Here is a 57,161-nt window from a genome sequence, read left to right as displayed (position 1 = left end):
CCGCCGCCGCTCCGGTGTCCCCGGCGGAGCAGGCGATGCTGCGCAAGCACCGGGCCGCGGCCATGGACGGGCAGATCAACTCCCTGCTGGCTCTGGGGGACTGGTACCGGCAGCGGAATCGTGAGCAGGACGCGCTCGTCTGGTACTGGCGTGCCGCCGAGAACGGCCATCCGCACTGCATGTTCATGACCGCAGCGCTGCTCGCCAAGGATCCGCAGCGGGACAGCGAATCGCTCAAATGGTTCCGGGCGGCGGCCGACGCGGGCAACACCGAGGCCATGCACCGGCTGGGGCAGCGCATGGAGAAGAACCAGCGCCCGGCGGACGCGCTCGACTTCTACCGCTCCGCCGACCGACCCGCCCCAGAAGAAGAAGACCCAGCCCAAGGCGGCCCCGAACGCCGGCACCACGAAGACCACCGCCGCCAAGACCACGGCGGCCAAGACCATGGCCACCAAGACCACGGCCACCAAGTCCGCAGCCACCAAGAAGCCCGCCACCGCCGCGAAGGCCGCCCGGCCGAACGCGACCGCACTGCGCAAGGAGGCCGCGAAGCACGAGAAGGAAGGCCGTCTCCAGAAGGCCCTGGACACCTACACCAAGGCGGAGCAACTGGGCGACGCGGCGTCCGAGAAGGAGGCCGCCCGGCTGTGCCTGCGGCTGAGCGATCACGCCGCCACCGCGGATGGGCGCAGGCACCTCAAGAGGCGAGCCGTGAAGCTGTACCGGAAGCTCGCCGAGGAGGGCGATCAGCAGGCGATCCGGGTCCTGGCCGAACTGGAGGTGACCACCGACAGCCGGCAGCAGCACGAGAAGCAGCTGCAGACACAGTTGCAGGCGCAGCTGCAGGCGGCCGGCGCGGGAAGCTCCAAGGCCATGCGTGCCGCGGCACGCACGTATCTGAGGCTGGGGTCCGAGGAGCATGTGCAGGCGGCCCTGTCCTGGCTGCGGCGGGCCGGCGAGATGAACAACACCGGGGCCATGCTGGACGGCGCCCGGGTGTACGAGGAGCGCGGCCAGCACCGGGAGGCCCTGGAGTGGTACGCGTGGGCTCGGGAGAGCGGTGACACGGCGGCCGTACAGCACATCGAGCGCCTGGCGTCCGAGCACCCCGGCGCCGCTCTGATGAGCCGCCTCTCCAGGCGCCTGCGTCGCGCCTGGTCCTGACACGGTCTTGAAAATGATTATCATCATGCTAATGTCGGCGCACGCCACCCTTGACCACCCCTTTACCCGGAGGGCCCCGTGCGCCTGCCCGCCCGTCGTCTGCTCCCCCTCTCCGCTCTCACGGCCGCCTCCACCCTGCTCACCGGCTGCTTCACCGGCGACGGCCCCGCGTCCGCGGGCGCCGACGGCAAGCGGCTGCGGGTCGCGATGATGCAGCCGCCGCGCTCCGGCCTGTCCCCCCTCTCCGACGACGCCTTCAAGCTCTCCCGCTGGTCCACCGCCGAGACCCTGGTGAAGCTCGACGCGGAAGGGGACGCGCGGCCCGCGCTCGCCACGTCCTGGCAGCAGAACGGCCGTACCTGGACCTTCGAGATACGCGACGGCGTCACCTTCCACGACGGGACGGAGCTCGACGCCGACGCCGTCGTGCGGTCGCTCACCGAGGCCGCGACCGCCTCCCCCAAGCCCCGCATCCTGGACGGCGTCGACCTCACCGCGCGGGCCGCCGACTCCGACACGGTCACCGTCACGACCGCAGACGGGGACCCCCTGGTCCCGCAGCGGCTCAGCTCGCCGCAGCTGTCGATCCTCGCGGCGCGGGCGTACGAGGGCAGGACGGTGAACCCGGTCGGCACGGGCACCGGCCCCTTCGAGCTCACGAAGGTGAACGGCACCTCCTCCGCCTCCCTCGACCGCTACGACGCCTACTGGGGCGGCAGGGCCGAGGCACCCGGGATCGATGTACGGTTCGTCCCGGACGGCACCGCCCGCGCCGCGGCGCTCCGCAGCGGCGAGGCCGACATCGTCGAGGCGGTCCCGGTCTCACAGGCGGCGCTGCTCGACGAGGACCTCGTCACCGAAGTCCCCATGCCACGCACCAACACGCTCTACCTCAACACCGGGAAGGGCGTCTTCAAGGACGCGTCGCTGCGCGCCGCCGCCCGGGAGGCCATCGACGCCGAGTCGATCGTGAAGGGCGTGTACGAGGGGCGCGCGGACGTCGCCGAGGGGCTGCTGGGGCCCGCGCTGCCGTGGGCGGCCGAGCTGCGCACACCGGTGTCGCGCGCCCGGGCCGGCGACCCGGCGGGCAGGTCCGTCACCATCGGCACCTTCACCGACCGCGCGGAACTGCCGGAAGTCGCCGCCGCGCTCCAGCAGCAGCTGCGGAAGGCCGGGTTCGAGGTGCGGCTGGAGGTGCGCGAGTACGCCAACATCGAGGCGGACGCGCTGGCCGGCGCCTTCGACGCGTTCCTCCTCTCCCGGGCCACCGTGCTGGACTCGGGCGACCCGGCCGCCTATCTCTACAGCGACTTCGCCTCCGACGGCTCCTTCAACATCTCCCAGCTCGACGACCCCTCCGTGGACGCCGAGTTGAAGCGGGCGGGCGAGACGCCCACCGGCGCCGCCCGGCGCAGGGCCGTCATCGCCGCCGAGGCCGCCGTCCTCACGACCGACGCGGCCCTGCCGTTGCTGCACGAACGGGTCGTCCAGGGCGACGCGGCCGGGGTCGTCGACGCCGCACACGACCCGCGCGAGCGGGAGCTGGTCACGGCGGGCACGTACGTCAAGTGAGGTCGCCCGTACGACGGGTGAGGCAACCCGTACGGCAAGTGCCGTCGGCCGTACGCCACTTGAGACCGGCCGCCGCCGGGGTGACCCGGGCCCTCTGCCTCCTCGCGGTCCTCGCCGCCGTGGGTCTGCTGCCCTGGTTGTCCGGCCGCGACCCGGCGCTGACCGTGCTGCGCGCCCGTTCCGCCGAGCAGGAACCCACCCGGGAGGCGCTGGACGCGATCCGCCGCGACCTCGGGCTGGACGCGGGTCCGCTCTCCCTGCTGGGGAGTTGGGCCGCCGATCTCGCACACGGAGACCTCGGCACGTCCTGGGTGTCGGGCACGGACGTCCTGCCCTCCGTGCTCGCCGGGCTCCAGGTGTCGCTCGCGCTGATGGGCGCGGCCCTGGCCGTCGCGGTGCTGCTCGCCGTCGTCCTCGTCGCGCCCGTGCTGGTGCGGGGGCGGGCGTCGGCCGGTGCGGGCGCCGCGATGTCGGCCGCCGTACCGGAGTTCCTGCTGGCCACGGTGGGGCTGCTGGTGTGCGGGGTGTGGCTGGGGTGGCTGCCGACTTCGGGGTGGGCCGGCCCGGAGTACATGGTGCTGCCGGCCGTCGCCCTCGGTGTCCCGGCCGGCGGGCTGCTCGGCCGGCTGGTCGCGGACGCGCTGCCCGCCGTACTGGACGAGCGGTGGGTGGAGCTGTGGCGGGGCGCGGGGGTGAGCCGGGCGCGGATCGCGTCGGCGGCCCTGTGTCGCGTACTCCCGCCGCTGGTACCGCAGTTCGGGATAGCGGCGGTGGGCCTCACGGGTGGCGCGGTCGCCGTGGAGAGCGTCTTCGCCGTACCCGGTATCGGGCGTACCGCCCTGGGGGCGGCCAGGTCGCAGGATCTGCCGCTGCTCCAGGGATCGGTGCTGGCGCTGCTGCTGCTCGGCCTGGTCACCGGCGCGGCGGCGGCCCTGGTCCGGCGCCGGCTGCTCGGCCCGGCGCTCCGGGACGCCTCGTTGGCCCTGCCGCAGGCCCGCCCGGTCCGCATCCACCCCGCGTTCCCCCTGACCCTCGCCGGCGTGCTGCTCACCCCGATCGGCTGGGGCCTGCTGCGCGACCCGTACGCCATCGACACGGCCGCCCGGCTGGCGCCGCCGTCCGCACACGCGGCGGCACTGGTCCAGGAGGTGCGGGCGTCCTCCTTCCTCTTGGCCCAACGGGCCATCGGCGCATCCCCCTGGTGGATCCTCACCCGGCACGTCCTCCCGTCGGTGGCCGCGCCCGTGGCCCGCCACGCGCTGCTCCGGCTGCCCGGCATCGCGCTCGCGCTGGCCTCCCTGGGCTTCCTGGGCCTCGGCGCCCAGCCCCCGGCCCCCGAGTGGGGCCTACTGCTGGAGGAGTCCCGCGCCTACGTGGAACGCGCCCCGTGGGCGGCCCTGGCCCCGGCGGTCGCGCTGGCGTTGCTGGCGGGCCTGGCGGTGTCGGGAGCGGCGTACGCGCAGGGGCGCGGCATGAAGAACATGAAGAAGGAGACCCCCGTTGGAGTCTGAGGTGCTGCTGTCGGTGCGGGATCTGCGGATCGGCTTCGCCGGGGTGGACGTGGTGCGCGGGGTGTCGTTCGACGTCCGGGCGCGCGAGGTGTTCGCCCTGGTGGGCGAGTCGGGCGCGGGCAAGAGCCTGACCGCCCGGGCCCTGCTCGGCATGCTGCCGAGGGAGGCGAGGACCGCCGGTACGGTCCACCCGGACCTGTCGGGCGCGCGGGGCCGCCGGATCGCCCTGGTCCCCCAGGACGCCCTCTCGGCGCTCTCCCCCGTCCGCCCGGTCGGCGACCAACTCGCCGCGGCCGTACGATCGGTGCGGGGTGTCTCGCGGCGGGAGGCCCGTGCGCGGGCGGTGGCCGCGCTGGACCGGGTGGGCATCCCCGACGCGGCCCGCACGGCCCGCGCCTACCCGCACGAGTACTCCGGCGGCATGCGCCAGCGGGCGGTCATCGCGATGGCCACCGTCAACGAGCCGGACGTCCTGGTCGCCGACGAACCGACCACCGCGCTGGACGCCGACCGCCGGGAGCGGGTGCTGGCGCTGCTCGCGGAGCAGCGGGAGGCCGTCGGCGCGGCGCTCGTCCTGGTCACCCACGACATCGAGGCCGTACGACGGCACGCGCACCGCGTGCTGGTGATGTACGCCGGCCGCGCGACGGAGACCGGCCCGGCCCGGGAGATCCTGACCCGCCCACGAGCGCCGTACACCGCGGCCCTCCTGGCGTCCCTCCCTCCACCGGAGGGACCCCGGCGCCGCCGCCTCCCCTCCCTCCCCGGTGGCCCACCCACCCCCGGCGCGCTCCCGCCCGGCTGTGCCTTCGCTCCGCGCTGCCCGCTGGCGGGCGAGGTCTGCCGTCGTGAGGAACCGGCCGAGCGGGAGGTGGGCGGACGGCTGGTCGCCTGCCATCGGACGGACGAAGTCACCGATCCCATGAGGGAGTTCACATGACCCGCCCCCTGCTGGAGGTCCGTGACCTCGTGGTCCGCTACGGCACGACGACCGCCGTCGACCGTGTCTCCCTCAGCCTGGAGCCGGGCGAGACCCTCGCGCTCGACGGCCCGTCCGGCTGCGGAAAGTCCTCCACCGCCCTGGCGGTGCTGCTCCTGCGGCGCCCGGACTCGGGACAAGTCCTCTTCGAGGGAAGGGAGTTGACCTCCCTCACCGAGCGCGAGCTGCGCCCGCTGCGCCCTCGTATGCAACCGGTCTTCCAGGACCCGTACGGCTCCCTCAGCCCCCGCCACCGCATCCGCGACGCCGTGGCGGAACCCCTGAAGGTGCGGGGCGGATGGAACGCCTCCGACGGCCCGGCGCGCGTGGCCGAACTCCTCGACCGGGTCGGCCTGGCACCCTCCTGCGGCGACCGACTCCCGCACGAGCTCTCCGGCGGCCAGTGCCAGCGCGCGGGCATCGCCCGCGCGCTCGCCTCCGAGCCGCGCCTGCTGGTGCTGGACGAGCCGGTGTCGGCACTGGACCCGTCCGTGCGGGCGGGGGTGCTGAACCTGCTGGCCGACCTGCGGGACGAACTGGGTCTCGGCTGTCTGTTCATCTGTCACGACCGGTCCGTCGTACGGCACTTCGCGGACCGGGTGGCCGAGATGCGGGACGGGCGGATCAGCTCTTCGTGGCGCCCGTGATCACCCGCCGCAACCCCTCGGTGAGCTGTGTCGCGTCGGTCGCCGAGTCCGGGTCGAAGAGCCACTGGACCATGAGCCCGTTGAGGAGGGTCTGGTAGAAGCGGCCCTCCGTGTCGACGGTCTCCTTGTCGAGCTCGTCCTCCGGGACGCCGTTGAACATGGGGACGATCCCCGAGCGGCCCTGCTCCTGCGCCTCGGCCAGCATCCTGCGCACCTCGGGGAGCCGGTCGCCCTGGACGATGAGCTCGAAGCTCAGCATCCAGATCGCCCGCGTCCGCGGCACCGCACCGATGATGCTCGCCCACACCTCCTGGAAGCGCTCGAGCGATCCGGCCGGAGCCGTCACCGTGCCGCTCGCCCCCCACCCCGGATCGAAGTCGTCGCCCGCTCCCTCGACCAGCGAGACGTACGCCTGCACCAGCAGCGCGTCCTTCGACCCGTAGTGGTAGCCGATGGACGCCAGGTTGGTCCCCGACTCCTTGACGATGTCCCGCGCGGTCGTGCGCAGGAACCCCTTCTCCAGCAGGCAGCGCTTGGCGCCTTCGAGCAGATCCTCGCGATGTCCCATGCCGTCACCCTACCCCCGATTCATACAGTCGTCCCAGACAAGCGATTTATACGATCGTTCTAGACAACCGTATAAGACGCCCGTACAGTCTCCGGCATGACGAACTCGACGAGCACCACCACGACCCGCGCGCCTCGCGCCGGCCGCCGCTGGGGGTCCCCCCTCTGGGGGAGGACGGCGCTCGGTGTGCTGATGCTTCCGCTGCTGCTGGTCTCGATGGACGTCTCGGTCCTGTACTTCGCGATCCCCGCGATCAGCGCGGACCTGGAGCCGAGCGGCACCCAGCAGCTGTGGATCTTCGACATCTACGCGTTCGTCCTGGCCGGCCTGCTGATGACGATGGGCTCGCTCGGCGACCGCATCGGCCGCCGCAGGCTGCTCCTGACCGGCGCCGCCGCCTTCGGAGCCGCCTCCCTGGTCGCGGCCTACGCGAACAGCGCAGAGACCCTGATCGCCGCCCGCGCGCTCCTCGGTGTCGGCGGCGCGACCCTGATGCCCTCGACGATGGCCCTGATCCGCACGATGTTCACCGACCCCGCCCAGCGGGCGAAGGCGATCGGCCTGTGGTCCGGCGTCATGACGGCGGGTGTCGCGCTCGGCTCGGTGATGAGCGGTGTCCTCGTCGAGTACTTCTGGTGGGGCTCGGTCTTCCTGGTCAACCTGCCCGCGATGCTCCTGCTGCTGGTCCTCGGCCCGGTCCTGCTGCCGGAGTCCCGCGACCCCGCCCCCGGCCGCTTCGACTGGCCGAGCGTCCCGCTGTCGATGGCCGCCGTGCTCCCCGTGATCTACGGCCTGAAGGAGATCCCCTCCGAGGGCTGGCACACCAAGTACGTCGTCTCGGTCACCGTCGGCCTGCTCTTCGCGGCCCTCTTCGTCCGCCACCAGCGCACCGCCGCCTCCCCCATGATCTCCCCGGCCCTGTTCCGCCGCCCCGGGTTCGCCCCCGCGGTCGTCCTGAACCTCGTCTCCTCGTTCGGGATGATGGGCTCGGCCTTCTTCACCACGCAGTACCTGCAGTCGGTCCTCGGCAAGAGCGCGCTGGAGGCGGCCCTGTGGGCACTGCTCCCGTCGGTGCCGATCGGCATGGCCGCCCCACTGGCCACCGCCCTGGTCCAGAAGGGCGTCAACCGGGCCTACGTCGTGACGGCGGGCTTCGCGACCGCCGCGGCCGGCTACGCCCTCCTCGCCCTGGCCGGCACCGACTCGGTGTGGCTCGTGCTGACGGCCTGCGGGGTCCTCGCCTCCGGGATCGTCATGGTCATCTCCCAGATGACGGACCTGGCGATGAGCGCGGCCCCGGCCGAGCGCGCGGGCTCCGCCTCCTCCCTCCTCGAGACCGGAGCCGAGTTCGGCGGAGCCCTCGGGATGGCGGTCCTGGGCTCCATCGGCACGGCGATCTACCGCCACGAGATCCCGGCTTCGGCCCCGGCCGCGGCGCGGGAGACCCTGGGCGGAGCGCTGGCCGTGTCCGACCGGGTCCCCGGACTGGCGGAGGCGGCGAGGGAGGCGTTCACCAGCGGGATGCAGGGGGCGGCGATCGCGGGGGCGGTGCTGCTGGCCGGGTCGGCGGTGGCGGCGACGGCGACCTTGCGGAGGATCCGCGTGAAGTGACGCAAGCGAAAAGGCGCCGGCGGCTGGAGTGATCCAGCCCCCGGCGCCTTTTCAGCCGAGCTCAGCACAACCAGCCCGTCCGGCGTTTGAGGACGAGGCCCCTTCAGGGCCGAAGCGGGGGTCTGGGGGCTGCCGCCCCCAGTCCGGCGGCAACCTCAGACGAGGTTCACCGCACGAGCCGACGTCGCGCCGATCTCCGTGGCGACCTCGCTCAGCACAGCCGCGGGCACCGTGTCGTCCACGGTCAGCACGGCCAGCGCCTCGCCGCCCGCCACCGCACGGGCGACCTGCATACCGGCGATGTTGATGCCGGCCTCGCCGAGGATCCGGCCGACCGTGCCGACGACACCGGGACGGTCCTCGTACTTGAGGACGACCATGTGGTCGGCGAGGGCGAGGTCGACGTCGTACTCGCCGACCGCGACGATCTTCTGGAGGTGCTTCGGACCGGCCAGCGTGCCGGAGACCGACACCTCCTCGCCGTCCGAGAGAGTGCCGCGCACGGTGACGACGTTACGGTGGTCCGCCGACTCGGAGCTGGTGGTCAGGCGTACCTCGACACCGCGCTCCTGGGCGAACAGCGGGGCGTTGACGTACGACACCGTCTCGTCGACGACGTCCTCGAAGACACCCTTGAGGGCGGACAGCTCCAGCACCTTCACGTCGTGCTGGGTGATCTCGCCGTAGACCTCGACGTCGAGGCGGACCGCGACCTCGCCGGCGAGCGCGGTGAAGATGCGGCCGAGGCGCTCGGCGAGCGGCAGACCGGGCTTGACGTCCTCGGCGATGACACCGCCCTGGACGTTGACCGCGTCGGGCACGAGCTCACCGGCGAGGGCGAGGCGCACCGACTTGGCGACGGCGATACCGGCCTTCTCCTGGGCCTCGTCGGTGGACGCGCCGAGGTGCGGGGTGCTGACGACCTGGTCGAACTCGAACAGCGGGGAGTCCGTGCAGGGCTCCTTCGCGTACACGTCGAGGCCGGCACCGGCGACGCGGCCCTCCTTGAGGGCGGAGTACAGCGCCTGCTCGTCGACGATCCCGCCGCGCGCGGCGTTGACGATGCGCACGCTCGGCTTGACCTTGCGCAGCGCCTCGTCGCCGATCAGACCGACCGTCTCGGGGGTCTTCGGCAGGTGGACGGTGATGAAGTCGGAGACCTCGAGCAGCTCGTCCAGCGAGAGCACCTTGACGCCCATCTGGGCGGCGCGCGCGGGCTGGATGTAGGGGTCGTAGGCGACGACCTTCATCCCGAAGGCGGACATGCGCTGGGCAACCAGCGCACCGATCCGGCCCAGACCCACGACACCCAGGGTCTTCTCGGCCAGCTCGACGCCCGTGTACTTGCTGCGCTTCCACTCGCCGTTCTTCAGCGCGGCGTTGGCCTGCGGGATGTGGCGGGCGGTGGCGAGCAGCAGACCGCAGGCCAGTTCGGCGGCGGTCACGATGTTGGAGGTGGGGGCGTTGACGACCATCACGCCGGCCTTGGTGGCGGCGGAGACGTCGACGTTGTCCAGGCCGACGCCGGCTCGTGCGACGACCTTGAGCTTGCCGGCGGCGGCGATCGCCTCGGCGTCGACCTTGGTGGCCGAGCGGATCAGGATGGCGTCGACGTCGGCGATCGCGGGGAGCAGTTCGGTTCGGTCCGCTCCGTTGCAGTGCCGGATCTCGAAGTCCGGGCCAAGTGCGTCCACGGTCGCGGGCGACAGCTCTTCAGCGATGAGTACGACGGGTTTCGAGCTCACGTGAGTCCTCACAAGTCCAAAGCATGCGGACGGCCGTCCCGACGGCCGCAGGCGGAGGAAGGCTAGTCGCGTGTGAGACGCACGACGCTGTGGGCCTGAACGCGTATATAGGCAGCAGTGTAGTGCTGCGACGGAGGTCGCCTCACGCCTCCGCGGAAGGATCACCCGTCCGTGTGTGGACGGGATGGCCAAGAGGGCCGGAGCAGTGTGCCCCGGCCCTCCGGCATGAGGCCTACGCCTCCTCGTTCACCCAGCTCATCAGCTTGCGGAGCTGCTTGCCGGTGGTCTCCAGCAGGTGCTCGGAGTCGGCCGACTTGTACTCGTTGTACTTCTTCAGACCGCCGTGGTACTCGTCCATCCAGTTCTGGGCGAAGGTGCCGTCCTGGATCTCGGCGAGGACCTGCTTCATCTCGGCCTTGGTGGCGTCGGTGATGATGCGCGGGCCGGTGACGTAGTCGCCCCACTCGGCGGTCTCGGAGACGGACCAGCGCATCTTCTCCAGGCCGCCCTCGTACATGAGGTCGACGATCAGCTTCAGCTCGTGCAGGCACTCGAAGTAGGCGATCTCCGGCTGGTAGCCGGCCTCGACCAGGGTCTCGAAGCCCGCCTTGACCAGGGCGGCGGTGCCACCGCAGAGGACGGCCTGCTCACCGAACAGGTCGGTCTCGGTCTCCTCGGTGAAGGTGGTCTTGATGACACCGGCGCGGGTGCCGCCGATGGCCTTGGCGTACGACAGGGCGAGCGCGAAGGCGTTGCCGGTCGCGTCCTGCTCGACGGCGGCGATCGCGGGGACGCCGCGGCCCTCCTCGTACTGGCGGCGGACCAGGTGGCCCGGGCCCTTCGGGGCGACCAGGGCGACGTCGACGCCGGCCGGGGCCTTGATGAAGCCGAAGCGGATGTTGAAGCCGTGGGCGAAGAACAGCGCGTCGCCGTCCTTCAGGTTGGGGGCGATGGACTCCTCGTAGACCTGGGCCTGGATCGGGTCCGGGATGAGGATCATGATGACGTCGGCCTCGGCGGCGGCCTCGGCGGGCGTCACCACGCGCAGGCCCTGCTCCTCGGCCTTGGCCTTGGACTTGGAGCCCTCGTGCAGACCGACGCGGACGTCGACACCCGAGTCACGCAGCGACAGCGCGTGGGCGTGGCCCTGGCTGCCGTACCCGATGACCGCGACCTTGCGGCCCTGGATGATGGACAGGTCGGCGTCGGCGTCGTAGAACAGCTCGGCCACTTTGGGTTCTCTCCTTGTGTGCAGGTGTTGCGTCCCACCGTATGACGGCGGGCGGAAGGGAAGTTTCGGGGTCTCGGTATACGGGCGGCCGGAGTCACCCGACCGCCCGGTTCCAGCCTTACGCGGATCGGTCGAGAGCGCGCAGCGAGCGGTCCGTGATCGAACGGGCACCGCGGCCGATCGCGATCGTGCCGGACTGGACCAGTTCCTTGATGCCGTACGGTTCCAGCATCTTCAGCATGGCGGACAGCTTGTCGCTGCTGCCGGTGGCCTCGATGGTCACGGCCTCCGGGGAGACGTCCACGGTCTTGGCGCGGAACAGCTGGACGATCTCGACGATCTGGGAGCGCGTCTCGTTGTCGGCGCGCACCTTCACCAGAACGAGTTCACGGTGGACGGCCTGCCCGGGCTCCAGCTCGACGATCTTCAACACCTCGACGAGCTTGTTGAGCTGCTTGGTGACCTGCTCCAGCGGCAGGGCCTCGACACTCACCACGATCGTGATGCGGGAGATGTCGGGGTGCTCGGTGACACCGACGGCGAGCGAGTCGATGTTGAAGCCACGGCGGGAGAACAGGGCGGCGATCCGGGCCAGGATGCCCGGCTTGTTCTCCACCAGGACGGAGAGCGTGTGCTTGGACATTTCTCTTTACGTCTCTCTCGCTCAGTCGTCTTCGTTGTCGCCGAAGTCGGGGCGGACGTCCCGGGCGGCCATGATCTCGTCGTTGGAGGTGCCGGCGGCGACCATCGGCCACACCATCGCGTCCTCGTGGACGATGAAGTCGATGACGACCGGGCGGTCGTTGATCGAGTTCGCCTCCTCGATGACCTTGTCGAGGTCGTCGGGGGACTCGCAGCGGATCGCGTAGCAGCCCATGGCCTCCGACAGCTTCACGAAGTCGGGGACGCGGGTACCGCGGGCGTCCGGGTTGACGTCGTTCGGGCCGGAGTGCAGCACGGTGTTGGAGTACCGCTGGTTGTAGAACAGGGTCTGCCACTGGCGGACCATCCCGAGGGCGCCGTTGTTGATGATGGCGACCTTGATCGGGATGTTGTTCAGGGCGCAGGTGGTGAGTTCCTGGTTGGTCATCTGGAAGCAGCCGTCGCCGTCGACCGCCCAGACGGTCCGCTCCGGCGCGCCGGCCTTGGCGCCCATCGCGGCCGGGACCGCGTAGCCCATCGTGCCCGCGCCGCCGGAGTTCAGCCAGGAGGCGGGCTTCTCGTACTGGATGAAGTGGGCGGCCCACATCTGGTGCTGGCCGACGCCCGCCGCGAAGATCGTGCCTTCGGGGGCGAGCTGTCCGATGCGCTCGATGACCTGCTGCGGGGAGAGCGAGCCGTCGGCGGGCTGGTCGTAGCCGAGCGGGTAGGTCTCGCGCCAGCGGTTCAGGTCCTTCCACCAGGCTGCGTACATAGGCCCGGCGGCCTCGCCCTGGTTGCCCTCGCTGTGCTCCTTCTGCACCGCCAGGATCAGATCGGCGATGACCTCGCGGGCGTCACCGACGATCGGCACGTCGGCGGCGCGGTTCTTCCCGATCTCCGCGGGGTCGATGTCCGCGTGGACGATCTTGGCGAACGGGGCGAAGCTGTCGAGCTTGCCGGTGACGCGGTCGTCGAAGCGGGCGCCGAGGGCGACGATCAGGTCGGCCTTCTGCAGACCGGTGACCGCGGCCACGGAGCCGTGCATACCGGGCATGCCCAGGTGCTGCGGGTGGCTGTCGGGGAACGCGCCCAGCGCCATCAGCGTGGTGGTGACGGGCGCGCCGGTCAGCTCGGCGAGGACCTTCAGCTCGGCGGTGGCGCCGGCCTTGAGGACGCCGCCGCCGACGTACAGGATCGGCCGCTTGGCGGCGGTGAGCAGCTTGGCGGCCTCGCGGATCTGCTTGGCGTGCGGCTTGGTCACCGGGCGGTAGCCGGGCAGGTCCATGGTGGGCGGCCAGGAGAAGGTGGTCTTCGCCTGGAGGGCGTCCTTGGCGATGTCGACCAGGACCGGGCCGGGGCGGCCGGTGGCGGCGATGTGGAACGCCTGCGCGATCACCCGCGGGATGTCCTCGGCCTTGGTGACCAGGAAGTTGTGCTTGGTGATCGGCATCGTGATGCCCACGATGTCCGCCTCCTGGAAGGCGTCCGTGCCGATCGCCTTCGACGCGACCTGCCCGGTGATCGCCACGAGCGGCACCGAGTCCATGTGCGCGTCCGCGATCGGCGTGACCAGGTTCGTCGCACCGGGGCCCGAGGTGGCCATGCACACCCCGACCTTGCCGGTCGCCTGCGCGTAACCGGTCGCCGCGTGGCCCGCGCCCTGCTCGTGGCGGACCAGGACGTGACGGACCCGGGTCGAGTCCATCATCGGGTCGTAGGCGGGAAGGATCGCACCGCCCGGAATGCCGAATACCGTCTCGGCGCCGACCTCCTCGAGAGAGCGGATGAGGGACTGCGCGCCCGTGACGTGCTCGACGGTGGCGGAGTGTCCTCCGGATCGGGGCCGGGGCTGCGGATGAGCCCCGGTGGCCTGCTCGGTCATCGGCATTCTCTTCTCGATGCTGAGGGTTTTACTGCGGGTTCTACGGGTTCACTGCGGGTTTTGTGCAACAAAAAACCCCTCGTGCCGTAAGGCAAGCGAGGGGAGCGCGCCGGGTGTGGGTCGCTGGGAGTCCGGGTCCTTCCGGGCGTCACCAGCTTCAGCCGACGCGCTTTCCAAGTACGAGAATTCGGGTGCGCATGGCAATGACCCTCCCCCTGGCGCGCACCGACTGTCAAGTGGGTGGGACAGGAGTCTCAGTATGTGAGCGAAGGGCACTTCCGCTCCCCAGTACGGCGGTTACACCACTGGTGTACACCCCCGAGGCGCCGCCCGCGAACGCGGGTTCCACGGGGCCGTGGGGCACCGAGTAGCGGCCGGTGGCGAGCGCCCGGCGCAGCCGGTACTCGTCCAATGGCCCGGAGAACGCCATGCCCTGGCCGTGTGTGCAGCCCATCGCGCGCAGGGCCACCACCTGTTCCGGCAGGTCCACGCCGTCGGCCACGGACTGCAGCCCGAGGTCGCAGGCGATCCGCAGCAGCCCACTGGTGATCTTGTGCAGCCGCGCGGACTCGACGACCCCCTCGACCAGCGAGCGGTCGAGTTTCAGTACGTCGACGGGGAGCCGGCGCAGCGCGGTGAGGGTGCCGTAGCCGCCGCCGAAGCCGTCGAGGGCGATCCGGACGCCGAGCCGGCGCAGGGCGCCCAGGCGGCGCTCCAGTTCGTCCAGGGACACCTTCGCGTCCAGGTCCGCCAGTTCGATCACCAGCGACCCGGAGGGCAGTCCGTGCCGGGTGAGCAGCGCCTCCACGGAGCCCAGCGGCATCGACCGGTCCAGCAGACGCCGGCCGCTCATCCGCACGGCCACGGGCACGGTGAGTCCGCTCGCGGCCCGGTCGGCGGCCTGTTCGACGGCCTCCTCCAGGATCCAGCGGCCCAGCTCGGCGGTCTTGTCGCTGTCCTCGGCGACCCGCAGGAACTCGGCGGGCGTGAACAGCACTCCCTGCGAGGACCGCCAGCGCGCCTGGGCGGAGACCGACGAGATCCGGCCGTCCTCCAGCCGCACCACGGGCTGGTGCAGCAGCGCGAACTCGCCGTCGTGCAGTGCGGCCCGCAGCCGCGTGGCCAGCTCCGCCTTGCGTACGACGTCCTGCTGCATCTGCGGCTTGTACAGCTCGACCCGGCCCTTGCCGCCCGCCTTGGCGCGGTACATCGCGAGGTCGGCGTTGCGCAGGATCTCGCCCGCGCCGAGGCCCGGTTCGGCGAAGGCGACGCCGATGGAGGCGGCGACCCTGACGTCGTTGCCATCGATCAGATAGGGCTGCGAGAGGGTGATCCTGAGGCGGTCGGCGAGCTCCAGGATGTGCCGCTCCCGGGCGGCCCGGTCACGGGTGGCGTCGCCGACGATCAGGGCCGCGAACTCGTCGCCGCCCAGCCGGGACGCGGTGTCGCCCTTGCGGACGGCGTCCTGGAGCCGACGGGCGGCCTGGACGAGGAGTTCGTCCCCGGCCTGGTGCCCGATGGTGTCGTTGACCGCCTTGAAGCCGTCGAGGTCGATGAACAGGACGGCGGTGTTGCGCAGGGCGGTGCCGCGGTCGGAGCTGCGGCGGCCGGACAGGGCCTGCTGGACGCGCCGGGTGAACAGGGCGCGGTTGGGCAGGTCGGTGAGCGGGTCGTGCTCGGCGTTGTGCTGGAGCTGCGCCTGAAGGCGCACCCGTTCGGTGACGTCCCGGCTGTTGAAGATCAGACCGCCGTGGTGGCGGTTGACGGTCGACTCGACGTTGAGCCAGTTGCTGTCGCCGGAGCGGAAGCGGCACTCGATGCGGGTCGTGGGTTCGTCCTGGGGTCGGGCGGCGAGGAAGCGGCGCACCTCGTGCACCACGCAGCCCAGGTCCTCCGGGTGGATGAGATCGGCCAGCTCGGTGCCCACGAGGGCCTCGGCGGGCCGTCCGTAGACCCCGGCGGCGGCCGGCGAGACGTACCGCAGGATGCCGCTGGGGGCGGCGATCATGATGACGTCGCTGGAGCCCTGCACCAGGGAGCGGAAGTGGTTCTCCTGTTGCGCCAGTTCCTGGGTGAGGGTGATGTTGTCGAGCAGCATGATCGCCTGGCGCACCACGAGGGCGAGGACGACCGCGCCGCCGGTCAGCAGCACCACGCGGTCGACGCTGCGGCCGTTGAGGACGTTGTAGAGGATCCCCAGGGTGCAGACGGCGGCGGCGAGGTACGGGGTGAGGGCGGCCAGGGAGCCGGTGATGGGCCGGGTGGCCGGATACCGGCTGTGATCACCCCCTTGCGGGGGAGACTGCGCGGGGTGCTGGGGTGTCGGTGCGGACGGGTGCGGGGCGGTGTGCGGGGCGGTGTGCGGGTGGCCGCCGGGGCGGTGTCCCGGCACGTGCTCGTGGACCACGCGCGTGTGCCCGTCGTCGTCGGCCGAGCCGTGCTGCCGCGAGGCGGCCCAGGGGGCGTACGCCAGGAGCAGGGAGCCCGCGAACCAGCCGGCGTCGAGGAGCTGGCCCGAGTGGTAGTTGTTGTGCATCAGCGGTGAGGTGAAGAGGGCGTCGCACATCACGGTCAGCGCGAGCGCGCCGACGGCCGTGTTGACCGCCGTGCGGTTCGCGTAGGACCTTCTGAAGTGCAGGACGAGCACCATGCTCACCAGGGCGATGTCGAGCAGCGGGTACGCCAGTGACAGCGCCGCGTGCGCCACGCTCGGTCCGTCGAACTTCGCGGCCTGCGCGAGGGCGAGGCTCCAGGAGAGCGTGAGCAGCGACCCGGCGATCAGCCAGGCGTCCAGCACCAGGCAGACCCAGCCGGCCTTGGTGACGGGCCGGGCGGCCAGCACCAGCAGCCCCACGATCGCGGGGGGCGCGAAGCACAGGAAGAACAGGTCGGCGTAGCTGGGGCTGGGGACGGGACGCCCCAGGACGACCTCGTACCACCCCCAGACCAGGTTGCCCAGGGCGGCCATCGCCGAGGAGAGGGCGAACAGCAGCCAGGCGGGTCGAAAGCGGACGCGGCGGGTGCGCGCGTAGAGGAAGCAGGACACGGCGGCGGCTCCCGCCGCGGCGGACAGTCCGAAGTCACCCATGATCAGGGCGAGTTCGTCGGAGCCCCAGCCGAGCGCGGAACCGACGGCGTATCCCGCGCACAGAAGGGCCAGCACCAGTTGGTGGACCAGGCTCGCCCCGGCGCCGGAGAACGGCCGTCCGGTCGGTGGTGTGGTCACCGGGGACCGGTCGCGCGGCGCCGGGTCGACTCCGTCGAGGAGGGTCGTGGAGGTCGTCGGGGAACTCACCGGATCCCCCTGGTCCGCGCTCCCGGCTCGCTCGTCTCCGGGTGCGCATGCTTCCTGCGGCCGCTGTGCCTGCGGTGGTGATGGCCGGGGTGAGTGTCGTGACCGCGTCTGCGCGCGGCCGTGCGCCAGGGCCGCCGCCGGCGGCTCCGCCGCGTCGGATCGTTCGTCCATAGGCCGTGCATCGCCCGTCGCCCCCCTCACAAGTCTGAAATGTCCGTCCCAGGCGCCGAAAGGTCGCGGCGCAGCCCCTGTCGGGACGATACACCAGTCTCGTCACTCAGGGACATAGGTTCTCTACGCTCCGTGACGATCATCGGCATATGCGCACGGACCGCGTCCGGGGGACTGCGGAGGGTGCCGGAACCGGACTACACGGATGCCGCGCCCGTCGTCAGGATCACGTGGCGCAGCGGCTCGCGGTTCACGAAACGGTGCAACTGGTCCACCACCAGCCGCTTGGCGCGGGGCAGGAAGGCGGACGTGGGGCCGCCCACGTGGGGGCTGATGAGCACGCCCGGCGCGCGCCACAACGGGTGTGCCGGGGGCAGGGGTTCGGGGTCGGTGACGTCCAGGGCGGCGGTGAGCCGGCCGGTCTCCAGCTCGGCGAGCAGGGCCTTCGTGTCGACGACCGGGCCGCGGGCGACGTTCACCAGCAGCGCGCCGTCCTTCATCCGGGCCAGGAACTCGGCGTCGACCAGGCCGAGGGTGGTGTCGGTGAGGGGCGTGGACAGGATGACGACGTCCGCCTCGGGGAGCAGGGCGGGCAGTTCGGTGAAGGGATGCACAAGACCGCGCGCCGTCGTGCGCTGGGAGCGCGCGACGCGCGCCACCCGCGCCACCTCGAACGGCACGAGCCGGTCCTCGATGGCGGCGCCGATGGCCCCGTACCCGACGACGAGCACGTTCTTGTCGGCGAGCGCCGGGTGGAACCCGCCCTCCCAGTGCCCCCGGTCCTGCGCGCGCACGAACTGCGGGATCCCCCGCAGCGCGGCCAGCGTCAGGGTGAGCGCCAGCTCGGCGGTGCTCGCCTCGTGCACCCCGCGCGCGTTGCACAGCCGCACCCCGGGCACCAGGTCCTCCAGCCGCGCGGTGATGTCGTCCACCCCGGCGGTCAGCGTCTGCACCACCTGCAGCCGCCGCATCTGCGCGAGCGGCCCCACCCGCACCTGCTGCGCCTTCATGTACGGCACGACGTAGACCACGCAGTCCGCGGGATCCCCCGGGTACGGCTGATCGCCGGACTCACCCCCGTCCCAGAAGAGGTAGTCGAGCCCCTCGGGGAGACCGTCGATCTCCTCCGGGGGGATGGGCAGCCATACGTCACGGGGTGCGTCGATGCTCATGTCAGGAGGCTAGGGCCTCCCCGGCGGATCCGGCCGGAGAAAATAGACGGCATCTGATCAGCTCGGGTGAGCGGGGTCTGGTGCGTGCAGCTGCAAGGCGGAGGAGGGCGTCGACGCGATGGGGGTCCCCCCCTCTGGGGGAGCGCGTGCCAGACCCCGCGTCTCCGGCAAGATCCGCCGGGGAGGCCCTAGTTCAGGTACGCGTGCGCGTAGAGGTTAGGTTGGGGGGTCGGGAGAGGGAGGGTCACGGGCAGGTGGAGCGCAGGACGATCGGCGCGGGGGCGCTCTCGGTGGGGGCCGTCGGACTCGGGTGCATGCCGATGAGCTGGGGGTACAGCGGGTCCCGGCAGCGGGGTGACGAGTCGCTCAGGGCGGTGCACCGGGCGCTGGACCTGGGCTCGGACCTCCTGGACACGGCCGACATGTACGGCCCGTTCACCAACGAGCTGTTGGTGGGGCGGGTGTTGAAGGAACGGCGCGGGGACGCGTTCGTGTCCACGAAGGTCGGTCTGCTCGTCGGCGAGCAGCACATCGTGGCCAACGGCCGCCCCGGGTACGTGAAACGGGCCTGCGACGCGTCGCTGAGGCGGCTGCAGACCGATGTCATCGACCTCTACCAACTGCACCGCGCCGACCCCGAGGTCCCTGTGGAGGAGACATGGGGCGCGATGGCCGAGCTCGTCCGGGCGGGCAAGGTACGGGCATTGGGGCTGTGCGCGGTGGGCGCGCGGGGCGGTCGGCGCTCGGGCGGGCGCCTGCACGACGCGACGATCCGTCAGTTGCGGCGGGTGCAGCAGGTGTTCCCGGTGAGCGCGGTCGAGGCGGAGCTGTCGGTGTGGTCGCCCGAGGCGCTGGACACGCTGCTGCCGTGGTGCGAGGCGCGCGGCGTGGGCTTTCTGGCGGCGATGCCGCTGGGGAATGGTTTCCTCACCGGCACCCTGACCCCGGGCGAGGGCTTCGAACCGGACGACATGCGCGCCCGGCACCCCCGCTTCACCGCCGAGATGATGGCCGCGAACCAGCCGGTCGTAGCCGGTCTGCGCCGGGTGGCCGCACGACATGGGGAGGGCGTGACGGTCGCGCAGGTGGCACTGGCGTGGGTGCTGGCGCAGGGCCGGCACGTGATCCCGGTGCCGGGCACCAAGCAGGCGCGGTGGGTGGCGGAGAACGCCGGGGCGGCCGGGCTGCGGCTGACGTCCGAGGACCTCGCAGAGGTGGCGGACCTGCCGCCCGCGCAGGGATCGTGGGAGTGAGCGGCGCGTCACGGGTGCGGCCGCTCGGGTGCCGCGTCACGAATGCCGCGTGGTCGGATCCGCGCCGCGGGTGCCGCTTTCGGGTGGGGTCGGCGGGATCGGGAACCCATGGGGCCTGTGCTGCGTAGGACAAGTGGAAGCTGCCGCAGGACCGTCGGGCCGAAGGGAGCGGGATCGTGCGACGTCGGGTGGTGACGGCCGGGCTGGCCGTGGGTGCGCTGCTGTGGACGGCCGGCTGCTCCTCCGGGGACGGAGGGGCGTCCGGAAACGGCCCGAGCGCGTCCGCGAGCGGTACGACGGTGCAGGGCTCGTCCTCCCCGAGCGCCGAGAAGACCCCACCCGCGAAGGGCACGGTCGAGGTGGTGCGCACGGTCGCCGAGGGCCTGAACTCCCCGTGGGGCCTGGCCCCGCTCCCCGAGGGCGGCCTGCTGGTCGCCTCGCGCGACGAGGGGACGATCACCTACGTGGACGAGTCGACCGGCAAGAAGACCGAGGTCGGCGAGGTCCCGGGCGTCTCCGCGGCCGGCGAGGGCGGTCTGCTCGGCCTCGCCCTCTCCCCCGACTACGCCGCGGACCACATGGTCTACGCGTACTTCACGTCGGTCTCGGACAACCGGATCGTGCGCATGATCTACGACCCCGAGCGGCCCGCCGGTGATCAGCTCGGCGCTCCGGACACGGTCTTCAAGGGCATCCCCAAGGGCGTGATCCACAACGGCGGCCGGATCGCCTTCGGCCCCGACAAGATGCTGTACGCGGGCACGGGCGAGAGCGGTGACCGGGGCCTGTCCCAGGACAAGGACTCCCTGGGCGGCAAGATCCTGCGCCTGACCCCCGAGGGCGAACCGGCCCCCGGCAACCCCTTCTCCGGCTCCCCGGTCTACTCCTACGGCCACCGCAACGTGCAGGGGCTGGCCTGGGACTCCGAACAGCGGCTGTTCGCCGCGGAGTTCGGCCAGGACACCTGGGACGAGCTGAACGCGATCAAGCCGGGCGCCAACTACGGCTGGCCGGAAGTCGAGGGCGAGTCCGACGACAGCGCGTACCAGAATCCGATAGCCCAGTGGCACACCGACGACGCCTCCCCCAGCGGCATCGCCTACGCCGAGGGTTCGATCTGGATGGCCGGCCTGAAGGGCCGGCGGCTGTGGCGCATACCCCTCAAGGGCATCGAGGCCTCGGCCGACCCCCAGTCCTTCCTCCAGGGCGACTACGGCCGTCTGCGCACGGTGGTCGCGGCGGGCGGCGACCGTCTCTGGGTCACCACCAGCAACACGGACGGCCGGGGCGACCCGAAGGAGGGCGACGACCGGATCCTGGAGCTGCGGGTGAGCTGAGCGCCGTCACTCCTCGTCGGCTTCCTCCTCCTGCGGCTCGGGCAGCCGGACGACGACCTTCCCGGACGCGAGGTCTATCGGCCCCCGCCCGGGATCCCCGTCCCCGACGTCGTGCCTGGTCAGCTCCAGCCGGTTCTGCTCGTCACGGGTGTGCTTGCGGCCCGGTGAGAACAGTTCCTCGAAGGCGTTGAACATGCGCTGTCTCCTCGCGGGTCGGCTGCGGCTCGTTCCATCATCACGCGAGCGCCCGCTCCCCCGCCTCCGGCGGGAACAGGCCCAGCCGGTGGGCCAGGGCCGCCGCCTCTCCTCTTCCCGAGACGCCCAGCTTGGCGAGGATGTTCGAGACGTGGACGCTGGCGGTCTTCGGAGAGATGAAGAGTGCGTCGGCGATCTGGCGATTGGTGCGGCCGGCGGAGACCAGACGCAGGACGTCGCGTTCGCGGCCGGTGAGGCCGAGGGCCTCGGCGGGGTCGGTGGGGAGGGCGTGCGGTGCGAGGGGTGCGCGGGCCTGCCCCGCGAGGGCGGTGACGGCGTCGGCCAGCGGGCGGGCTCCCAGGTGGGTGGCGACCGCGTGCGCGAGGCGGAGGAGTTCCACGGCGCGTTCGCGGTGGTCGTCGCCGCCGGCGGCCAGGAGGGACTCGGCGAGGCGGAGCCGGGTGCGGGCGAGGTCGTAGGGCCGTTCCAGGCGCTCGAAGGCGGTGACGGCCTCGGACCAGTCGTCGGGGGCGCCGCGGCCCTCGGCGCGCAGCAGTTCGGCGCGCAGCCAGCGTTCGTGCGCCTGCCAGACCGGAGCGAGGGTGGCGAGTGACCGGGCGGCCTTGCGGAGGCCGTCCACGAGGTCGGCGTCGGCCTCGGCCCCGGTGAGCAGCAGGGGCCAGGCGTAGCGCTGGGCGCCGAGCGGGAAGCCGGCGTCCAGGGCGCGTTCGAGCTGGGCCCGGGCGTCCGCGGGGCGGCCCCCGGCGACGGCCAGGCCGATGGAGAGACGGGTGAGCGGAAGGTGGTGCTGGGCGGCGCGTTCATGGGAGCCGAAGAAGCCCTGTGCGGCTGCGACTTGCCGTTCGGCCTCGGCGAAGTCGCCGCGGACGTAGGCGAGTTCCGCGCGGCGCGTGGCGTGGATGCCCTGGGCCGCCACGCCCTGGCCCAGCCGGTCGGCGACCGCCTCGGAGGCGCGCTCGGACTCGTCCCAGCGGCCCAGGACGAAGAGGGACTCGGCGAGGTTTCCGCACACCCAGGCCTTGGTGTCGGGCAGTCCGTGCCGATCGGCGTAGGCGGCGCCCTCCTCCAGGATCGCCACGGCCTCCCGGGAGCGGCCGACCGCCTCCAGTTCGGAGGGGAGGTTCACGTACACGTTCAGGGCGACGGGGGTGACGTCCTCGGCCAGGGCCCGGTCCTTCACCTCGTGCAGCTCCGTCAGCCCGGCCTCGACGTGACCGGCGCCGACCATGAGGATGCCGAGGATCTGGCGGGCGTCGAGCTCGATCTCACGCGCGCCGACCATCCGGGCGAACTCCACCGCACGCTCGGCGTCCGCGTACGCGTCGGGGCCCGGTGAGTGGATCATGGACCAGTTGGCCGCGCGGGTGAGGACCTCGGCGTGCACCTCGCTGGGCGGCAGGCCGCGCACCAGGTCCTGGGCCCGGACCAGCTCCTCACGCCCGCTGCCCCGGCCCAGGGAGCGCACGAGGCGGGAGCGCTGCACCCAGAACCAGGCGGAGCGCAGGGTGTCGTTCTCGTCCTCCAGGAGCCGCAGCGCCCGCTTGGTGATCTTCAGCGCGCGTTCGCGTTCACCGCTGAAGCGGCCGGCGACGGCGGCCTCGGCCATGAGGTCGAGATAGCGGAGCGGGGTGGTGGCGGGGTCGCAGCCGCAGGGAGGGTAGGCCTCGGTGTAGTCGACGGGGCGCAGCCGGGACCGTACGTCCTCGGGGGCGGTCTCCCACAGTTCCATCGCCCGTTCCAAAAGCCGCAGTTGCTCGCTGTAGGCGCGCCGGGAGCGGGCCTCGACGGAGGCGTCCAGGACGGCGGGCAGGGCCTTGGCCGGTTCGTGGGCGTGGTACCAGTAGCTGGCCAGACGCATGACGCGCTCGTCGGCGGGGACGAGCGTCGGGTGGGCCTCCAAGGCCTCCGCGTAGCGGCGGTTGAGGCGGGAGCGTTCGCCGGGGAGCAGGTCGTCGCCGACGGCCTCGCGGACGAGGGAGTGGCGGAAGCGGTAGCCGTCGCCGTCGGGGGTGGCGAGCAGGAGGTTGGCGTTCACGGCGGCCCGCAGCGCGCCGATCAGGTCGTCCTCGGACAGCCGGGCCACGGCGTCCAGCAGCCGGTACTCGACGGTGGAGCCGCCCTCGGCGACGATCCGGGCGACGTGCTGGGCGCTCTCGGGCAGCGCCTCCACGCGGACGAGGAGCAGGTCGCGCAGGGAGTCGGTGAGGCCGGTGCAGCAGCCCTCGTGGGCGGCGACGGCGAGTTCCTCGACGAAGAAGGCGTTGCCGTCGGAGCGTTCGAAGATGTCGTCGACCTGGGCGGGGTCGGGCTCGTAGGACAGGATGCCGGCGATCTGGCGGCCGACCTCGTCGCGGGTGAAGCGGCCCAGCTCGAGGCGCTGGACGGACCGCAGCCGGTCGAGTTCGGCGAGCAGGGGGCGCAGCGGGTGGCGGCGGTGGATGTCGTCGGCGCGGTAGGTGGCGAGGACGACGAGCCGGCCGCTGCGCAGGGTGCGCAGCAGGTAGGACAGCAGATGGCGGGTGGAGGCGTCGGCCCAGTGCAGGTCCTCCAGGGCGAGGACGACCGTGCGCTCGGCGGCGACCCGCTCCAGGAGGCGGGCGGTGAGCTCGAAGAGGCGGGCCATGCCCTCCTCGTCGTGCCGCCCGGCCTTGGTCTCCGCCACCTCGGGCAGCAGCCGGGCGAGTTCCTCCTCCTGGCCGGCCGCGGCGGCGGCCAGTTCCTCCGGGAGGGCGCGGCGCAGGGCGCGCAGGGCGGTGGAGAAGGGGGCGAACGGCAGCCCGTCGGCGCCGATCTCGACACAGCCGCCGAGCGCGACGACGGCGCCCCGGCGGGCGGCCGCGGCCGTGTACTCCTCGACGAGCCGGGTCTTGCCGACCCCGGCCTCCCCGCCGATCAGAAACGCCTGTGGCTCTCCCGCGGCGGCGCGGGAGAGCGCGTCGTTCAGGATGTCCAACTCGTCGCGGCGACCGACGAAGACGGGGCTGACGGACCTGGTCTCCACGGGGCCGAGCATCGCACGGGAGTACGACACCGGCCCAGCGGTTATCCCCGGCGGCGCCCCGGCGAACGTCGGCCAGACCAGCCCTGCGGGCGTCTGCGGCGGCGACCCGGCGGACATCGGGGACACCGGCCCGGCGGGCGGCCGCAGCGGCGACTCGGCGGTCACCGGGCCCGCGGGCACCCGCGACACCGGCCCCGCGGACGTCCGCGGCAGCGACCCCGCGGACATCGGGGACACCGGCCCGGCGGGCAGCCGCGGCGGCGGCCCCGCAGGCAGCCGTGACACCGGACCGACGGACATCCCCGACCCCGGCCCCGCGGGCACCCCCGACCCCGGTCCCCCGGACATCCGCGACACCGGCCCGGCAGGTGGTGTAGCGGCGGAGCGGCCGACCCCCGTGCGGCCGCCCCGCCGGGTCCCGGGGTTCATGCGGGCCGGGCGAACCGGAACCGGCGGAGGCGGCCGGTATGGGACTCGCTCTCTGCCGCGGCGCGCTCCGCGGCCTCGCGGCGGGCGGCGCGGCGGCTGCGGACGGCCTCGCGGGCCAGCCGCTCCTGCTCGGCGCGGCGCAGCAGCTCGGCGGAACGGGCCTGGAGCTCGTACTCGTGCATGGTGGTTCTCCCCCTGGTGATCGGGTGTTGGCTTCGCTCGGTGCGATGCCTCCACCTTCGTCTCCCAGGGGGGTCCGCCACATCGGGAGAGTTCCGCATCTTCGGCGGTGGGCGGGGCCTTAGACGCGTCTGAGGGGCCTCAGGACCGCCGTAAGGTGCTTACGGCGGTCCTGAGACCCCTCGTGACGTGCGCGGACTCAGCTCGCGGAGGGCAGGCCGAGCAGGGCGTCCGTGTACTTGAGGACGGCCAGGAGCAGGCCGATCACGCCGAGCACGACACCGCCCCAGGAGACGGACTTGATCCACGGGGCCTGCGGCCGGCCGGGGTTGCCGAAGGCGGGGCGGGCCAGCACGACGACACCGGTGACCAGGGCGGCCAGCGCGAACACGCCGGCCCACAGCGCGGTGGTCTGCCAGGCGTCGCCGTAGACCGCCTGGATCTGCTGGGCGACGCTCGCGGTGGACGAGGTCTCCAGCTGGCCCACGAGGGTCTGGCGGGCGCCCGCGATCGTGCCGATCCAGCTGCCGCTGAGCGACAGGAAGCCGAGCGCGGCGGAGACGACGGCACCCGCGCCCTGGCCGACGCCGGTGGCGCCCGCCTTGGCGGGTTCGCCGTCCTCGAGGGAGTCCGCGAGGGAGTCCTCCAGGACGTCGTCGCCCGTCTCGTTCTCGGTCACGTCGTCGGACGCGTCGGTCTTGGTGATGTCCACCGCCTGCTCGTCGCTCTTGGCTTCGGTGGCCTCGGTGCCGGTCTCGGAGCCGGCCTCGTCAACAGTCTTGGTTCCCATGCCTCGCACCGTACGGACGCTCTCTGAGAGGTCTCTTAATGATCGTCTAACGCTCTTGGTGAGCGGCACGCGCGCGTGCGGCGCGCCACTCCTGGGCCAGCACGGACCACACTTCGAGGTCGTGCCGCACCCCACGATAGGGGTAGGCCTCCCGGCGCACACCGTCGCGGGTGAACCCAAGCCGCCGGGCGACGTTCAGACTGTTGGTGTTCCCGGCGCTGGCGACCCACTCGACGCGGTGGATCCCGCGCTGTTCGACGGCGAAGTCGATCAGTACCCGCATGGCCCGGGTGACCAGTCCGCGCCCGGTGCCGGCGGGCTCCAGCCAGCAGCCGACCTCGCAGTTCGCGTTCTCCGCGTCGAAGTTCAGGAAGAGCACCCCGCCGACCAGCTTGCCGTCCAGCCAGATGCCGTGCAGGGAGCCGGTGTCGGCGGCGCGCATGTCGGTGTACCGCTGGAGCACCTCGCGGGCGCCGGCCACGTCGGTGGCCTGGGAGCCGAAGGGGACGTACTCGTTGATGAACTCCCGGCCCCGGTCGAGGTGCGCCAGGAGTTCCTCGGCGTGCCAGGGCTCCAGGGGACGCAGCTCGGCTCCGTCGTCACCCAGCGATATCGCGTACATCCGGCTGCGACTCCTTCTCGAGTTCCTCCACGACCTCGTCGAGCCTCTCACGGGCCGGACGGCGCTCGGGCGGTTCGATGCTGATCCGCGGCAGACGCCTGTCGAGCCAGCGCGGCAGCCACCAGTTGGCACCGCCGAGGAGGTGCATCAGCGCGGGCACCAGGAGCGTACGGAGGACGAAGGCGTCGAGGGCGACGGCGGCGGCGAGCGCGATGCCGAACATGGCGATCACCCGGTCACCGCTGAGGACGAAGGCGAGGAAGACCGAGATCATGATGACGGCAGCGGAGTTGATCACCCGGCTGGTCTCGGCGAGGCCGACGCGTACGGCCCGCCGGTTGTCGCCGGTCTCCAGCCACTCCTCGTACATGCGGCTGACCAGGAAGACCTGGTAGTCCATGGAGAGGCCGAAGAGCACCGACACCATGATCACGGGGAGGAAGGGCTCGATCGGCCCGGCCCGGCCGAGGCCCAGCAGCTCGCTCCCCCAGCCCCACTGGAAGATCGCGACGACGACCCCGAAGGCGGCGGCGACGGCGGCCACGTTCATCACGGCGGCCTTGAGCGGGATGCCCACCGACCGGAAGGCGAGCAGGAGCAGCAGACAGCCCAGGCCGATGACGACGCCGACGAAGAGCGGCAGCTTGCCGACGATGACCTCGGCGAAGTCGTCGTAGCCCGCCGTCACCCCGCCGACCTGGACGTCGAGGGAGGTGCCGGCCTCGGCGCGGGGCAGCACCTCGTCCCGCAGCCGGTCGACGAGCTCGCTGGTGCTCTTCGACTGCGGGGAGGACTCCGGTACGACGGTGAGGTACGCGGTGCGCCCGCCCGAGTCGTATGTCACCGGTGTCACCGACGCCACGCCCTCGATGGCCCGCAGGGTGGCGTCGAGGTTGTCGAGGGCGAGCTTGTCCTCGGCGCCGTCGACGCGGGTCACCAGGGTCAGCGGCCCGTTCACACCGGCGCCAAAGCCGTCGGCAAGGAGGTCGTAGGCCTGGCGGGTGGTGGTGGTCTTCGGGTCGTTGCCCTGGTCGGAGGTGCCCAGGCGGAGGGAGAACGTCGGCAGGGCGAGGACGGCGATGACGACGACGGCGAGCGCGCCGAGCAGCTTGGGGTGGCGCTCGACGAACGCCGACCAGCGGGCGGCGAAGCCGGTCGGCAGTTCGGGCTCGGGCCCGTGCTCGGCGAGCCGGCGCCGTTCGCGGCGGCTGAGGGCGCGCGGGCCGATGTACGCCAGCAGGGCGGGCAGCAGGGTGACGGAGGCCGCGACGGTCAGGACGACGGTCAGGGAGGCGGCTATCGCGACGCCGTTGAGGAAGTTCAGGCGCAGGATCAGCATCCCGAGCAGGGCGATGCACACGGTGGCGCCCGCGAAGACGACCGCGCGCCCGGTCGTCGCCACGGCGCCGGTGGCGGCCTCGGCGGGCGTGAGGCCCTGTTTCAGGCCGCGCCGGTGCCGGGTCACGATGAACAGCGCGTAGTCGATGCCGACGCCGAGCCCGATCAGCATGCCGAGCATGGGCGCGAAGTCGGCGACGGTCATGGCGTGCCCGAGGAGCTGGATGCCGGCGTAGGCGGTGCCGACGCCCACCAGGGCGGTGGCGATGGGCAGCAGCGAGGCGGCGAGCGAGCCGAAGGCGAGGAACAGCACGACGGCGGCGACGAGCACGCCGACGGCCTCGGCGAGGTGCCCGCCGGAGGACTCGGTGAGGGCGATCGCGCTGCCGCCCAGCTCCACCTGGAGCCCGTCGCTCTCGGCGGCCTTGGCCGCCCTGACGACGGCCCGGGCCTCGGACGCGTCGATGTCCTCGGCGCGGTCGGTGAAGGTGACGGTGGCGTACGCCGTGTGTCCGTCCTCGCTGATCTGCGCGGCGCCCTGGTCGCCGTAGGGGCCGGCGACGGAGGCCACTCCCGGCAGGTCGGCGATCCTCTCCAGCGCGCGGGTCATGGTCTGTTCGACGTCGGCGGCGCGGACGGTGCCCGAGGTGGTGTGCCAGACAACGGTGTCGCTGTCGCCGCCGAGCGTGGGAAAGCCCTCCGCGAGCAGCCGGGTGGCGCGGCCGGACTCGGTGCCGGAGACCTCGTAGTCGTTGGAGTAGGCGGAGCCGGTGGCGACGGCGGCGGTGGCCGTGCCGACGAGAGCGAGCAGCCAGAGCAGAACCGCGAGAAGGCGGTTGCGGACACACCAACGTGCGAGGGCTGCCACTGACGTGCTCCCGGGGTGAATTGTGGATCTTTGACCGGGAAACAGCCCGCAAAGAACGTATGAGCAGATCGCGTGAGCGATGAGAAGGCCACTCTTGCAGGCGCACGAGATCGTTTGTTTCGATCGTGTGTCTTTTCACAAGAGTGGGAGGCAGATCACAGGACAATAACGGCGGCGGTGTCAGGCCAGGTCGGGCACGTGTCAGTCGGCCTGGTCGCCGAACGCCATCACCATCACCCCGGCGATGAGCAGCCACAGCGCCCGCCGGGTACGCCCCCGGGAGCCCAGGAACGCGGCGAGGGCGCAGACGGCGGCCCCGAGGGCGTAGGCCGCGGGGACGAGGGCCGGGGCGGCGCCGCCGAGGCGCATGAGGGACGCGGCGAGGCCGGCGAGAGTGAGGAGGGCGCCGGTACCGGTCGCCGTCCAGCGGGCCCGCCGGGCGTCGTCCGGGCCGTACTCGTCGTCCTCGTCCTCCAGATCGTCTATGCCGTCCCGGGGGTCGGAGTCGGTTCGTGCACTCATGGCGGGCGAGCGTAGCGCCTCCGGCTGAGAACACGGGAAGGGGGATGCGTCACGACGGACGCATCCCCCAGGTCACGGCGACGGCGCTCAGCCCTCGGTGACGCCCAGCTTCTCCAGGATCAGCTCCTTGACGCGGGCCGCGTCGGCCTGACCGCGCGTGGCCTTCATCACGGCGCCGACCAGGGCACCGGCCGCGGCCACCTTGCCGCCGCGGATCTTGTCGGCGATGCCCGGGTTGCCGGCGATGGCCTCCTCGACGGCGGTGGTGAGCGCACCCTCGTCGGAGACGACCTTCAGACCGCGCTTGTCGACGACCTCGTCCGGGGTGCCCTCGCCCGCGAGGACGCCCTCGATGACCTGACGGGCCAGCTTGTCGTTCAGGTCACCCTTCGAGACCAGCTCGGTGACCCGGGCGACCTGCGCCGGGGTGATCGCCAGCTCGTCCAGCGCCTTGCCCGACTCGTTGGCGCTGCGCGCCAGTTCGCCCATCCACCACTTGCGGGCGGACGCGGCGTCGGCACCGGCCTCGATCGTGGCGACGATCGGGTCCAGCGCACCGGCGTTGAGGATCGCCTGCATGTCGCCGGCGGAGATGCCCCACTCGGCGAGCAGCCGGGTACGGCGGACCAGCGGCAGCTCGGGGAGCACCGCCCGGATCTCCTCGACCCACTCCCGGGAGGGGGCCACCGGCACCAGGTCCGGCTCGGGGAAGTACCGGTAGTCCTCGGCCTCTTCCTTGACGCGGCCCGAGGTCGTCGACCCGGTGTCCTCGTGGAAGTGGCGGGTCTCCTGGACGATCGTGCCACCGGAGGACAGCACGGCCGCGTGCCGCTGGATCTCGAAGCGGGCCGCGCGCTCCACGGACCGCAGCGAGTTCACGTTCTTGGTCTCGGAGCGCGTGCCGAACTTCTCGCTGCCCTTGGGCATCAGCGAGAGGTTCACGTCGCAGCGCATCTGCCCCATCTCCATGCGGGCTTCCGACACGCCGAGCGCCTTGATGACCTCGCGCAGCTCACGGACGTACGCCTTCGCCACCTCGGGAGCGCGGTCGCCCGCGCCGACGATCGGCTTGGTGACGATCTCGATGAGCGGGATGCCGGCGCGGTTGTAGTCGAGCAGGGAGTGGGACGCGCCGTGGATACGGCCCGTCGCGCCGCCCACGTGGGTCGACTTGCCGGTGTCCTCCTCCATGTGGGCGCGCTCGATCTCCACGCGGAAGACCTCGCCGTCCTCCAGCTGGACGTCGAGGTAGCCGTTGAAGGCGATCGGCTCGTCGTACTGGGAGGTCTGGAAGTTCTTCGGCATGTCCGGATAGAAGTAGTTCTTCCGGGCGAAGCGGCACCACTCCGCGATCTCGCAGTTCAGCGCGAGACCGATCTTGATCGCGGACTCGACGCCGGTCGCGTTGACGACCGGGAGCGAGCCGGGCAGGCCGAGGCAGGTGGGGCAGGTCTGCGTGTTGGCGTCCTGACCGAGTGCGGTCGAACAGCCGCAGAACATCTTGGTCTTGGTGCCGAGTTCGACATGGACCTCGAGGCCCATGACGGGGTCGTACGACGCCAGCGCGTCCTCGTACGACACCAGGTCGGTCGTGGTGGTCACGGTGAAACTTCCCTCTCAGCCCAGCAGGACGTCGTCGTCGCCCAGCCGCTTCAGTTCGCGGTACAGGATGGCGAGGCCGGTGACGATGCCGACGGCAGCCACGGTCGCGTCGATCAGTCGCAGCGTGTCCTGTTCGGCCTTGGCCTTCTTGATCCGCTTGGCGACACCGAACGCGCCGAAGGCGGTGGTGGCGATGGACACGTACGTACCGGTCTTGGACTTCTGGAAGTCCTTGGCCTTGTTCAGTGCACTCACAGCGACGGTGCCTCCTCCAGGAGCGGGTGCCCCCACTTTTCCACGAAGGCGGCCTCGACGGCGGCGCCGACCTTGTACAGACGGTCGTCCTTCAGCGCCGGGGCGATGATCTGCAGACCGACCGGGAGGTTGTCCTCCGGGGCGAGGCCGCAGGGCAGCGACATGGCCGCGTTGCCCGCGAGGTTGGTCGGGATGGTGCACAGGTCGGCCAGGTACATCGCCATCGGGTCGTCGGCGCGCTCGCCGATCGGGAAGGCGGTGGTGGGGGTCGTCGGCGAGACGATGACGTCCACCTGCTCGAAGGCCTTCTCGAAGTCGCGCGTGATGAGCGTGCGGACCTTCTGGGCGGAGCCGTAGTACGCGTCGTAGTAGCCGCTCGACAGGGCGTAGGTGCCGAGCATGATGCGGCGCTTGACCTCCGGGCCGAAGCCGGCCTCGCGGGTGATCGAGGTGACCTCCTCGGCGGAGTGCGAGCCGTCGTCGCCGGTACGCAGGCCGTAGCGCAGGCCGTCGAAACGGGCGAGGTTGGACGAGCACTCGGAGGGCGCGATCAGGTAGTACGCCGACAGCGCCAGGTCGAAGGACGGACAGTCCAGCTCGACGATCTCGGCGCCCAGCTCCTTGAGGAGGGCCACGGACTCGTCGAACCGCTGGATGACGCCGGCCTGGTAGCCCTCGCCGCGGAACTGCTTGACGACGCCGACGCGCATGCCCTCGACGCTGCCGTTGCGGGCGGCCTCGACGACCGGCGGGACCGGGGCGTCGATGGAGGTGGAGTCGAGCGGGTCGTGCCCGGCGATCACCTCGTGGAGCAGCGCCGCGTCCAGGACCGTACGGGCGCAGGGCCCGCCCTGGTCCAGGGAGGACGAGAACGCCACCATGCCGAAGCGCGAGACCGCGCCGTACGTCGGCTTCACACCGACCGTGCCGGTGACGGCGGCCGGCTGGCGGATGGAGCCGCCGGTGTCGGTGCCGATCGCGAGGGGCGCCTGGAAGGAGGCGAGCGCGGCGGACGAACCGCCGCCGGAGCCGCCGGGGATCCTCGTCAGGTCCCACGGGTTGCCGGTCGGCCCGAAGGCGCTGTTCTCGGTGGAGGACCCCATGGCGAACTCGTCCATGTTGGTCTTGCCGAGGATGACGACGTCGGCGGCCTTCAGCTTCTTGGTGAGGGTCGCGTCGTACGGCGGGATCCAGCCCTCGAGGATCTTCGAACCGACGGTCGTGGGCACGCCCTCGGTGGTGAAGATGTCCTTGAGCGCGAGGGGCACACCGGCGAGGGGGCCGAGCTTCTCGCCGCGCTCCCGCTTCTCGTCGACGGCGCGCGCCTGCGCGAGAGCGCCCTCGCGGTCGACGTACAGGAAGGCGTGCACCTTCTCGTCGACGGCCTCGATCCGGGCCAGGTGGGCCTCGGCGACCTGGACGGCCGTGAGCTCACCGGAAGCGATCTTCGCGGCGGTCTCGGCGGCGGTCAGCTTGATGATGTTGTCCGTCATGGCGGTTAGTCCTCCCCCAGGATCTGCGGCACCTTGAAACGCTGCTGCTCCTGGGCCGGGGCGCCGGAGAGCGCCTGCTCGGGGGTGAGCGACGGACGGACCTCGTCCGCCCGCATGACGTTCGTCAGCGGGAGCGGGTGCGAGGTCGGCGGTACGTCTTGGTCGGCGACCTCGCTGACGCGGGCGACCGCGCCGATGATGTCGTCCAGCTGTCCCGCGAAGTGTTCGAGCTCTTCGGGCTTCAGCTCCAGACGCGCCAGCCGGGCGAGGTGGGCGACCTCCTCGCGCGTGATGCCAGGCATGCAGCGTTCCTCTGGGGGTGAGTGTGTGTGGTTTGGGCCCAATCCTAGGGGGCAGGGCCCGCAACCCGTGAAACGGTTTGCCGTCGCGACCCCGGGTTCAGTGCCGTCCGTCCCATGCCTGGCTGCGCAGGAAGTGGTTGTCGTAGAGCTCCTGTGCTGCCGGGGGTGGCGGCGGTGGGGGTCCCCCCGGCTCGAGCGAAGCCGAGAGCTGGGGGAGTGCGGACGGCCCGGCGGGACGATGACGAGGTCGCCGCGTTCGGCGGTGACGACGTCGTCGCCGGAGAGGACCTCCGCCTCGCCGTCGAGCAGGTAGAACATCTCGGCGGAATTGCGGTGCAGGTGCGGGCGGGCACCGTCGGCGCCCTCCCCGAGCGTGACGCGCACGGTGGACAGCGCACCGCCGGACGCGCTGCTGTCGGCGAGCAGCTTGACGGCGACGGGCATACCGCCGATCACCTCGGCCTCGGCGTCACGGACGAGGACGGTCTCGTCGAACTTCGGCACGAACAGCGACATCTTCGAACCCCCTGGTGATGTGGACCGTGGACGATGTGGCCCGTGGACGATGCGGGCGCGCTCGGAGGGGAGACCCACCTGGGGAGTTGGGCCGAACGGGTGAGCGCAGGGCGCGGTGATTCCGGGATGGCCTGGTGGTCGCCGACAGCGGGCGCCCCCAGGGGGACGCCCGCTGTTCGGTCGGTCTGTGCGGGTGGGCTATTCGTCGGTGGCTGCGGCCGGGAGTGCCGCTGCGGGGCGTTGCCAGCCTCGGGAGCCCCGGGCTCGTAGCCATGCCGTGGTCTCGTCGGGGGGCATCGCCGCGGCCACCAGCCAGCCCTGGACAGCGTCGCAGCCCAGGTCGCGCAGGCGTTCCCAGGTCTCGTCGTCCTCGACGCCCTCGGCGACCACCAGAAGGCCCAGGGAATGCGCGAGATCGACCGTGCAGCGCACGATCTCGGCGTCCTCGGTGTCGACCGCCAGCCGGGCCACGAAGGAGCGGTCGATCTTCAGTTCGCTGACCGGGAGCCGGCGCAGGTGCACCAGCGAGGAGTAGCCGGTGCCGAAGTCGTCCAGGGACATCTTCACGCCGTGGCCGGTCAGACCGTTCAGGGTGTCCGCCGCCCGCTGCGGGTCCTCCAGCAGGACGTGTTCGGTTATCTCCAGTTGGAGCGCTCCCGCGGGCACTCCGTGCCGGGCCAGGCGCGCGGCGACGGAGCCGGCGAAGCCGGGGGTGTGGACGTCGCGCGGGGAGACGTTGACCGCGACGGGCACGTACAGCCCCTGGGCCCGCCACTCGGCGACCTGGCCGAGCGCCGTCTCCAGCACGTACTCCGTGAGGTGGGGCATCAGCCCCGAGGACTCGGCGATCGCTATGAACTCGTCCGGCGGCACCTTCCCGCGCTCCGGGTGCACCCAGCGGACGAGGGCCTCGAGCCCCGCCACCTGACCGTCGAAGCGGACCTTCGGCTGGTAGTGCAGCTGCACCTCGTGCGCGTCGAGCGCCCGTCGTAGATCGCCCAGCAGACCGAGCCGGTCGGGGGTGTTGGAGTCACGCTTGGACTCGTACACCTCGACGCCCGTACGGTCCCGCTTGGCCTGGTACATCGCCACATCGGCCCGGCGCAGCATCCCCTCCGCGTCGAGCGCGTGGTCGGGGAAGACGGCGACGCCCGCGCTGGCCTCCAGGACGAGGGTGAGTCCGTCGAGGTCGAGCGGCGAGCTGAGCGTGGAGACCAGCCCGCGGGCCACCCGGGTCGCGGAGGTCGTGGAGTCGGCGACGGGGAGTAAGACCGCGAACTCGTCACCGCCGAGCCGCGCGACCTCCGCCCCGCGCGGCATGGCGACCCGCAGCCGTTCGGCTATCTGGAGGAGGAGCCGGTCGCCGGCGAGATGCCCGAGGGTGTCGTTGACCGAACGGAAGCGGTCGAGGTCGATCAGCATCAGGGCGGCCCGGGCGCCGATTCGCTCGGCGTCGTCCAGGGCGGTCCAGATGCGCTCCAGCAGCCACTGCCGGTTGGGCAGCCCGGTCAGCGGGTCGCGCAGTTGTTCCTCGGCGCGGGCCCGGGCCATCCAGAGCGTGGAGTCGAGGGCGATCAGCGGGATCGAGAACAGCGGCAGCAGGATCGGCTTGGCCACGGCCACCACGCAGACCAGCGGTGCGATGCCGAGCAGCGCCACCGCGACCAGGCCCTGTCTGACCAGGGCGGTGCGGGCGACCGTGGGCAGTCCGCCGGAGCGGGGGGCGTGCAGGTACCAGAGCAGGACCCGCGTGACGGAGAGGTAGGCGACGGCCACCAGGGCCACCTGCGGGCCGGTGTACACGGTCCAGCTGTCGGGGTACCAGGGGTGCTCTACGGACGGCACCCGTCCGCAGGCGGCGAGCAGCAGCGCGCCCGCGCCGATGCCGAGGATGTCCACCGCGCCGTGCAGGACGCCCTGCCGCCAGCGGTGGCGCCTGGCTATGCCGACCAGGACGACGACGGTGAGGCTGACCATGCCGGCCGGTACCCAGCCGTACAGCAGCAGGACGGCGAGGGTGAGGGCGGCGCCGGAGCCGGTGCCGCCCCACCAGCGGGCGCGGCCGAGCAGGACCAGATGGCCGACGATGATCCCGGTCAGCAGGGCCAGCGACCAGCCGACCGTGCCGGACGGGAAGAGGGCGTGGTTGCCGGTGAAGGCGCGGTAGAAGCCGGCGCCGAGGGCGAAGGCGGCCGCCCCGACGACCGCCGCGGGCAGGGCGGGCCAGGACAGGTGCCGGTCGGGTTCGGCGCCGGGCAGTCCCGAGGTCGCGGACAGCAGCGAGGTGCCGGGCAGGACGGAGGGCCCGGGGAGGACGGAGGCGCCGCCCAGCCCGGCAGCGCCGGACAGCCCGGAAGGGCCGCCCAGCCCGGAAGGGCCGGACAGTCCAGGGGAGCCGGGCAGTCCGGAGGGGCCGCTCAGCCCGGACCTGCCGGACAGTCCGGAGGCGGGCCCGGTGGGCGGGGGCGCGGGGGCGCGGATGTCCGGGGCGATGCGCGGTGCGTACGCCTGTGCGCCCGGATGTCGCCCGGTCCGCCCCGCCCACCGGCTCCCCCACCGGACGCCGACGCCCCGGAGCCAGCGCAGCCGGGAGTCCGGTGCGGCGCTCTCGGTCGGTTCCATTCCCGTCCCTCTCACAGCCGGCGGTGCCCACGCCACGCGGCCCGTTGCCCGACAAACCTCAACGGCGCCGCGTTGGAAAACCCTTCCCCCCGCTCTTCAGGAGCGAGGAGATGCCCCGACCGCAGCTGGGCACGGCAGGCGCACATCTCAACAGTAGGCCGCAGAAGGCTTCCACGGGCAGCGGTCGTCGACGGTTGCCCGAATGCGCCCCGGCCACCCGTATGCATCTGGTATGCGCCGATCGGGTGGCCTTCAACCGCCACTCCGCGCTACTCCTCGGTCGGAAGGGCGACTTCGGCGGCGGCGTCCGGTCCCCGTTCGAGGAGGACGGTGAAGCCGTCCTCGTTCAGAACCGGAACCTTCAGCTGCATCGCCTTGTCATATTTCGACCCAGGATTGTCACCCACCACAACGAAAGACGTCTTCTTCGAAACAGAACCTGTCACCTTCGCTCCCCGGCTCTGCAGCGCGTCCTTGGCGCCGTCACGCGTGAAGTGTTCGAGCGTGCCGGTGACGACGACCGTCAGGCCTTCGAGGGGACGCGGCCCCTCGTCCTCACCGGAGCCCTCCTCCTCCATGCGGACGCCGGCGGCCTTCCACTTGCGGATGATCTCCTGGTGCCAGTCCTCGGCGAACCACTCCTTGAGCGAGGCCGCGATGATCGAGCCGACGCCGTCGGTGGCCGCCAGCTCCTCCTCGCTCGCCTGCTCGATACGGTCGATGGAGCGGAACTCGCGCGCGAGCGCCTCGGCCGCGACCGGCCCCACATGACGGATCGACAGGCCGGTGAGGACACGGGCGAGCGGGCGTTCCTTGGCCGCCGCGATGTTCTCCAGCATGGCGAGCGCGTTCTTCTTCGGCTCGCCCTGCTGATTGGCGAAGACCGTGGCGATCTTCTCCTCGCCGGTCTTCGGGTCGCGCTTGGGCAGTCCGCTGTCCTGGTCGAGGACGTACGCCTTGATGGGCAGCAGCTGCTCGATGGTGAGGTCGAAGAGGTCGCCCTCGTCGAGCAGCGGCGGGTCCTCCGGCTCCAGCGGCTTGGTGAGGGCGGCCGCGGCGACGTAGCCGAAGTGCTCGATATCCAGCGCCTTGCGGCCGGCCAGGTAGAACAGCCGCTCGCGCAACTGGGCGGGGCAGGTACGGGCGTTGGGGCAGCGCAGGTCGACGTCGCCCTCCTTCATCGGCCGCAGCGGCGTACCGCACTCGGGGCACTCGGAGGGCATCACGAACTCGCGCTCGGTGCCGTCCCGCAGGTCGACGACCGGGCCGAGGATCTCGGGGATGACGTCACCGGCCTTGCGCAGCACCACCGTGTCGCCGATGAGGACGCCCTTGGCCTTGACGACGTCCTGGTTGTGCAGCGTGGCGAACTCGACCTCCGAGCCCGCCACCGTCACCGGCTCGACCTGCGCGTACGGCGTCACGCGGCCCGTACGGCCCACGCCCACGCGGATGTTGACGAGCTTGGTGTTGACCTCCTCCGGCGCGTACTTGTAGGCGATGGCCCAGCGCGGCGCCCGCGCCGTGGAGCCGAGGCGCCCCTGGAGCCGGATCTCGTCGAGCTTGACGACGACCCCGTCGATCTCGTGCTCCACGGAGTGCCGGTTCTCGCCGTAGTACGCGATGAACTGCCGTACGCCGTCGAGGTCCCCGACCACCCTGTTGTGCGTGGAGGTGGGCAGGCCCCAGCCCTTGAGGAGGTCATAGGCCTCGGAGAGACGGCCCATCCCCTCGTAGCCCTCCAGGGCGCCGATGCCGTGGACGACCATGTGCAGAGGGCGCGTGGCGGTGACGCGCGGGTCCTTCTGGCGCAGTGAACCGGCCGCCGCGTTGCGCGGGTTGGCGAAGGGCTTGTCGCCGGCCGCGACCAGCCGGGCGTTCAGCTCCTCGAACTTCTCCATCGGGAAGTAGACCTCGCCGCGGATCTCCACGAGCGTGGGCACCCCGTCGCCGGCCAGGCGGTCCGGGATCTCCGCGATGGTACGCACATTGGGCGTGATGTCCTCGCCGGTGCGGCCGTCGCCGCGGGTCGCCGCGCGCGTGAGGCGGCCGTTCTCATACGTGAGGTTGACGGCGAGGCCGTCGACCTTCAGCTCGCACAGGAAGTGGTACGCGGAGGCCCCCACGTCCTTGTGGACGCGCTCGGCCCAGGCGGCCAGCTCCAGGTCGTCGAAGGCGTTGTCCAGCGAGAGCATGCGCTCGCGGTGCTGGACGGCCGTGAAGTCGGTCTCGTACGCCCCCGCGACCTTCTGGGTGGGCGAGTCGGGCGTGCGCAGCTCGTGGTACTCCTCCTCCAGCTCCTCCAGGGAGCGCAGGAGGCGGTCGAACTCCGCGTCGCTGATGACCGGAGCGTCCTTCACGTAGTACCGGAAGCGGTGCTCCTCGATCTGCTCAGCGAGCTGCGCGTGCTTCTCCCGTGCCTCGGCGGGCACCGTCGTCTCCGCTTGCTTGTCGCCGGCCACCGTGTTGTCCTCCCGTTACTCTGGGTTGTCCGCGAGGGATCTCGCCGCCCGGACGCAGTGGGCGAGGGCCCGGCGGGCGTACGCGGGGGAAGCCCCCGCGAGTCCGCACGCCGGCGTGATCGTGACCGCCTCCGCGAGAAGCCCCGGTTGCAGTCCCAGCCTGCGCCACAGCGTCCGTACACCCATGACGCTACCGGCAGGGTCCGACAATGCGGAGTCCGTCCCGGGTACGACACCGGCGAACAGCCGGGTCCCCGCTTCTACCGCCTCACCGATCGCCTCCTCGTCACGCTCGGTGAGCAGCGAGAAGTCGAAGGAGATGCCGGCGGCCCCGGCCCTGCGCAGGAGGGCGAAGGGGACCTCGGGCGCGCAGGAGTGGACCACGACGGGGCCCTCGCCGTGCACCCCGGCCACGTCCCGCAGCGTGGCCTCGACGACCTGACGGTCGACGGCCCGGTGGGTGCGGTAGCCGCTGGCGGTCCGCACCCGGCCGCGCAGTACGGCGGTGAGGGAGGGCTCGTCGAGCTGGAGCACGAGCCGGGCCCCGGGGATGCGCCGCTGCACCTCCGCGAGATGCAGCCGCAGCCCCTCGGCCAGCGAGGCGGCCAGGTCGCGGCAGGCTCCGGGGTCGCCGAGGGCGGCCTCGCCGTTCTTCAGCTCCAGCGCGGCGGCGAGCGTCCACGGGCCGACCGCCTGCACCTTCAGCGGGCCCTGGTAGTCCTGGGTGAACTCCTCGAGGGCGTCGAGGTCCTCGCCGAGCCAGGACCGCGCCCGCTTGGTGTCCCGGCCCGGCCGGTCGCCGATCCGCCAGCCGCTGGGCTCCACGCGCGCGTACAGCTCCACGAGCATCCCCGCCGTCCGGCCGATCATGTCCGCGCCGGGGCCGCGGGCCGGGAGCTCGGGCAGGAACGGGAAGTCCTCGAAGGAGCCGGTGGCGGTCTTGGCGGCCTCGCGGGCGTCACCGCCGGGGAGCGAGCCGACGCCGGTGGCGGGGCCGTAGGGGGAGTGTGCGTTCACGGGACGAAGCCTACGGAAGGTCAGCGGCCCGGCCGTACCGTCAGGTCGTTGACCTCCGCGTCCCTCGGCAGGTCCAGGGCCATGAGGATCGTCGTCGCCACCGACTCGGGGTCGATCCACTCGGCGGGGTCGTACTCCTTGCCCTCCTGCTGGTGGACCTTGGCCTGCATGGGGCTGGCCGTGCGCCCGGGGTAGACGGAGGTGACACGGACCCCGTTGCCGTGCTCCTCGTGGCGAAGGGCGTCGGCGAGGGCCTTCAGACCGTGCTTGGAGGCGGCGTACGCGGACCAGTCGGCGCTCGCCCGCAGGCCCGCGCCGGAGTTCACGAACAGCACGTGACCACGTGTGGCGCGCAGTTGGGGCAGGAAGTGGCGGGTCAGTTCGGCGGGCGCGATCAGATTGACGTTGAGCTGGTGGCGCCAGGCCTTCGGGGTGAGGTCGCCCACCGGGCCGAGGTCGACCACCCCGGCGATGTGCAGCAGCGAGTCCACCCCGTCCGGGAGCGTCTGGTGGGAGAAGGCCCAGCTCAGCCGGTCGGGGTCGGCCAGATCGCCGACGAGGGTCCGGGCGCCGGGGAACTCGGCCGCCAGCTCCTTCGCACGGCCCGCGTCGCGCGCGTGCAGCACGAGGTCGTCCCCGCGCGCGTGCAGACGGCGGGCGACGGCCGCGCCGATGCCGGAGCCGGCTCCGGTGATCACATGAGTAGCCATGCCCGCCATGCTCGCATCACGCGGCGTCTAGCCGATGCCCTGGCTCTCCTCCAGGAAGGCGAGCGCCCCGACCGGCTCCTCCGCGAAGAACACCAGGTCGGTGAGGGGGCGCGGCAGGAAGCCCTCGTCCTCCATGCGCCGGAACTGCTGCTTCAGTCCGTCGTAGAAGCCGGCGGTGTTCAGCAGCACGACCGGCTTCTCGGTGTGACCGTGCTTCTTCAGCTCCAGGATCTCGGTGGCTTCGTCCAGCGTGCCCGTCCCGCCGACCATCACCACGACCGCGTCGGCCTTCTCCAGCAGCAGCCTCTTGCGCTCGGCGAGGTCCTTGGCGATCACCATCTCGTCGGCGCCCTGGCGGGCCTTGGCGGCCAGGAAGTCCACCGACACCCCGCACAGCCGCCCGCCTGCCTCCTGCACCCCGTCGGCGACGACCTTCATCAGTCCCACGTCGGAGCCGCCCCAGACGAGCGTGTGCCCGCCCTTGCCGAGCAGTTCCGCGAACTCGCGCGCGGGTCGCGTGTAACGGTCGTCGAGGTCGGCGGCGGAAAGGAAGACACAGATACGCATGCCGACACCGTACGCGGGAAGAACCGGGGGCCCGCGAGTGCTTTTCCGGTATGACCGAAGGACATGTCATCACCATCGAGCAGGGCACCCAGCACATCAGGGTCGTCCACGGAGACCACGTACTGGCCGAGACCGACCGGCCCCTCGTACTGCGCGAGACCGGCTGTCCGGTGCGCTACTACCTCCCCGAAGCGGACGTACGCATGGACCTCCTGACCCCCTCCGACACCCACACCTACTGCCCGTTCAAGGGCACGGCGTCCTACTGGTCGCTGCCGGACGCGCCCGACCTGGTGTGGTCCTACCCCGACCCCAAGCCGGACGTCGCCGCGATCAGGAACCACCTGTGCTTCTACACAGTGGAAGTGTCGTAGGTGGAAGTGTCGTAGGCCGATGACCGCCGTGCCGTGCGGCAGTCTGCTCTGACATGGACAAGAAGACCATTTCGCGCGACGGCACCGAACTCGCGTACGCACGCGCCGGGCAGGGCCCCGCGGTGATCCTGGTGAGCGGGGCGATGTCCACGGGCGGCACCGTGGCGCCCCTGGGCGGGCTCCTGGCGCACCGCTTCACCGTCCTCTGGTACGACAGGCGGGGCCGCGGCGGGAGCGGGGACACCGCGCCGTTCGCGGTGGAACGCGAGGTGGAGGACCTGGCCGCACTGATCGAGGCCGCGGGGGGCGAGGCCTCGCTGTACGGCATCTCCTCGGGCGGCGCGCTGGCGCTTCGGGCGGCGGCGAGCGGGCTGCCGGTGCGGCGGGTGGCCGTCTACGAGACGCCGTACGCCGACTTCCAGGAGGGCGGCGCCGAGGACCGCGCCGCGTACACCGAGCGGCTCACCGAGGCGCTCGCCCAGGGGCGGCGCGGAGACGCCGTGGAGCTGTTCCTGCGGCTGACGGGGCTGGCCGAGGAGATGATCCAGCGGGCCCGTCAGTCGCCCATGTGGGCCGGCATGGAGGCGATCGCGCCGACCCTCGCCTACGACGACGCGGCCATGGCGGGCGGCCTGGTCCCCCGGGAACAGCTGGCCGCCATCGGCGTCCCGGTGCTCGCGGTGGTGGGCGGGGACAGCCCCGCGTGGCTGCGTGAGGCCACGCGCGCGGTGGCGGAGGTGGTGCCGCACGGGACGTACCGGAGCCTCGAAGGGCAGACCCACATGGTCGATCCGAACGTCCTCGCGCCCGTCCTGGCGGAGTTCTTCGGCCGGTAGGCGGCCGCGGGGCGGGTCAGGCCACGCCGGCCGTCGCCCGTACCGTCGAGGCGATCGTGGCCGAGCCCACCACGCGGGTGCCGTCGTACAGGACGATCGCCTGGCCGGGGGCGACTCCGCGGACCGGCTCGCCGAACGACACCCGCAGCTCGCCGTCCAGCAGTTCCGCCGTCACCTCGGTCTCGCCGCCGTGGGCGCGCAGTTGGGCGGTGTAGGTGCCGGGGCCGGTGGGGGCCGCTCCGCACCAGCGCGGCTTGATCGCCGTCAGGGCGCTCACGTCGAGGGCGGCGGCCGGGCCGACCGTCACGGTGTTGTTGACCGGCGAGATGTCGAGGACGTAGCGCGGCTTGCCGTCGGCGGCCGGGGTGCCGATGCGCAGCCCCTTGCGCTGGCCGATGGTGAAGCCGTACGCGCCGTCGTGGGTGCCGATCCTCGCCCCGGACTCGTCGACGATGTCGCCCTCGGCCTTGCCGAGCCGCTTGGCCAGGAAGCCCTGGGTGTCGCCGTCGGCGATGAAGCAGATGTCGTGGGAGTCGGGCTTCTTGGCGACCGCGAGGCCCCTGCGCTCGGCCTCGGCGCGGATCTCGTCCTTCGTGGTGACCGTGTCGCCGAGGGGGAAGAGCGCGTGCGCGAGCTGCTTCTCGTCCAGGACGCCGAGGACGTACGACTGGTCCTTGGCCATGTCGGAGGCGCGGTGCAGCTCGCGGGTGCCGTCCTCGGCCACGATCACCTTCGCGTAGTGGCCGGTGCACACCGCGTCGAAGCCGAGCGCCAGCGCCTTGTCGAGGAGGGCCGCGAACTTGATCTTCTCGTTGCAGCGCAGACAGGGGTTGGGGGTGCGGCCGGCCTCGTACTCGGCGACGAAGTCCTCGACGACGTCCTCGCGGAAGCGGTCGGCGAGGTCCCAGACGTAGAACGGGATGCCGATGACGTCGGCGGCGCGGCGGGCGTCGCGGGAGTCCTCGATGGTGCAACAGCCCCGCGCGCCCGTGCGGAACGACTGCGGGTTCGCGGAGAGCGCGAGGTGGACGCCGGTCACGTCGTGGCCGGCCTCGGCGGCGCGGGCGGCGGCGACGGCGGAGTCGACCCCGCCGGACATGGCGGCGAGTACGCGGAGAGGGCGCTGCGAGGTCTCAGTCATAACCCTTCCAGGGTACGGGTCGCCGGGAACCGGAGCCCGCGAGTATCCGTTGACGATCACGAAGGGCGAGAAAGGGCGGACGATGGGGGCGAGAAGAAGCGACGCCGACCGGCGGATCGGGCGGCGCGCACTGCTGATCGGCGGGGCGGCGGCCGCCGTGGGGTCGGTGGCGCTGGCGCGCGAGGAGCTGGCGCATCTGTACTGGCGGTTGCCGGGGGTGCAGAAGTCGCGGGTGGAGGGGGCTGTCGACTTCGGGGGCGCGCGGTGGGTGTCGGCCTCGGAGGCGAACTTCCGATGGGCGGACCGGCCGGACGACTACGGGATCGACATGGTCGTCATCCATGTCACCCAGGGCGACCTGGCCGGCGCGGTGAAGGCGTTCGAGGACCCGGGGCACCAGGCGGCCGCGCACTACATCGTCGGCCAGGACGGCAGCGTCACCCAGATGATCCGCGAGCTGGACGTGGCCTACCACGCGGGCAACCGCGCGTACAACGAGCGGAGCGTCGGCATCGAGCACGAGGGGTTCGTGGACCGGCCTCAGGACTTCACCGACGCGATGTACTCGGCCTCCGCGCGGCTGACCGCCCGGATATGCGCGCGGTACGGCATCCCCGTCGACCGGGAGCACATCATCGGGCATGTGGAGGTGCCGGGGACGGACCACACCGATCCCGGCGAGCACTGGGACTGGGACCGGTACCTGAAGCTCGTCAAAACGGCGCTAACCGCTTCCGCCTGACCATCGACGTGACGCAGCTCACATGTTCTCAGAATCGTGAACGATTCGTGAGTGCCGCCCGCCCGATGTGTCCCACACCTGGATCCTGACCTGCGGCACGCCAACTTGGCTTTTTTTCAGAGGAGTTGATGATCCAATCGCATTATTAAGGCTCCACAGGCTACCGAGCTCACTCCTAACTTGGACTCAGTCTTCACATAGGCCTTAGCCCAAAGCTCCACGGCCATGACCCACACCACAGATCCCGCGTCCGGAGCGGGAGAGCAGAGCAAGGGTGCCCACGCCAGGAGCGGCCGCGGCCGCAAGGGCGAGCACACGAAGGAGACCAGGGGCCGGAGCGGCAAGGGCCTGCACCGGCGGAGCTTCCTCGGCGGGATGGCCGGCGTCGGCTTCGGCGTCGTCGGCGCGGCGGGAGTCGGCTTCTCCCTGCTGACCGGCGGCAACAACAGCAAGGCTTCCGCGGCCACGGAAGCCACCGGCACCCTGAACATCCCGGACCTGCTGGAGACCACCACCACCGACGGCACCACCACCTACACCCTGACCGCGAAGACCGGCACCAGCGAGGTGATCAGCGGCGTCACCAGCACCACAGCCGGCTACAACGGGTCGTACCTCGGCCCGACGATGAAGTGGACCAAGGGCGACACGGTCCTGCTGAACATCACCAACAGCCTGGGCGACGACACCACCGTCCACTTCCACGGCGCCCACATCCCGCCCAAGATGGACGGCGGCCCGCAGAACGCCTTCGCCGACGGCGAGACCTGGTCGCCCACCTTCGAGGTCCTCGACGAGGCCAAGACCCTCTGGTACCACCCGCACGCCCTGGGCACCACGGCCGAGCAGGTCGTCCACGGACTGGCCGGCATGATCATCGTCGAGGACGACTCGGACGTCTCGGCCGCGCTGCCGAGCGAGTACGGCGTCGACGACATCCCGATCATCCTGCAGTGTCTGGCCGTCGACACCAGCGGCGACATCAAGTACGAGGCCACCGGGTACCGCAGTTCCACCACCACCTTCCCGGTGCTGGTCAACGGCACCAACGTCGACTCGACCACCCTCGGCTTCACCGCCACCAAGACGCGCACGCGCTTCCGCGTCCTGAACGCCTCCCCCGCCGACATCATGACCGTCCAGCGCAGCGACGGCGGCACGCTCACCCAGATCGCCACCGACCAGGGCTATCTCACCGAGCCCACCGAGGTCACCACGATCCGGCTGGTGGCCGGCGCCCGCGCCGAGTTCGTGCTCGACCTGGAGGACGCCGTCACGCTCCAGGCCGTGGTCACCACCGGCTGGATCCGCGGCGGAAGCGGCACGTACGACTTCCTGACCGTGATCCCGGAGGCCTCGGACACGCCCGACGACCTGCCGAGCTCGCTCAACACGATCACCCGGTACGACACGAGCGACTTCACCGCGCGGACGATCACCCTCGGCCAGAGCGGGGCGACCATGCTGATCAACGGCTCCGCGGGCACCAGCATGTCCTCGATGGCGATGATCAGCACCACGCTGGACGCCGAGGAGATCTGGACGATCAGCAACGCGACGCAGCTGGAGCACTCCTTCCATCTGCACGACGTGCCGTTCCAGCTGATCGAGATCAACGGCGAGGAGCCCACCGGCGTCGACCTCGGCTGGTTCGACACCTATGAGGTGGTCGGCGGCGGCTCCATCAAGATCGCGATGAAGTTCACCGACTTCACCGACGACACGTACATGTACATGCTCCATTGCCATCTGCTCCAGCACGAGGACGAGGGCATGATGGCGGCCCTCATGGTCACGGAGAGCTAGGCCCCTCAGCCAGGCCTCATCGAGCAGGCTGCCGCCGGCAGTGGAAGTGCCGGCGGCAGCCCCTGGCCCAGCGCACCCGGGCCAGGTCCATGGTGAGGGCGGTGGCTAGCAGGCGCCTTTGAACACGTCCACCTGACCTCCGGTGCTGTTCGCCACCGCGAGGTCGCGTACCCCGTCGCCGTCCAGATCGGCCGCCGCCGCGTCGTAGGCACCGGTGGCTGACAGCTCGGCGAGCGGGGTGAGTACGCCGTCGGTCGCGCCCTGGAAGAGGGTGACCGAGTTGCCCCGCAGGGAGGAGACCATCAGGTCCGTGAGACCGTCGCCGTCCAGGTCGGCGGCGCCCACCGCGACCGGCAGCGCGGAGGTGGCGTACGTGGTGGCCGCGCCGAAGGTCCCGTCGCCGTTGCCGAGCAGGACGTCCAGCGTGGTGGCCCCGTTGCTCACGGTGGCCAGGTCGAGGGTGCCGTTCCCGTCGAAGTCGCCCTCGGCGAGGGAGTAGAGGCGGGAGGTGGCCGCGTACTCGGCCGAGGCGCCGAGGGCGCCCGTGCCGTCGCCGAGCAGGACGCTGACCCCGGCGCTGCCGACGCTGGCCGTGGCCACGTCCGCCGCGCCGTCACCGTCGAAGTCGCCCACGACGACGCCGTGCGGCTGACTGCCCGTGGCGGTCTGGCCCCGGTCGTCGAAGGTGCCGTCGCCGCGCCCGAGCAGCACCCGCACCGTGCTCGGGCCCTGCTCGACCACGACGAGGTCGGCCTCGCCGTCGCCGTCGAGGTCACCGGTGGCCAGGGCGCGCGGGGAGGCGCCGACGTCGATCGCGGAGGCCGGCCCGAAGGTCCCCTCCCCCTCGTTCAGCAGCACGCTCACCTGGGCGCCGCCGAAGTCGGCGGTCGCGAGGTCGGGGCCGCCGTCGCCGTCGAAGTCGGCGACCACGGTCTGGTACGGGCGGGTGCCGACCGCGTAGGTGGTGCCCTCGGCGAAGGTCCCGTCGCCGTTGCCGAGCAGGACGGTCACCGAGTCGGCGTCGAGGTTGGACGCGACGACGTCCTGCGCTCCGTCGCCGTTCAGGTCCGCCACGACGACGTGCCGGGTCTGTGTGTCGGCCACCGCGGAGGCGTCGAGGCGGGTGTACGACACGGCGCCTGTGCAGGAGGCGCTCACCCCGGGGACGCCGTCGGCCGCGGAGGCCGGCACTGCGGCCATGCCGCCGACGAGGACCGAAGCGGCGGCCACGGCGAGCCGTTGGATGAGGCGTTGGTGCGGTGGCGCGACGGTCATGGTGACGGCCTTCTGTCGACAGCAGTGGGCGGAACCCTGCACGGGAAGGTAGACCAACCCCGCGCAACTGTCGACACCTAGCCGCAATATTGACAGGTGACCCTTAGATTCGGGTCATCTGTCGACACTAGGGCGGGGGTTACGTCAGCCCCGCCGCACGCGCCCGTTCCACCACGGGGCCGATGACCTTGGCGAGTGCCTCGACGTCGGCCTCGGTGGAGGTGTGGCCGAGGGAGAAGCGCAGGGTGCCGCGGGCCAGGTCGGGGTCGGTGCCGGTGGCGAGCAGAACGTGGCTGGGCTGGGCGACGCCGGCCGTGCAGGCGGAGCCGGTGGAGCACTCGATGCCCTGCGCGTCGAGGAGGAGGAGCAGGGAGTCGCCCTCGCAGCCCGGGAAGGTGAAGTGCGCGTTGGCCGGAAGCCGCCCCTCCGGCGCCGGGTCGCCACCGAGGATCGCGTCCGGGACGGCCGTACGGACCGCGGTGACCAGGGCGTCGCGCAGGGCGCCGATCTCACGGGCGAACCACTCGCGCTGCTCGGCGGCGAGACGCCCGGCGACCGCGAAGGAGGCGACGGCGGGGACGTCGAGGGTGCCGGAGCGGACGTGGCGTTCCTGGCCGCCGCCGTGCAGGACGGGTACCGGGGTGTACTCGCGGCCGAGGAGGAGGGCGCCGATGCCGTACGGGCCGCCGATCTTGTGGCCGGAGACGGTCATCGCGGCGAGGCCGGAGGCGGCGAAGTCGACGGGGACCTGACCGAAGGCCTGGACGGCGTCGGCGTGCAGCGGGACACCGAACTCGGCGGCGACGTCGGCGAGTTCACGGACCGGCATGACCGTGCCGATCTCGTTGTTCGCCCACATGACGGTGGCGAGGGCGACGTCGTCGGGATCGCGGGCGATGGCCTCGCGCAGGGCGTCGGGGTGGACGCGGCCGTACGCGTCGACCGGCAGGTACTCGATACGGGCGCCCTCGTGCTCGCCCAGCCAGTGCACGGCGTCGAGGACCGCGTGGTGCTCCACGGGGCTGGCCAGCACCCGGGTGCGGGCCGGGTCGGCGTCGCGGCGGGACCAGTACAGGCCCTTGACCGCCAGGTTGTCGGCCTCGGTGCCGCCGGAGGTGAACACGACCTCGCTGGGGCGGGCGCCGAGCGCTTCCGCGAGGGTCTCGCGGGCCTCCTCGACCGTCCGCCTCGCGCGGCGGCCGGATGCGTGGAGGGAGGAGGCGTTGCCGGTGGTGCCCAGGTGCGCGCTGAGTGCCTCGACTGCCTCCGGGAGCATCGGGGTGGTCGCGGCGTGGTCGAGGTATGCCATGGTGGCCACGATTCTACGGGGCCGCCGTGAGGGACCTCGTGTCAAGGTCTGCGCCTTGCCCTGGCCGCCCTTGGACCTGGTGGCGAGGCACCCGGCACTGCAGGCTGTGCCCACCCGTTCCGCCCTGCGGAACGACTGCCCACAGCGGTAGCCGGCAAGCGGTCAGCAGTCAGCAGTCAGCAGTCAGCAGTCAGCAGTGGAACGACTGCTCCCCGCGGCGGTGGACGACCCCCTAGAACCCCCACGACAGCGTCGAGTCCGCCTGCATGAAGGCCAGGAGGACCAGGAGGTCGGCGATGCCGAGGGTGAGGCCGAGCCAGGCGCGGCCGCGGCGGGCGGTGCCGCGGATCAGGGCCACCGAGGCCAGGACGATGGCGATCGGGCCGAGGAAGAGGTTGAGGACCAGAAGGCCGATGAGGCCGAGGACGAAGGACGCGACGGCCATGCCGTCGGTGTCGCGGATGCCGGTGCGGCGGGTGGGGCGGTCGGTGGCCGGTGCGATGAGTTGCATGATCGTTCAGCTCCTGTCGGACGGTGGGCCGGTCAGTGGGTCGAGGTGTGGCCGCGGCGGGCGTGGCGCTCCCGGAGCGCGAAGACGCCGAGCCAGACGGCGATCACGGCGGCGGCGACGAGCGTGAAGCCGAGCGGCGCATGGGCCACGGTGCCCAGGACGACGCCGAGCAGGAGCAGTGCGGCGACGAGGAACAGCATGGGTTCGAATCCCCCTCCGGGACGTTTCCCGTTACGTTTGGGTGAACAGTTGTGGTTACAGTTGTTCACTGACTTTGAGTCTAGCGCGTCCCACGGCTTTCCAATTCCGGAGAACAGTTGTTAACTGGATGACATGAGTCACACCCTCGGAATCCGACAGGCCCAGAAGCAGAAGACCCGGCAGGCGCTCCTGGACGCCGCGTTGGGGCTGTTGGAGGAGCAGAGCCTGAGCAGCCTGGGTCTGCGCGAGGTCACCCGCGCCGTCGGCGTCGCCCCGACCGCCTTCTACCGGCACTTCCGCTCCACCGCGGATCTCGGCGTCGCCCTCGTCGAGGAGGCGCTGGGCAGTCTCCACCCGATGATCCGGACCACGGTGACCACCGCCGAGTCGAGCGACGAGCGCATCACCCGCGCGGTGGAGTTGATAGAGGGGTATGTGACCGCGCACCCCGCACATGTCCGTTTCATCGCCCGGGAGCGGCACGGCGGCGTCGAGCCGGTACGGAAGGCGATCCAGGGGCAACTGGGCCGATTCGCCGAAGAAGTGCGGGACGAACTGGCCAATGACCCCGAGGCGGAGGGCTGGAACGACGACGACCTGCTGATGCTGTCGCATCTGTACGTCGACCAGATGCTCATCACGGCCTCGCTCTTCCTGGAGGCCCTGGAGGCGACACCGGAGGAACGGGAGCGCGTCGCGGTGCGCGCGACCCGTCAGATGCGGCTCATCAGCATCGGCCGCCACCACTGGCTCGACTGAGCCCCGCACGCACGGAGGCGGCGCACCCGTTCCCGAGTGCGCCGCCCCTGTCGTACGGAGCCGACGAGCCGTCAGCCCTGCTGCTGGGCCTGCTGGCCCTGGCCGCCGCCGGGGCCGCCACAGCCGCCGCCCTGGCCGCCGCCGGGACCACCCTGGCCACCACCGCCGGGGCCGCCGCTCGGCATGCCCGAGGGGACACCGGTCGGGGTGCCGGTCGGCTGGCCGGAGGCGGCTCCGGACGGCGCCCCGGACGGGGCGCCCGACGGGGCACCGCTCGGGGCGGCACCGGTCGGCATGCCGGACGGCGCCTGGCAGCTCTGGTTCTGGCCGGAGTTGCCGCTGGAGGACGAGGAGTCGTCCGAGCCGCAGGCGACCAGGGCGAGGGGCGAGAGCGCCAACAGGGCCACCGCCGGGACGAGACGCACACGCTTCATGAGAGACAGCTCCAAGCACGATGAGGGAGTCCTGAGGTGCGGGCACTCAACCAACGGCGGCTGAGGCTTCCTTGAGCCCCCTCTGTCCCCTGCCTGTCAATGGAGTAAAGCGCACCTCAAGAAACCGCGCTGACCTGCGAGTTCACCCCATGTGACCCATCAGTACGCTGGTACAGCTCCGTGACAGAAGCGGCCGCCGCGCGCAGTTCCTCACGCGCTTCGGGCGGCGAGAGGACCTCCACCCGGTCGGAGAACGCGAGGAGTTGGCGGACCGCGACGACGGACGGGTACGACAGCCGGGCGGTGACCCAGTCGTCCCCGCCACCCTCGGCACCCTCCCTGCCCTCGGCCCCCTCGCCGCCCTCCCGGCCGTCGGGGAGCTCGACGAGCGAGGAGGCGTTCAGGCGCAGGAACATGTCGAGCCGGTCGCGCCGGACCCGGACGGTGACGTCGAATCCGTCGGGCCGCTCCTCGACCCGGCGGCGCAGCACCTCCCAGGCGCCGGCGAGTTCGACGCCCGGCCGCCGCCGTACGGGGTCGTCGAGCACCTTCGCCGAGCGCACCCGGTCGGCGCGGAACAGCCGGGGCGCTCCCCGCCGGTCGGCGACGAGATACCAGACGCCCGCCTTGGAGACGAGCCCGTACGGGTCGACGGTGTACGTGCTGGGCTCGGCGTGGCCGCTGTGCCGGTAGCGCAGCCGCAGCCGCCGGTCGGCGAAGACCGCGTCCTGCAGGACGTCGAGGTCGACGGCCGGCTGGGGGCCGCCCTTCCAGCGGGTGGCGTCGACCAGGATGCGGCGGCTGGTCACCTCGGCGGCGGGGCGGTGCGGGGCGGGCAGCGCGGCCATCACCTTGCGCAGCGCGGAACCGAGGGCCGCGTCCAGGCCGAGGGCGGCGTGCGCGCCCTGGGCGGCCAGGATGAACAGGGCCCGGGACTCGTCGGCGGTCAGGCCGGTGACGTCCGTACGGAACCCGGGGAGCAGTTCGATGCCGCCGTGCCGGCCGCGTTCGGCGTAGACGGGGACACCGGAGGTGGACAGGGCCTCGATGTCCCGGTAGATCGTGCGCACCGACACCTCGAGGCGCTCGGCGAGTTCGGACGCGGGCACACGGCCGCGGGTCTGCAGGAGCAGCAGGATCGACAGGAGGCGGTCGGACTTCACCGCACCAGGATCTCAAATGTTGACGGAAACTGTCAGGTTATGGGTCCAGCATCTGCCGCATGAACATGAACACCACCGATCCCCGTCCCGTCTACACCCGTGCGACCGAGCAGGCCGCCGCGCTCATCCGGACCGTGCGCCCCGCACAGCTCGCCGGTCCGACCCCCTGTACCGAGTTCGACGTGCGGACGCTGCTGAGCCACGTCGTCGGCGGCACCCGGCGCATCGCGATCGTCGGCGAGGGCGGCGACGGGCTCGCCGAACCGGCGTTCGTCGACGGAGTCGAGGACGACGGCTGGGCGGAGGCCTACGACGCGGTCAGGACCCGGGTCCTGAAGGCCTGGGAGAGCGACGAGCGCATGGCCACGCCGGTCCGCGTGCCGTGGGGCGAGGTCCCCGGCCGGGCGGCGCTCTCCGGCTACGTCATGGAGATCGTCACCCACACCTGGGACCTCAACGAGTCCCTCGGACGCCCCCTCGAACTCGACCCGGAGCTGGCCGAGTTCGCCCTCGCCGCCGGCCATCTCAACCTGCCCGACCCGCAGCGCGACGCCCGCACCCCCTTCGGCTCGGCCCGCACCGCCGCCGAGGGAGCCGATGCCTACGAGCGGCTGGCGGCCTGGCTGGGACGCGCACCGCTCGCCCGAGCCTGACGGACACGGCCGAGGGGCCGGCGAGGGTCAGGTCAGCCTGGCCCGGGCCAGCTGACGGGACTGGGCCACCAGGCGGTCCGCGCTGTCCCAGACCTCCGCGTCCTCCTCCAGGAAGCCGCCCGCGAGGTTGCGGGTGGTGATGGAGACGCGGAGGGGACCCGGTGCCGGGCGGCAGCGGACGTGGACGGTGAGTTCGACCGTGGGGACCCAGCCGCGCAGGCCGATCTCGAACGCGGTCGGCGGCAGGGCGTCCACGGCGAGGAGCAGCGAGAGCGGGTCGGGGTCGCGGCCGTCCTTCAGGCCGAACCAGGCCCGCATCTCGCCCTTGCCGGAGGGCTGCCCGAGCGCCCAGCCCAGGGTGGAGGGGTCGAGCTTGAGCATCAGGCGGTCGGTGATCGCGGAGCTGCCGTCCACCGGTGCCGGTCCGTCCTCGGGGCCGAAGCACTGGTCGAGGGGCGGGAACACCGGCGGCCGCGCCGTCGTACGGACGTCGTCCGGGAGCGAGTCCAGGTCGCCGTAGGAGGCGAGGACGCGGATCCGCTCGATCTCGTTGCCCTCCTCGTCGTACTGGAGGAGGGAGGCCTGGCCGGTCGAGAGGGTGCGCCCGGTGCGGACCACGTCCGTGCGGACGACCGCCGGGCCCGGCTGGGAGGCGGTGAGGTAGTGGGCCGAGATCGTGAACGGGTCCCGGTGCGGCAGGGCGTCCCCGAGGGCGCGGCCGAGGACGGCGAGCAGATAGCCGCCGTTGACGGCGTTGATGATCGTCCAGCCGGCCGAGAGGTCGATGTCGTAGACGCCGGGAGCGCGCCGGGTGAGCGCGGTGTCGCGGTCGAACTCGCTGTCGCCGATGGTGGCCCGCTCGGCCGCCGCGGTAGCTGCTTCTGGCATGGCTGAACGGTACAACAGTTGATTACTAAGCGGTAGCTTTGTCTTGAGTGAGACCAGGGCAATTTCTCGGTAAGTGTCCGTACTCCTCCGTAAACCCCGTGTGCCGGGTCTCCCTCTAGGGGGACATGAGCCTCACCGGAAGTACGTTCCTCTCCACCCTCGTCGCGCTGTCCGTCGTCGCTGTCGCGCTTCCGCTCGCCCTGTGGTCGCGGATCCGGGGGCCGAGGGTCCTGCGGGGTGTGGCCCGGGTGCTGATGCTGATGTTCGCCCAGGGGACGGCGGTGGCGTTGGTCTTCGTCCTGGTCAACAACGCCAACAACCTGTACGACAACTGGTCCGACCTGCTCGGTACGAGCGACCACGTGCAGCAGGCCGCCGACCTGGGCGCCGACGGCACCGGCGGCATAGCGCTGAGCCGGCTGCCGCGCGTGAGGCAGCACTTCACGCGGGCGGGCGGCGGGGTCCGTGTCACCCAGCTCCAGGGCCGTGTCTCCGGCGTCGACGCCGAGGTCTACGTCTGGCTGCCCCCGCAGTACGGCGAGCCCGCGTACGCCCACCACAGGTTCCCCGTGGTCGAGCTGCTGCCGGGCTACCCCGGCTCCCCGAAGTCCTGGTTCGGATCGCTGCACGCGCCCGCCCAGCTGGCCCCGCTGATGCGCGAGGGCAAGGTCGCGCCGTTCATCCTGGTCGCACCGCGCACCACCCTGCTGCCCGGCGTGGACACCGGCTGCGCCAACGTGCCGGGCACCGTCAACGCCGACACCTGGCTGAGCGTCGACGTGCCGAAGATGGTCATGGACAACTTCCGGGCCCAGCCCGCCCCCAGGGGCTGGGCGGTCGCCGGGTACTCGGCCGGGGCGCACTGCGCGGTCAAGCTGGCCGTCGCCCACCCCGACCGCTACCGGGCGGCGGTGAGCCTGTCCGGCTACAACGACCCGGTCGGCGAGCGGGACTCCCTGGCCGCCCAGGACCCGACCCTGCGCCGGGCCACCAACCCCTACCTGATGCTCGCCCGGGCCGCCGTCCCGCCCGCCGTGGCGCTCTATCTCTCCGGCCAGCCCCACGACGGCTACGAGGCCGCGCTGGCCCTCCAGCGGGAGGCGAAGGCACCGACGGCCGTGCACGTGGTGTACATCCCGAAGAGCGCGGGCGGCCACACCATGGCGCTGTGGCGGCCGCAGGTGGTGCCGGCGTTCCGCTGGCTGACGATTCAGATGGACCAGCACCGGATCACCGGCCGGGGAGCCGCCGGGCGGACTACTCCTCGCGTACCGTCGACCGCCGGTTCCACGCGCGAGGAGCTCGCCAGTGGAACCGCATCGCGAGCAGCCGCAGCACGAAGGCGGTGACGGCCGCGACCCCACTGGCCAGCGGGGTGAGGGCGTCGTAGCGGATGCAGAGCACCACCATCGTGGCGCCGACGATCGCCGGGACCGCGTACAGGTCGCGGTCCCAGCGCAGCAGCGACGGCACCTCGTTGGCCAGCACGTCCCGCAGCACACCGCCGCCGACGGCGGTCGCGAGACCGAGGACGGCCGACGCGGTCAGGCCGAGGCCGTAGTCGTAGGCCTTGGTCGTGCCCGTGACGCAGAACAGGCCGAGGCCCGCCGCGTCGAAGACGTTCACGGCCGCCTGGATCCGCTCCACCTGGGGGTGGAGGAAGATCACCAGGAGGGCGGCGAGCAGCGGGGTGAGGAAGTACCCCAGGTCGGTGAAGGCGGCCGGGGGCACCGCGCCGATGATCACGTCCCGGAACAGCCCTCCGCCCAGCGCGGTGACCTCGGCGAGCACGGCGATGCCGAACACGTCGAAGTTCTTGCGGACGGCCAGCAGCGCGCCGGAGATGGCGAACACGAAGATGCCGACGAGGTCGAGCGTGTGCTGGACGGAGGGGCTGAAGATTTGCTGGAGCACCCTTACATTGTCACCCGTCGGACGATGTGCACCTTACAAAGCCAGGCCACGCGCCGCCTACAGCGATGGTTTCCCTGTGGTGAAGAGCCAGGTCTGGAAGAGGTCGTCGAGCTGCTGCCCGGAGACCCTCTCGGCGAGGCGGACGAAGTCGTCGGTGTCAGCGTTGCCGTAGCGGTGCAGTTTCGTCCAGGCCGGGAGCAGCTCGAAGAAGGCCGTGTCGCCGATCCGCTCGCGCAGGACCTGGAGGGTCATCGCGCCGCGCTGGTAGACCGCGGAGGCGAACATGGTGTCGCGCTGCGGGTCGCCGACAGTGATCTGCCAGAAGGCGGACTCGGCGGGGCGGGCGTTGTAGCCGGCCAGGAAGGAGTCGTGCGCCGAGCGGGTGCCCTGGTGCTCGGCCCACAGCCACTGGGCGTAGGTCGCGAAGCCCTCGTTCAGCCAGATGTCCTTCCAGTGCGCGACCGAGACCGAGTCGCCGAACCACTGGTGGGCCAGCTCGTGCACGATCGTCGACTCGCTGCGGACGGCCGAGTACACCGGCTTGGACTGCACCTCCAGCGAGAACCCGGCCTGCGGCATGTCGTCGACGATCGCGCCGGTCTCCTCGAACGGGTACGGACCGAAGACCTGCGACCAGTAGTCGGTGGCGGCGGCCGTCACGCCGTACACGTCGACGTTGTTGCTGTTGGCGAGCACCGGGTCGATCGCCACATAGATCGGGGTGCCGCCGGGGGTGGTCCCGGTCCGCACGTCGAACTTCCCGATCGTGGCCGTCGCGAGGTACGTCGCCATCGGCTTCGTCTCGCGCCAGTGCGTGTACGTCGAGCCGCCCTTGTCGTACGTCGAGACCAGCCGGCCGTTGGAGACGGCGGTCAGGCCCTGTGGCGCCTTGATCCGGATGTCGTAGGTGGCCTTGTCGGAGGGGTGGTCGCTGGACGGGAACCAGGTGGAGGCGGCGTTGGGCTCGCAGGCGACGAAGACGCCGTCGTCGGTCTTCATCCAGCCGTAGTCCGAGCCGAAGACGATGGGGCCGCCGAGGGGTTCGGGGACGCCGCCGTAGGTGACGGAGACCTCGAAGGTCCTCCCCTTGCGGAGCGCTTCGCGCGGGGTGATCCGGATCTCGTCGCCGTCGCGCGTGAACTCCGCGCGTCTACCGTTCACTTCGACCCGGGTGACCTCCAGTTTCTGCAGGTCCAGATCGAAGGACGAGAGGTTCTGGCCGGCGCGGGCGGTGATCGTCGTACGGCCGTCGAGCCGGTCGGTGGCGGGGTCGTAGGCGAGGGCGAGGTCGTAGTGGCGGGCGTCGAAGCCGCCGTTGCCGAGCTGCGGGAAGTAGGAGTCGCCGATGCCGGCCCCTCCGGGCGCCGGGGCGGAGGACGCCGCGACGGCAAAGAAAGAAGCCGCCGCGGTGGCGACGGCTGTGAAACGTGCCGAACGGGAGAGTAACAAGGGTCGTCCCTTTCGAGCGTGCCGATAAGTCGGACACGGACGACTCTGCCCTCTCCCGTTCAGACATGTGCATGACTTTGCCAACTCGTCATGCGCTACTTGTCGGTTGACTCCTGGCTTTCGCTCTTGCTGACCTCGGGGCGCTCGGGAGCCTCCTCGGAAGCCTGCTCCTCGGAAACCGGCTCCTCGGAAGCGGCCACCTCCGCCGCCACCGCCGCCGAGGTCTCCGCCGACTCCGCGAGGACCTCGTCGGCCACCAGCTCCGCCGCCTCCTTCGCGACGGTCAGCAGCACGGTGTCCTGCGGGGCCTGGTCCTCGAAGTTCTCCGGGTGGTGACAGGCGACCTGCTGGCCGGGGCGCAGCTCCAGCAGCGGCGGCTCGGTCGTCCTGCAGATCTCCGTCGCCTTCCAGCACCGGGTGTGGAAGCGGCAGCCGCTCGGCGGCGAGATCGGCGAGGGCACGTCACCCTTGAGCAGGATCCGCTCGCTCTTGGCGTTCTTGCGCCTCGGGTCCGGGATCGGCACCGCCGACATGAGCGCCTTGGTGTACGGGTGCATCGGCGACTTGTAGAGCAGGTCGCGGTCGGCCAGCTCGACGATCTTGCCGAGGTACATCACCGCGATCCGGTCCGAGACGTGCCGGACGACCGAGAGGTCGTGCGCGATGATCACGTACGTCAGGCCGAGTTCCTGCTGGAGGTCGTCCAGCAGGTTCACGACCTGGGCCTGGATCGACACGTCGAGCGCGGAGACCGGCTCGTCGGCCACGACCAGCTTCGGGTTCAGCGCGAGCGCGCGGGCGATGCCGATGCGCTGGCGCTGACCGCCGGAGAACTCGTGCGGGTAGCGGTTGTAGTGCTCGGGGTTGAGACCCACGACCGACAGCAGCCGCTGCACTTCCTTCTTGATGCCGCCCTCGGGCGTGACGCCCTGCAGCTTGAAGGGAGCGCCGATGATCGTGCCGATGGTGTGACGCGGGTTCAGCGAGGAGTACGGGTCCTGGAAGATCATCTGCACATCGCGGCGCAGCGGACGCATCCCGCCCACGCCGAGGTGCGTGATGTCCTTGCCCTCGAACTCGACCTTGCCGCCGGTCGGTTCGAGAAGCCGGGTGATCAGCCGGCCCATCGTCGACTTGCCGCAGCCGGACTCGCCCACGACGCCGAGCGTCTCGCCGGAGCGGACCTCGAAGTCCAGGCCGTCGACCGCGTGCACCGCCCCGACCTGCCGCTGGAGCAGGCCCTTCTTGATCGGGAAGTGCTTCTTCAGCCCGGTGACCTTCAGGAGCACCTCGGCGTCGGCACGGCGGCCGTCCGGGCCCTCGCTCTGCGCGGGAATCGTCACCGCTTTCTCGTCACTCACAGCTTCGGCGCAATCTCTTCGGTCCAGATCCGCTCCCGCTGCTCCTTGCC

Annotated in this window: 50 protein-coding genes and 1 pseudogene (2 of these 51 cut by a window edge); 15 read left to right on the top strand and 36 right to left on the bottom strand. The window is 71.7% G+C overall.

Features of this window, described 5'->3' with window-relative positions:
* The 5 genes from ACIRF9_RS41580 to ACIRF9_RS41560 all read left to right on the top strand — a co-directional run.
* A protein-coding gene (locus ACIRF9_RS41580; RefSeq protein ID WP_403833590.1) for a protein kinase crosses the window boundary here: on the top strand, nt 1–1,067 show its final stretch. The gene continues 1,444 nt to the left of window position 1, outside the view; only the last 1,067 of its 2,511 coding nucleotides appear in the window; the start codon falls outside the window, past its left edge; the stop codon is at nt 1,065–1,067.
* A gap of 178 nt (nt 1,068–1,245) precedes the next feature.
* A complete protein-coding gene (locus ACIRF9_RS41575) occupies nt 1,246–2,739 on the top strand; it encodes an ABC transporter substrate-binding protein (RefSeq protein WP_403833588.1) in 1,494 nt (497 codons plus the stop codon).
* A 59-nt stretch (nt 2,740–2,798) separates the two neighbouring features.
* Entirely contained in the window at nt 2,799–4,250 is a 1,452-nt protein-coding gene (locus ACIRF9_RS41570) for an ABC transporter permease subunit (protein WP_403833585.1), read from the top strand.
* Nucleotides 4,240–5,190: an ABC transporter ATP-binding protein gene (locus ACIRF9_RS41565; RefSeq protein ID WP_403833583.1), complete on the top strand. Its 951-nt coding sequence runs from the start codon at nt 4,240–4,242 to the stop codon at nt 5,188–5,190. Before ACIRF9_RS41570 ends, ACIRF9_RS41565 begins: the two co-directional genes overlap by 11 nt.
* The gene (locus ACIRF9_RS41560; protein WP_403833580.1) at nt 5,187–5,876 is read left to right on the top strand and encodes an ATP-binding cassette domain-containing protein; all 690 of its coding nucleotides are present in this window, start codon (nt 5,187–5,189) and stop codon (nt 5,874–5,876) included. The genes ACIRF9_RS41565 and ACIRF9_RS41560 overlap by 4 nt, the downstream gene beginning before the upstream one ends.
* Here the strand turns inward: ACIRF9_RS41560 and ACIRF9_RS41555 are convergent.
* Nucleotides 5,854–6,444, bottom strand: coding sequence for a TetR/AcrR family transcriptional regulator (locus ACIRF9_RS41555; protein WP_403833578.1), 591 nt, complete (start codon nt 6,442–6,444; stop codon nt 5,854–5,856). The genes ACIRF9_RS41560 and ACIRF9_RS41555 overlap by 23 nt on opposite strands.
* A gap of 96 nt (nt 6,445–6,540) precedes the next feature.
* On the opposite strand from ACIRF9_RS41555, the gene ACIRF9_RS41550 reads away from it, so the two are divergent.
* Nucleotides 6,541–8,055 carry an MFS transporter gene (locus tag ACIRF9_RS41550; protein ID WP_403833576.1) on the top strand — a complete coding sequence of 505 codons (1,515 nt, stop codon included), beginning with the start codon at nt 6,541–6,543 and terminating at the stop codon, nt 8,053–8,055.
* A gap of 155 nt (nt 8,056–8,210) precedes the next feature.
* Here ACIRF9_RS41550 and serA read toward each other — a convergent pair whose 3' ends face one another.
* From serA to ACIRF9_RS41520, 6 genes are all read right to left on the bottom strand, one after another.
* Complete coding sequence (gene serA / locus ACIRF9_RS41545; protein ID WP_403833574.1) at nt 8,211–9,800, bottom strand: phosphoglycerate dehydrogenase; 1,590 nt, start codon at nt 9,798–9,800, stop codon at nt 8,211–8,213.
* Nucleotides 9,801–10,032: 232 nt separating this feature from the next.
* Complete coding sequence (gene ilvC, locus ACIRF9_RS41540; RefSeq protein ID WP_403833572.1) at nt 10,033–11,031, bottom strand: ketol-acid reductoisomerase; 999 nt, start codon at nt 11,029–11,031, stop codon at nt 10,033–10,035.
* 118 nt (nt 11,032–11,149) lie between these two features.
* On the bottom strand, nt 11,150–11,674 hold the full coding sequence (gene ilvN, locus ACIRF9_RS41535; protein WP_359288046.1) for an acetolactate synthase small subunit: 525 nt from the start codon (nt 11,672–11,674) through the stop codon (nt 11,150–11,152).
* A 21-nt stretch (nt 11,675–11,695) separates the two neighbouring features.
* Nucleotides 11,696–13,561 carry an acetolactate synthase large subunit gene (locus ACIRF9_RS41530; RefSeq protein WP_403833569.1) on the bottom strand — a complete coding sequence of 622 codons (1,866 nt, stop codon included), beginning with the start codon at nt 13,559–13,561 and terminating at the stop codon, nt 11,696–11,698.
* Nucleotides 13,562–13,787: 226 nt separating this feature from the next.
* A complete protein-coding gene (locus ACIRF9_RS41525; RefSeq protein WP_403833566.1) occupies nt 13,788–16,850 on the bottom strand; it encodes a putative bifunctional diguanylate cyclase/phosphodiesterase in 3,063 nt (1,020 codons plus the stop codon).
* A 368-nt stretch (nt 16,851–17,218) separates the two neighbouring features.
* Nucleotides 17,219–18,193 (bottom strand): 2-hydroxyacid dehydrogenase, encoded by a 975-nt coding sequence (locus ACIRF9_RS41520; RefSeq protein WP_403833563.1) that lies wholly within the window; start codon nt 18,191–18,193, stop codon nt 17,219–17,221.
* A 254-nt stretch (nt 18,194–18,447) separates the two neighbouring features.
* Here ACIRF9_RS41520 and ACIRF9_RS41515 point away from each other — a divergent pair, with 254 nt between their 5' ends.
* Together ACIRF9_RS41515 and ACIRF9_RS41510 are read left to right on the top strand one after the other, a co-directional pair.
* A complete protein-coding gene (locus tag ACIRF9_RS41515; protein WP_403833560.1) occupies nt 18,448–19,446 on the top strand; it encodes an aldo/keto reductase in 999 nt (332 codons plus the stop codon).
* Nucleotides 19,447–19,622: 176 nt separating this feature from the next.
* The gene (locus tag ACIRF9_RS41510; RefSeq protein WP_403833558.1) at nt 19,623–20,783 is read left to right on the top strand and encodes a PQQ-dependent sugar dehydrogenase; all 1,161 of its coding nucleotides are present in this window, start codon (nt 19,623–19,625) and stop codon (nt 20,781–20,783) included.
* 6 nt (nt 20,784–20,789) lie between these two features.
* On the opposite strand, the gene ACIRF9_RS41505 is transcribed toward ACIRF9_RS41510, so the two are convergent.
* The 17 genes and pseudogenes from ACIRF9_RS41505 to ACIRF9_RS41425 form a co-directional block, all read right to left on the bottom strand.
* Nucleotides 20,790–20,978 carry a DUF6191 domain-containing protein gene (locus ACIRF9_RS41505; RefSeq protein ID WP_403833555.1) on the bottom strand — a complete coding sequence of 63 codons (189 nt, stop codon included), beginning with the start codon at nt 20,976–20,978 and terminating at the stop codon, nt 20,790–20,792.
* Between the two features lie 40 nt (nt 20,979–21,018).
* Nucleotides 21,019–24,012: an AAA family ATPase gene (locus tag ACIRF9_RS41500; RefSeq protein ID WP_403833656.1), complete on the bottom strand. Its 2,994-nt coding sequence runs from the start codon at nt 24,010–24,012 to the stop codon at nt 21,019–21,021.
* Between the two features lie 413 nt (nt 24,013–24,425).
* A complete protein-coding gene (locus ACIRF9_RS41495) occupies nt 24,426–24,611 on the bottom strand; it encodes a hypothetical protein (protein WP_403833553.1) in 186 nt (61 codons plus the stop codon).
* 197 nt (nt 24,612–24,808) lie between these two features.
* The gene (locus tag ACIRF9_RS41490) at nt 24,809–25,399 is read right to left on the bottom strand and encodes a hypothetical protein (protein ID WP_403833551.1); all 591 of its coding nucleotides are present in this window, start codon (nt 25,397–25,399) and stop codon (nt 24,809–24,811) included.
* A gap of 46 nt (nt 25,400–25,445) precedes the next feature.
* On the bottom strand, nt 25,446–26,021 hold the full coding sequence (locus ACIRF9_RS41485; protein WP_403833548.1) for a GNAT family N-acetyltransferase: 576 nt from the start codon (nt 26,019–26,021) through the stop codon (nt 25,446–25,448).
* Nucleotides 25,999–28,227, bottom strand: a complete 2,229-nt coding sequence (locus tag ACIRF9_RS41480) for an MMPL family transporter (protein ID WP_403833546.1) — start codon at nt 28,225–28,227, stop codon at nt 25,999–26,001. Before ACIRF9_RS41480 ends, ACIRF9_RS41485 begins: the two co-directional genes overlap by 23 nt.
* 201 nt (nt 28,228–28,428) lie before the next feature.
* Nucleotides 28,429–28,749 carry a hypothetical protein gene (locus ACIRF9_RS41475; protein ID WP_403833543.1) on the bottom strand — a complete coding sequence of 107 codons (321 nt, stop codon included), beginning with the start codon at nt 28,747–28,749 and terminating at the stop codon, nt 28,429–28,431.
* Nucleotides 28,750–28,836: 87 nt separating this feature from the next.
* On the bottom strand, nt 28,837–30,351 hold the full coding sequence (gatB, locus tag ACIRF9_RS41470; protein ID WP_403833540.1) for an Asp-tRNA(Asn)/Glu-tRNA(Gln) amidotransferase subunit GatB: 1,515 nt from the start codon (nt 30,349–30,351) through the stop codon (nt 28,837–28,839).
* Nucleotides 30,352–30,366: 15 nt separating this feature from the next.
* On the bottom strand, nt 30,367–30,606 hold the full coding sequence (locus tag ACIRF9_RS41465; RefSeq protein WP_403833538.1) for a hypothetical protein: 240 nt from the start codon (nt 30,604–30,606) through the stop codon (nt 30,367–30,369).
* On the bottom strand, nt 30,603–32,099 hold the full coding sequence (gatA, locus tag ACIRF9_RS41460; protein WP_403833535.1) for an Asp-tRNA(Asn)/Glu-tRNA(Gln) amidotransferase subunit GatA: 1,497 nt from the start codon (nt 32,097–32,099) through the stop codon (nt 30,603–30,605). Before gatA ends, ACIRF9_RS41465 begins: the two co-directional genes overlap by 4 nt.
* Nucleotides 32,100–32,104: 5 nt before the next feature.
* Nucleotides 32,105–32,401 carry an Asp-tRNA(Asn)/Glu-tRNA(Gln) amidotransferase subunit GatC gene (gatC, locus tag ACIRF9_RS41455; RefSeq protein ID WP_007384860.1) on the bottom strand — a complete coding sequence of 99 codons (297 nt, stop codon included), beginning with the start codon at nt 32,399–32,401 and terminating at the stop codon, nt 32,105–32,107.
* A 97-nt stretch (nt 32,402–32,498) separates the two neighbouring features.
* A pseudogene (locus ACIRF9_RS41450) lies at nt 32,499–32,917 on the bottom strand (cupin domain-containing protein).
* Between the two features lie 198 nt (nt 32,918–33,115).
* On the bottom strand, nt 33,116–35,539 hold the full coding sequence (locus tag ACIRF9_RS41445; protein ID WP_403833533.1) for a putative bifunctional diguanylate cyclase/phosphodiesterase: 2,424 nt from the start codon (nt 35,537–35,539) through the stop codon (nt 33,116–33,118).
* A gap of 269 nt (nt 35,540–35,808) precedes the next feature.
* Nucleotides 35,809–38,001 carry an NAD-dependent DNA ligase LigA gene (gene ligA / locus ACIRF9_RS41440; protein WP_403833531.1) on the bottom strand — a complete coding sequence of 731 codons (2,193 nt, stop codon included), beginning with the start codon at nt 37,999–38,001 and terminating at the stop codon, nt 35,809–35,811.
* Nucleotides 38,002–38,016: 15 nt separating this feature from the next.
* Nucleotides 38,017–39,018 (bottom strand): methionine synthase, encoded by a 1,002-nt coding sequence (locus tag ACIRF9_RS41435; RefSeq protein WP_403833528.1) that lies wholly within the window; start codon nt 39,016–39,018, stop codon nt 38,017–38,019.
* 20 nt (nt 39,019–39,038) lie between these two features.
* Nucleotides 39,039–39,737, bottom strand: coding sequence for an SDR family oxidoreductase (locus tag ACIRF9_RS41430; protein WP_403833526.1), 699 nt, complete (start codon nt 39,735–39,737; stop codon nt 39,039–39,041).
* 18 nt (nt 39,738–39,755) lie between these two features.
* Nucleotides 39,756–40,295 (bottom strand): TIGR00730 family Rossman fold protein, encoded by a 540-nt coding sequence (locus tag ACIRF9_RS41425; RefSeq protein WP_403833524.1) that lies wholly within the window; start codon nt 40,293–40,295, stop codon nt 39,756–39,758.
* Between the two features lie 50 nt (nt 40,296–40,345).
* On the opposite strand from ACIRF9_RS41425, the gene ACIRF9_RS41420 reads away from it, so the two are divergent.
* Nucleotides 40,346–40,669 carry a DUF427 domain-containing protein gene (locus ACIRF9_RS41420; protein WP_403833522.1) on the top strand — a complete coding sequence of 108 codons (324 nt, stop codon included), beginning with the start codon at nt 40,346–40,348 and terminating at the stop codon, nt 40,667–40,669.
* A gap of 53 nt (nt 40,670–40,722) precedes the next feature.
* On the top strand, nt 40,723–41,505 hold the full coding sequence (locus tag ACIRF9_RS41415) for an alpha/beta fold hydrolase (protein ID WP_403833519.1): 783 nt from the start codon (nt 40,723–40,725) through the stop codon (nt 41,503–41,505).
* Between the two features lie 16 nt (nt 41,506–41,521).
* On the opposite strand, the gene mnmA is transcribed toward ACIRF9_RS41415, so the two are convergent.
* Nucleotides 41,522–42,646 (bottom strand): tRNA 2-thiouridine(34) synthase MnmA, encoded by a 1,125-nt coding sequence (gene mnmA, locus ACIRF9_RS41410; protein ID WP_403833516.1) that lies wholly within the window; start codon nt 42,644–42,646, stop codon nt 41,522–41,524.
* A gap of 82 nt (nt 42,647–42,728) precedes the next feature.
* On the opposite strand from mnmA, the gene ACIRF9_RS41405 reads away from it, so the two are divergent.
* On the top strand, nt 42,729–43,388 hold the full coding sequence (locus tag ACIRF9_RS41405) for an N-acetylmuramoyl-L-alanine amidase (protein WP_403833514.1): 660 nt from the start codon (nt 42,729–42,731) through the stop codon (nt 43,386–43,388).
* A 225-nt stretch (nt 43,389–43,613) separates the two neighbouring features.
* Nucleotides 43,614–45,194, top strand: coding sequence for a multicopper oxidase family protein (locus ACIRF9_RS41400; protein WP_403833511.1), 1,581 nt, complete (start codon nt 43,614–43,616; stop codon nt 45,192–45,194).
* A 105-nt stretch (nt 45,195–45,299) separates the two neighbouring features.
* Here ACIRF9_RS41400 and ACIRF9_RS41395 read toward each other — a convergent pair whose 3' ends face one another.
* The 4 genes from ACIRF9_RS41395 to ACIRF9_RS41380 all read right to left on the bottom strand — a co-directional run bounded on the left by ACIRF9_RS41395 (nt 45,300) and on the right by ACIRF9_RS41380 (nt 48,489).
* A complete protein-coding gene (locus tag ACIRF9_RS41395; RefSeq protein WP_403833509.1) occupies nt 45,300–46,469 on the bottom strand; it encodes an FG-GAP repeat domain-containing protein in 1,170 nt (389 codons plus the stop codon).
* A gap of 139 nt (nt 46,470–46,608) precedes the next feature.
* A complete protein-coding gene (locus ACIRF9_RS41390; protein WP_403833506.1) occupies nt 46,609–47,778 on the bottom strand; it encodes a cysteine desulfurase family protein in 1,170 nt (389 codons plus the stop codon).
* Nucleotides 47,779–48,010: 232 nt separating this feature from the next.
* On the bottom strand, nt 48,011–48,289 hold the full coding sequence (locus ACIRF9_RS41385; RefSeq protein WP_403833503.1) for a DUF4190 domain-containing protein: 279 nt from the start codon (nt 48,287–48,289) through the stop codon (nt 48,011–48,013).
* Between the two features lie 32 nt (nt 48,290–48,321).
* Nucleotides 48,322–48,489, bottom strand: coding sequence for a hypothetical protein (locus tag ACIRF9_RS41380; RefSeq protein WP_403833501.1), 168 nt, complete (start codon nt 48,487–48,489; stop codon nt 48,322–48,324).
* Nucleotides 48,490–48,622: 133 nt separating this feature from the next.
* Between ACIRF9_RS41380 and ACIRF9_RS41375 the strand changes: the two genes are divergently transcribed.
* Nucleotides 48,623–49,249 carry a TetR family transcriptional regulator gene (locus ACIRF9_RS41375; protein ID WP_403833499.1) on the top strand — a complete coding sequence of 209 codons (627 nt, stop codon included), beginning with the start codon at nt 48,623–48,625 and terminating at the stop codon, nt 49,247–49,249.
* 71 nt (nt 49,250–49,320) lie between these two features.
* Here ACIRF9_RS41375 and ACIRF9_RS41370 read toward each other — a convergent pair whose 3' ends face one another.
* Nucleotides 49,321–49,683, bottom strand: coding sequence for a hypothetical protein (locus ACIRF9_RS41370; RefSeq protein ID WP_403833496.1), 363 nt, complete (start codon nt 49,681–49,683; stop codon nt 49,321–49,323).
* Nucleotides 49,684–49,799: 116 nt separating this feature from the next.
* Entirely contained in the window at nt 49,800–50,846 is a 1,047-nt protein-coding gene (locus tag ACIRF9_RS41365) for a helix-turn-helix transcriptional regulator (protein WP_403833493.1), read from the bottom strand.
* A gap of 59 nt (nt 50,847–50,905) precedes the next feature.
* Between ACIRF9_RS41365 and ACIRF9_RS41360 the strand changes: the two genes are divergently transcribed.
* Complete coding sequence (locus tag ACIRF9_RS41360; RefSeq protein ID WP_403833490.1) at nt 50,906–51,499, top strand: TIGR03086 family metal-binding protein; 594 nt, start codon at nt 50,906–50,908, stop codon at nt 51,497–51,499.
* 27 nt (nt 51,500–51,526) lie between these two features.
* On the opposite strand, the gene ACIRF9_RS41355 is transcribed toward ACIRF9_RS41360, so the two are convergent.
* Nucleotides 51,527–52,387, bottom strand: coding sequence for a thioesterase family protein (locus tag ACIRF9_RS41355; protein WP_403833488.1), 861 nt, complete (start codon nt 52,385–52,387; stop codon nt 51,527–51,529).
* Between the two features lie 125 nt (nt 52,388–52,512).
* Between ACIRF9_RS41355 and ACIRF9_RS41350 the strand changes: the two genes are divergently transcribed.
* Entirely contained in the window at nt 52,513–53,736 is a 1,224-nt protein-coding gene (locus ACIRF9_RS41350) for an alpha/beta hydrolase (protein WP_403833485.1), read from the top strand.
* Here ACIRF9_RS41350 and ACIRF9_RS41345 read toward each other — a convergent pair.
* The 4 genes from ACIRF9_RS41345 to ACIRF9_RS41330 form a co-directional block, all read right to left on the bottom strand.
* Nucleotides 53,645–54,301 (bottom strand): trimeric intracellular cation channel family protein, encoded by a 657-nt coding sequence (locus ACIRF9_RS41345; protein ID WP_403833482.1) that lies wholly within the window; start codon nt 54,299–54,301, stop codon nt 53,645–53,647. The two genes, ACIRF9_RS41350 and ACIRF9_RS41345, sit on opposite strands and share 92 nt — an antisense overlap.
* Before the next feature lie 57 nt (nt 54,302–54,358).
* Nucleotides 54,359–55,750 carry a M1 family metallopeptidase gene (locus tag ACIRF9_RS41340; protein ID WP_403833480.1) on the bottom strand — a complete coding sequence of 464 codons (1,392 nt, stop codon included), beginning with the start codon at nt 55,748–55,750 and terminating at the stop codon, nt 54,359–54,361.
* A 95-nt stretch (nt 55,751–55,845) separates the two neighbouring features.
* Nucleotides 55,846–57,111, bottom strand: a complete 1,266-nt coding sequence (locus ACIRF9_RS41335) for an ABC transporter ATP-binding protein (protein WP_403833478.1) — start codon at nt 57,109–57,111, stop codon at nt 55,846–55,848.
* Nucleotides 57,108–57,161, bottom strand: the final stretch of a protein-coding gene (locus tag ACIRF9_RS41330; protein ID WP_403833476.1) for an ABC transporter ATP-binding protein. The gene runs 1,044 nt beyond the window's last position; the window shows 54 of its 1,098 coding nt (coding positions 1,045–1,098); its start codon lies off the right edge, out of view — the gene reads right to left on this strand; the stop codon is at nt 57,108–57,110. Before ACIRF9_RS41330 ends, ACIRF9_RS41335 begins: the two co-directional genes overlap by 4 nt.

Origin of the sequence: Streptomyces sp. NPDC096132 (genome assembly GCF_044763345.1) — a bacterium.
In the GTDB taxonomy this organism is placed as follows: Bacteria; Actinomycetota; Actinomycetes; order Streptomycetales; family Streptomycetaceae; genus Streptomyces.
Note: the sequence above shows the minus strand (reverse complement) of the source record. Positions and strands in the feature narration are given on the sequence as shown.

Coding starts and splice junctions, on each gene's coding strand:
- ACIRF9_RS41560 (WP_403833580.1), top strand. CDS start 5,187: ATGACCCGCCCCCTGCTGGAGGTCCGTGACCTCGTGGTCCGCTACGGC.
- ACIRF9_RS41555 (WP_403833578.1), bottom strand. CDS start 6,444: ATGGGACATCGCGAGGATCTGCTCGAAGGCGCCAAGCGCTGCCTGCTG.
- ACIRF9_RS41550 (WP_403833576.1), top strand. CDS start 6,541: ATGACGAACTCGACGAGCACCACCACGACCCGCGCGCCTCGCGCCGGC.
- ilvN (WP_359288046.1), bottom strand. CDS start 11,674: ATGTCCAAGCACACGCTCTCCGTCCTGGTGGAGAACAAGCCGGGCATC.
- ACIRF9_RS41530 (WP_403833569.1), bottom strand. CDS start 13,561: ATGCCGATGACCGAGCAGGCCACCGGGGCTCATCCGCAGCCCCGGCCC.
- ACIRF9_RS41520 (WP_403833563.1), bottom strand. CDS start 18,193: ATGAGCATCGACGCACCCCGTGACGTATGGCTGCCCATCCCCCCGGAG.
- ACIRF9_RS41505 (WP_403833555.1), bottom strand. CDS start 20,978: ATGTTCAACGCCTTCGAGGAACTGTTCTCACCGGGCCGCAAGCACACC.
- ACIRF9_RS41500 (WP_403833656.1), bottom strand. CDS start 24,012: ATGCTCGGCCCCGTGGAGACCAGGTCCGTCAGCCCCGTCTTCGTCGGT.
- ACIRF9_RS41495 (WP_403833553.1), bottom strand. CDS start 24,611: ATGCACGAGTACGAGCTCCAGGCCCGTTCCGCCGAGCTGCTGCGCCGC.
- ACIRF9_RS41490 (WP_403833551.1), bottom strand. CDS start 25,399: ATGGGAACCAAGACTGTTGACGAGGCCGGCTCCGAGACCGGCACCGAG.
- ACIRF9_RS41485 (WP_403833548.1), bottom strand. CDS start 26,021: ATGTACGCGATATCGCTGGGTGACGACGGAGCCGAGCTGCGTCCCCTG.
- ACIRF9_RS41475 (WP_403833543.1), bottom strand. CDS start 28,749: ATGAGTGCACGAACCGACTCCGACCCCCGGGACGGCATAGACGATCTG.
- gatA (WP_403833535.1), bottom strand. CDS start 32,099: ATGACGGACAACATCATCAAGCTGACCGCCGCCGAGACCGCCGCGAAG.
- gatC (WP_007384860.1), bottom strand. CDS start 32,401: ATGCCTGGCATCACGCGCGAGGAGGTCGCCCACCTCGCCCGGCTGGCG.
- ACIRF9_RS41445 (WP_403833533.1), bottom strand. CDS start 35,539: ATGGAACCGACCGAGAGCGCCGCACCGGACTCCCGGCTGCGCTGGCTC.
- ACIRF9_RS41430 (WP_403833526.1), bottom strand. CDS start 39,737: ATGGCGGGCATGGCTACTCATGTGATCACCGGAGCCGGCTCCGGCATC.
- ACIRF9_RS41425 (WP_403833524.1), bottom strand. CDS start 40,295: ATGCGTATCTGTGTCTTCCTTTCCGCCGCCGACCTCGACGACCGTTAC.
- ACIRF9_RS41420 (WP_403833522.1), top strand. CDS start 40,346: ATGACCGAAGGACATGTCATCACCATCGAGCAGGGCACCCAGCACATC.
- ACIRF9_RS41415 (WP_403833519.1), top strand. CDS start 40,723: ATGGACAAGAAGACCATTTCGCGCGACGGCACCGAACTCGCGTACGCA.
- mnmA (WP_403833516.1), bottom strand. CDS start 42,646: ATGACTGAGACCTCGCAGCGCCCTCTCCGCGTACTCGCCGCCATGTCC.
- ACIRF9_RS41405 (WP_403833514.1), top strand. CDS start 42,729: ATGGGGGCGAGAAGAAGCGACGCCGACCGGCGGATCGGGCGGCGCGCA.
- ACIRF9_RS41400 (WP_403833511.1), top strand. CDS start 43,614: ATGACCCACACCACAGATCCCGCGTCCGGAGCGGGAGAGCAGAGCAAG.
- ACIRF9_RS41395 (WP_403833509.1), bottom strand. CDS start 46,469: ATGACCGTCGCGCCACCGCACCAACGCCTCATCCAACGGCTCGCCGTG.
- ACIRF9_RS41390 (WP_403833506.1), bottom strand. CDS start 47,778: ATGGCATACCTCGACCACGCCGCGACCACCCCGATGCTCCCGGAGGCA.
- ACIRF9_RS41385 (WP_403833503.1), bottom strand. CDS start 48,289: ATGCAACTCATCGCACCGGCCACCGACCGCCCCACCCGCCGCACCGGC.
- ACIRF9_RS41380 (WP_403833501.1), bottom strand. CDS start 48,489: ATGCTGTTCCTCGTCGCCGCACTGCTCCTGCTCGGCGTCGTCCTGGGC.
- ACIRF9_RS41375 (WP_403833499.1), top strand. CDS start 48,623: ATGAGTCACACCCTCGGAATCCGACAGGCCCAGAAGCAGAAGACCCGG.
- ACIRF9_RS41370 (WP_403833496.1), bottom strand. CDS start 49,683: ATGAAGCGTGTGCGTCTCGTCCCGGCGGTGGCCCTGTTGGCGCTCTCG.
- ACIRF9_RS41360 (WP_403833490.1), top strand. CDS start 50,906: ATGAACATGAACACCACCGATCCCCGTCCCGTCTACACCCGTGCGACC.
- ACIRF9_RS41355 (WP_403833488.1), bottom strand. CDS start 52,387: ATGCCAGAAGCAGCTACCGCGGCGGCCGAGCGGGCCACCATCGGCGAC.
- ACIRF9_RS41350 (WP_403833485.1), top strand. CDS start 52,513: ATGAGCCTCACCGGAAGTACGTTCCTCTCCACCCTCGTCGCGCTGTCC.